General features: G+C 45.5%; 50 protein-coding genes and 1 tRNA gene (1 of these 51 running past the window's edge). 7 read left to right on the plus strand and 44 right to left on the minus strand.

Features of this window, described 5'->3' with window-relative positions; all coding sequences use genetic code 11:
• The 9 genes from M3N64_RS09875 to M3N64_RS09915 form a co-directional block, all read right to left on the minus strand.
• On the minus strand, window positions 1–237 hold a 237-nt coding region (locus M3N64_RS09875; protein ID WP_249101776.1), incomplete at its 3' end, for a hypothetical protein.
• A gap of 678 nt (window positions 238–915) precedes the next feature.
• Window positions 916–2,199 (minus strand): phosphopyruvate hydratase, encoded by a 1,284-nt coding sequence (gene eno / locus M3N64_RS09880; protein WP_249101779.1) that lies wholly within the window; start codon window positions 2,197–2,199, stop codon window positions 916–918.
• Between the two features lie 114 nt (window positions 2,200–2,313).
• Window positions 2,314–3,075, minus strand: a complete 762-nt coding sequence (tpiA, locus tag M3N64_RS09885; protein WP_249101782.1) for a triose-phosphate isomerase — start codon at window positions 3,073–3,075, stop codon at window positions 2,314–2,316.
• 48 nt (window positions 3,076–3,123) lie between these two features.
• Window positions 3,124–4,311 carry a phosphoglycerate kinase gene (locus M3N64_RS09890; RefSeq protein ID WP_249101785.1) on the minus strand — a complete coding sequence of 396 codons (1,188 nt, stop codon included), beginning with the start codon at window positions 4,309–4,311 and terminating at the stop codon, window positions 3,124–3,126.
• A 142-nt stretch (window positions 4,312–4,453) separates the two neighbouring features.
• Entirely contained in the window at window positions 4,454–5,461 is a 1,008-nt protein-coding gene (gene gap, locus M3N64_RS09895) for a type I glyceraldehyde-3-phosphate dehydrogenase (RefSeq protein WP_249101788.1), read from the minus strand.
• 15 nt (window positions 5,462–5,476) lie between these two features.
• On the minus strand, window positions 5,477–6,511 hold the full coding sequence (locus tag M3N64_RS09900; protein WP_249101790.1) for a sugar-binding transcriptional regulator: 1,035 nt from the start codon (window positions 6,509–6,511) through the stop codon (window positions 5,477–5,479).
• Window positions 6,512–6,897: 386 nt separating this feature from the next.
• Entirely contained in the window at window positions 6,898–8,199 is a 1,302-nt protein-coding gene (gene rpoN / locus M3N64_RS09905) for an RNA polymerase factor sigma-54 (RefSeq protein ID WP_249101791.1), read from the minus strand.
• Window positions 8,200–8,649: 450 nt separating this feature from the next.
• Window positions 8,650–9,591 carry a magnesium transporter CorA family protein gene (locus M3N64_RS09910; protein ID WP_249101793.1) on the minus strand — a complete coding sequence of 314 codons (942 nt, stop codon included), beginning with the start codon at window positions 9,589–9,591 and terminating at the stop codon, window positions 8,650–8,652.
• 662 nt (window positions 9,592–10,253) lie between these two features.
• On the minus strand, window positions 10,254–10,790 hold the full coding sequence (locus tag M3N64_RS09915; RefSeq protein ID WP_249101795.1) for a CotD family spore coat protein: 537 nt from the start codon (window positions 10,788–10,790) through the stop codon (window positions 10,254–10,256).
• 216 nt (window positions 10,791–11,006) lie between these two features.
• On the opposite strand from M3N64_RS09915, the gene M3N64_RS09920 reads away from it, so the two are divergent.
• Window positions 11,007–11,079: transfer RNA gene (locus M3N64_RS09920), tRNA-Arg, on the plus strand.
• A 220-nt stretch (window positions 11,080–11,299) separates the two neighbouring features.
• Window positions 11,300–11,884, plus strand: coding sequence for an ATP-dependent Clp endopeptidase proteolytic subunit ClpP (clpP, locus tag M3N64_RS09925; RefSeq protein ID WP_249101797.1), 585 nt, complete (start codon window positions 11,300–11,302; stop codon window positions 11,882–11,884).
• Between the two features lie 189 nt (window positions 11,885–12,073).
• Here the strand turns inward: clpP and whiA are convergent, their stop codons facing one another.
• The 22 genes from whiA to hpf all read right to left on the minus strand — a co-directional run bounded on the left by whiA (window position 12,074) and on the right by hpf (window position 40,011).
• Window positions 12,074–13,006 (minus strand): DNA-binding protein WhiA, encoded by a 933-nt coding sequence (gene whiA / locus M3N64_RS09930; protein WP_249101907.1) that lies wholly within the window; start codon window positions 13,004–13,006, stop codon window positions 12,074–12,076.
• A 26-nt stretch (window positions 13,007–13,032) separates the two neighbouring features.
• The gene (locus M3N64_RS09935; RefSeq protein ID WP_249101799.1) at window positions 13,033–13,995 is read right to left on the minus strand and encodes a gluconeogenesis factor YvcK family protein; all 963 of its coding nucleotides are present in this window, start codon (window positions 13,993–13,995) and stop codon (window positions 13,033–13,035) included.
• Between the two features lie 4 nt (window positions 13,996–13,999).
• Entirely contained in the window at window positions 14,000–14,866 is an 867-nt protein-coding gene (gene rapZ, locus M3N64_RS09940; protein ID WP_249101800.1) for an RNase adapter RapZ, read from the minus strand.
• Between the two features lie 566 nt (window positions 14,867–15,432).
• A complete protein-coding gene (gene trxB / locus M3N64_RS09945) occupies window positions 15,433–16,383 on the minus strand; it encodes a thioredoxin-disulfide reductase (protein ID WP_249101803.1) in 951 nt (316 codons plus the stop codon).
• Window positions 16,384–16,533: 150 nt separating this feature from the next.
• Window positions 16,534–18,042: a tetratricopeptide repeat protein gene (locus M3N64_RS09950; RefSeq protein ID WP_249101909.1), complete on the minus strand. Its 1,509-nt coding sequence runs from the start codon at window positions 18,040–18,042 to the stop codon at window positions 16,534–16,536.
• Between the two features lie 429 nt (window positions 18,043–18,471).
• Entirely contained in the window at window positions 18,472–19,122 is a 651-nt protein-coding gene (gene ppaX, locus M3N64_RS09955) for a pyrophosphatase PpaX (protein ID WP_249101806.1), read from the minus strand.
• Between the two features lie 72 nt (window positions 19,123–19,194).
• Window positions 19,195–20,004: a prolipoprotein diacylglyceryl transferase gene (lgt, locus tag M3N64_RS09960; RefSeq protein ID WP_249101809.1), complete on the minus strand. Its 810-nt coding sequence runs from the start codon at window positions 20,002–20,004 to the stop codon at window positions 19,195–19,197.
• Between the two features lie 32 nt (window positions 20,005–20,036).
• A complete protein-coding gene (gene hprK, locus M3N64_RS09965; protein ID WP_249101811.1) occupies window positions 20,037–20,957 on the minus strand; it encodes an HPr(Ser) kinase/phosphatase in 921 nt (306 codons plus the stop codon).
• 740 nt (window positions 20,958–21,697) lie between these two features.
• Complete coding sequence (locus tag M3N64_RS09970) at window positions 21,698–22,075, minus strand: phage holin family protein (RefSeq protein ID WP_249101815.1); 378 nt, start codon at window positions 22,073–22,075, stop codon at window positions 21,698–21,700.
• A 6-nt stretch (window positions 22,076–22,081) separates the two neighbouring features.
• Window positions 22,082–22,273 carry a PspC domain-containing protein gene (locus M3N64_RS09975; protein WP_249101819.1) on the minus strand — a complete coding sequence of 64 codons (192 nt, stop codon included), beginning with the start codon at window positions 22,271–22,273 and terminating at the stop codon, window positions 22,082–22,084.
• A gap of 102 nt (window positions 22,274–22,375) precedes the next feature.
• Complete coding sequence (gene uvrA / locus M3N64_RS09980; RefSeq protein ID WP_249101821.1) at window positions 22,376–25,252, minus strand: excinuclease ABC subunit UvrA; 2,877 nt, start codon at window positions 25,250–25,252, stop codon at window positions 22,376–22,378.
• Window positions 25,253–25,258: 6 nt separating this feature from the next.
• Complete coding sequence (uvrB, locus tag M3N64_RS09985) at window positions 25,259–27,226, minus strand: excinuclease ABC subunit UvrB (protein ID WP_249101823.1); 1,968 nt, start codon at window positions 27,224–27,226, stop codon at window positions 25,259–25,261.
• 753 nt (window positions 27,227–27,979) lie between these two features.
• Entirely contained in the window at window positions 27,980–28,270 is a 291-nt protein-coding gene (locus M3N64_RS09990; RefSeq protein WP_249101825.1) for an AbrB/MazE/SpoVT family DNA-binding domain-containing protein, read from the minus strand.
• A 335-nt stretch (window positions 28,271–28,605) separates the two neighbouring features.
• Entirely contained in the window at window positions 28,606–29,802 is a 1,197-nt protein-coding gene (locus M3N64_RS09995; protein WP_249101826.1) for a cell division protein, read from the minus strand.
• A gap of 410 nt (window positions 29,803–30,212) precedes the next feature.
• Entirely contained in the window at window positions 30,213–31,673 is a 1,461-nt protein-coding gene (locus tag M3N64_RS10000; protein WP_249101828.1) for a S41 family peptidase, read from the minus strand.
• Between the two features lie 404 nt (window positions 31,674–32,077).
• Window positions 32,078–32,971 carry a permease-like cell division protein FtsX gene (ftsX, locus tag M3N64_RS10005; RefSeq protein WP_249101831.1) on the minus strand — a complete coding sequence of 298 codons (894 nt, stop codon included), beginning with the start codon at window positions 32,969–32,971 and terminating at the stop codon, window positions 32,078–32,080.
• Window positions 32,961–33,656 (minus strand): cell division ATP-binding protein FtsE, encoded by a 696-nt coding sequence (gene ftsE, locus M3N64_RS10010; RefSeq protein WP_249101832.1) that lies wholly within the window; start codon window positions 33,654–33,656, stop codon window positions 32,961–32,963. Before ftsE ends, ftsX begins: the two co-directional genes overlap by 11 nt.
• 345 nt (window positions 33,657–34,001) lie before the next feature.
• The gene (locus M3N64_RS10015) at window positions 34,002–34,898 is read right to left on the minus strand and encodes a YitT family protein (protein ID WP_249101834.1); all 897 of its coding nucleotides are present in this window, start codon (window positions 34,896–34,898) and stop codon (window positions 34,002–34,004) included.
• A 306-nt stretch (window positions 34,899–35,204) separates the two neighbouring features.
• Window positions 35,205–36,303 (minus strand): peptide chain release factor 2 gene (prfB, locus tag M3N64_RS10020; RefSeq protein ID WP_249101912.1). Its coding sequence is split into 2 segments (ribosomal slippage): window positions 35,205–36,239 and window positions 36,241–36,303, totalling 1,098 coding nucleotides; the frame shifts between segments, so codons are not numbered across the junction.
• A 28-nt stretch (window positions 36,304–36,331) separates the two neighbouring features.
• The gene (secA, locus tag M3N64_RS10025; protein ID WP_249101836.1) at window positions 36,332–38,848 is read right to left on the minus strand and encodes a preprotein translocase subunit SecA; all 2,517 of its coding nucleotides are present in this window, start codon (window positions 38,846–38,848) and stop codon (window positions 36,332–36,334) included.
• A 417-nt stretch (window positions 38,849–39,265) separates the two neighbouring features.
• A complete protein-coding gene (locus M3N64_RS10030; RefSeq protein WP_249101839.1) occupies window positions 39,266–39,427 on the minus strand; it encodes a hypothetical protein in 162 nt (53 codons plus the stop codon).
• A 35-nt stretch (window positions 39,428–39,462) separates the two neighbouring features.
• Window positions 39,463–40,011 (minus strand): ribosome hibernation-promoting factor, HPF/YfiA family, encoded by a 549-nt coding sequence (hpf, locus tag M3N64_RS10035; RefSeq protein ID WP_249101841.1) that lies wholly within the window; start codon window positions 40,009–40,011, stop codon window positions 39,463–39,465.
• 408 nt (window positions 40,012–40,419) lie between these two features.
• Here hpf and M3N64_RS10040 point away from each other — a divergent pair, with 408 nt between their 5' ends.
• Window positions 40,420–40,557 carry a hypothetical protein gene (locus M3N64_RS10040; protein WP_249101843.1) on the plus strand — a complete coding sequence of 46 codons (138 nt, stop codon included), beginning with the start codon at window positions 40,420–40,422 and terminating at the stop codon, window positions 40,555–40,557.
• A gap of 148 nt (window positions 40,558–40,705) precedes the next feature.
• Here M3N64_RS10040 and fliT read toward each other — a convergent pair whose 3' ends face one another.
• The 11 genes from fliT to M3N64_RS10095 form a co-directional block, all read right to left on the minus strand.
• Entirely contained in the window at window positions 40,706–41,053 is a 348-nt protein-coding gene (gene fliT / locus M3N64_RS10045) for a flagellar protein FliT (RefSeq protein ID WP_249101845.1), read from the minus strand.
• 1 nt (window position 41,054) lies between these two features.
• Complete coding sequence (gene fliS / locus M3N64_RS10050; RefSeq protein WP_249101847.1) at window positions 41,055–41,450, minus strand: flagellar export chaperone FliS; 396 nt, start codon at window positions 41,448–41,450, stop codon at window positions 41,055–41,057.
• Between the two features lie 24 nt (window positions 41,451–41,474).
• Window positions 41,475–43,049: a flagellar filament capping protein FliD gene (gene fliD / locus M3N64_RS10055; protein ID WP_249101849.1), complete on the minus strand. Its 1,575-nt coding sequence runs from the start codon at window positions 43,047–43,049 to the stop codon at window positions 41,475–41,477.
• 30 nt (window positions 43,050–43,079) lie between these two features.
• On the minus strand, window positions 43,080–43,451 hold the full coding sequence (locus tag M3N64_RS10060) for a flagellar protein FlaG (RefSeq protein WP_249101850.1): 372 nt from the start codon (window positions 43,449–43,451) through the stop codon (window positions 43,080–43,082).
• Window positions 43,452–43,593: 142 nt separating this feature from the next.
• Window positions 43,594–45,447 (minus strand): motility associated factor glycosyltransferase family protein, encoded by a 1,854-nt coding sequence (locus M3N64_RS10065; protein WP_249101852.1) that lies wholly within the window; start codon window positions 45,445–45,447, stop codon window positions 43,594–43,596.
• A gap of 2 nt (window positions 45,448–45,449) precedes the next feature.
• A complete protein-coding gene (locus M3N64_RS10070; RefSeq protein ID WP_249101854.1) occupies window positions 45,450–46,025 on the minus strand; it encodes a DUF8042 domain-containing protein in 576 nt (191 codons plus the stop codon).
• 170 nt (window positions 46,026–46,195) lie between these two features.
• Window positions 46,196–47,011 (minus strand): flagellin N-terminal helical domain-containing protein, encoded by an 816-nt coding sequence (locus tag M3N64_RS10075; protein ID WP_249101856.1) that lies wholly within the window; start codon window positions 47,009–47,011, stop codon window positions 46,196–46,198.
• 216 nt (window positions 47,012–47,227) lie between these two features.
• A complete protein-coding gene (locus M3N64_RS10080; RefSeq protein ID WP_249101858.1) occupies window positions 47,228–47,791 on the minus strand; it encodes a serine O-acetyltransferase in 564 nt (187 codons plus the stop codon).
• Window positions 47,792–47,968: 177 nt separating this feature from the next.
• Window positions 47,969–50,242, minus strand: coding sequence for an N-acetylneuraminate synthase family protein (locus M3N64_RS10085; RefSeq protein ID WP_249101860.1), 2,274 nt, complete (start codon window positions 50,240–50,242; stop codon window positions 47,969–47,971).
• The gene (locus tag M3N64_RS10090) at window positions 50,232–50,924 is read right to left on the minus strand and encodes an acylneuraminate cytidylyltransferase family protein (RefSeq protein ID WP_249101862.1); all 693 of its coding nucleotides are present in this window, start codon (window positions 50,922–50,924) and stop codon (window positions 50,232–50,234) included. The genes M3N64_RS10085 and M3N64_RS10090 overlap by 11 nt, the downstream gene beginning before the upstream one ends.
• A 38-nt stretch (window positions 50,925–50,962) precedes the next feature.
• The gene (locus M3N64_RS10095) at window positions 50,963–52,069 is read right to left on the minus strand and encodes an FkbM family methyltransferase (RefSeq protein ID WP_249101864.1); all 1,107 of its coding nucleotides are present in this window, start codon (window positions 52,067–52,069) and stop codon (window positions 50,963–50,965) included.
• A 215-nt stretch (window positions 52,070–52,284) separates the two neighbouring features.
• Between M3N64_RS10095 and M3N64_RS10100 the strand changes: the two genes are divergently transcribed.
• A protein-coding gene (locus tag M3N64_RS10100) for an IS3 family transposase (protein WP_438271016.1) occupies window positions 52,285–53,399 on the plus strand; the annotation gives its coding sequence in 2 pieces (ribosomal slippage) (window positions 52,285–52,537 and window positions 52,537–53,399; 1,116 coding nt in all).
• Window positions 53,400–53,418: 19 nt separating this feature from the next.
• Window positions 53,419–54,573, plus strand: coding sequence for a DUF7309 domain-containing protein (locus M3N64_RS10105; RefSeq protein WP_249101869.1), 1,155 nt, complete (start codon window positions 53,419–53,421; stop codon window positions 54,571–54,573).
• Between the two features lie 373 nt (window positions 54,574–54,946).
• Here the strand turns inward: M3N64_RS10105 and M3N64_RS10110 are convergent, their stop codons facing one another.
• Both M3N64_RS10110 and M3N64_RS10115 read right to left on the minus strand, forming a co-directional pair.
• Window positions 54,947–55,612, minus strand: a complete 666-nt coding sequence (locus tag M3N64_RS10110) for a DUF4276 family protein (protein WP_249101871.1) — start codon at window positions 55,610–55,612, stop codon at window positions 54,947–54,949.
• An 11-nt stretch (window positions 55,613–55,623) separates the two neighbouring features.
• Window positions 55,624–56,850 (minus strand): AAA family ATPase, encoded by a 1,227-nt coding sequence (locus M3N64_RS10115; protein ID WP_283163402.1) that lies wholly within the window; start codon window positions 56,848–56,850, stop codon window positions 55,624–55,626.
• A gap of 354 nt (window positions 56,851–57,204) precedes the next feature.
• On the opposite strand from M3N64_RS10115, the gene M3N64_RS10120 reads away from it, so the two are divergent.
• Window positions 57,205–57,438, plus strand: a complete 234-nt coding sequence (locus tag M3N64_RS10120; protein WP_249101874.1) for a hypothetical protein — start codon at window positions 57,205–57,207, stop codon at window positions 57,436–57,438.
• A 78-nt stretch (window positions 57,439–57,516) separates the two neighbouring features.
• Window positions 57,517–57,671, plus strand: the start of a protein-coding gene (locus M3N64_RS10125) for a hypothetical protein (RefSeq protein ID WP_249101876.1). It continues 247 nt past the right edge of the window; the window shows 155 of its 402 coding nt (coding positions 1–155); it begins with the start codon at window positions 57,517–57,519; its stop codon lies off the right edge, out of view.

The raw sequence follows: 57,671 nt of genomic DNA on the forward strand, positions 1-57,671 counted from the left end.
ACCATTCAGCGATTTATAGAATGGTGACTTCGTCTGGTCTCCTTTTAGTGCTGCTGTGGTGTTTTGGTAGGGCATCAGTGCCGCATGTGATGCTTCACGATTGATCTGAAAAACCTCTGGTTTATTGTTCCATTCAGTGTCTTTATAGGTATCGTCTGCTGCTGATACGGCGACTGGCTGGAAATTGCTCAGTACGAGTGATGAAAGAGCAAGAATGGATAAGATTTTGAGTTTCATTTCACAAATCGTCCTCCCCCGTTAGTTGACTCATTGTGGTACGGCTCATCGCAATCCAATAGTTCCAAGGCAGAAGCAGTTCATGTTAAGCGCTTACATAAACAGGCTTGTTTCACATCGCTCACCTCTTTCATCCTTATTTGTTTTCTCTGTTACAAAAAAAGTGTAACGTACGGATCAACTGAGTATAAGTGTCCTTTGTTCTATTTTGTTCACTTTTTTTCCTCTTTGTTGAGAATCGTTGCTTTGCTCTATTTGGACAAAATGTGTCAAAAAGCCCGATCTTCAGTCGACGTTATTCGCCATTCTTTGATCATCATGATTTACTCAGATAAAATATATCTGGACATGGTGTCACTATTTGTCGTTTTTACTCAGGTACCTGTTTCATCACCTCTCAATATATTTCATGCAAATTCGGGCAGAAAGGCCTATTTTTCTGTCGCACTTGAGTCAATTAATGATTTATTGGTTTATGGAATTGCATCATCGCTCGCTTGCCGCAGGCGTCTTGCGCTTTCGTATTTTGCTTACCTTTTATGCTTAGCTAAATGCTTACCTGTTAGAAAACTTGGCTTTGTCAAGCCTAAGCAAAGAGGCCGTCGCACTTGATTTGACAATTCAAGGTATTAAAAAAGCTCGAACCGATCAGATCGGCTCGAGCTTTGACAATGCACATTATTTAATGTTATAGAAGGATGCATCGCCGAGATATTCAGCAGATGAAGCAAGATCATCTTCGATGCGAATCAACTGGTTGTATTTAGCGATACGGTCGGTTCTTGCAAGAGATCCGGTCTTGATTTCGCCTGCGTTCGTTGCAACAACGATGTCAGCGATTGATGTATCTTCCGTTTCACCGGAACGGTGAGAAACAACAGCTGTGTACCCAGCTTTCTGAGCCATTTGGATCGCATTCAGTGTTTCTGTCAGCGTACCGATTTGGTTAACCTTGATCAGGATCGAGTTGGCAACGCCAAGGTCGATACCTTTTTTCAGATAATCGGTGTTGGTTACAAACAGGTCATCACCGACAAGCTGTACTTTATCACCAATAGCCTTGGTCAGTTTTTGCCAGCCTTCCCAGTCGTTTTCATCGAGACCGTCTTCGATCGAGATGATCGGGTACTTTTCAACCAGTTTGGTGTAGTATTCGATCATTTCATCCGTTGTACGAACGACGCCTTCACCCTTGAAATTGTACTTGCCGTCTTCGAACAATTCAGAGGAAGCAGGATCGATTGCGAGCTTAACGTCAACGCCTGGCTTGTAGCCGGCTTTTTCGATTGCTTCAAGGATCGTGTCAAGAACTTCTTCGTTGTTCTTCAAGTTCGGAGCAAAACCGCCTTCATCGCCGACAGCAGTCAGGTGACCTTTAGCCGAAAGTACAGATTTCAAAGCGTGGTATACTTCGGCACCAATACGCACAGCTTCCTTCAGGGAATCTGCGCCTACAGGCATAATCATGAATTCCTGGAAGTCTACGCTGTTGTCAGCATGCTTGCCGCCGTTCAGAATGTTCATCATTGGCGTAGGAAGAACTTTTGCATTCACACCACCGAGGTAGCGATACAGCGGAACACCGAGTTCGTCTGCAGCTGCATTGGCAGCAGCAAGAGAAACGCCAAGAATGGCATTGGCACCCAGTTTACCTTTGTTTTCAGTTCCGTCAAGATCGATCATTGCCTGATCAAGAGCAACCTGGTCTTGAACTTCCAAGCCAATAACTTCTGGAGCAATAATTTCGTTAACGTTCTTTACTGCTTTCAGAACGCCTTTGCCACCGTAACGTGCTTTGTCGCCGTCACGCAGTTCAACAGCCTCGTGTTCGCCGGTAGAAGCACCACTTGGTACGAGTGCGCGGCCTTTGCCGCCGTCTTCTGTATAAACTTCAACCTCTACAGTTGGGTTACCGCGGGAGTCAAGGACTTCGCGACCGTAAACTTCAACGATTTGAGACATTCATATCTCTCCTTATTATCAAATAGATTTAGTACTGTGCAGAGAAAAACCGGTGCTATGTCCGGACGATAACGACCGTTCTTCTGCACGGATTCTTCTGGAATGACAGCTGAATCAGCCTTTTACCGCATCAAGCAGTGCAAGGAACGATTCCGGCTGCAGGCTGGCACCGCCGACAAGCGCGCCATCGATATCGGATTGAGCAAGAAGGTCACCAATAGTAGCCGGCTTTACGCTGCCGCCATATTGGATACGTACCTTTGCAGCTGTTGCTTCATCATAGAGACCCGCAATCGTTGCGCGGATATAGGCACAAACTTCATTCGCATCCTCTGAGGAAGCTGATTTGCCGGTTCCGATTGCCCAGATTGGTTCGTAAGCAACAACTACTTCGACCGCCTGGTCGCTTGGAATACCTGCAAATGCTTTTGTTACCTGGTTCTTGACAACGGATTGCCATTTACCGCCTTCGCGTTCGTCCAGTGTTTCACCAACACAGACAATCGGAGTCAGGTGATGCGCAAACGATGCAAGCACCTTTTTGTTAACAGTCTCATCGGTTTCAGCAAACATTGCTCTTCTTTCGGAATGGCCGATGATTACATACTGAACGCCTAAGTCTTCAAGCATTACCGGGCTGACTTCTCCGGTGAATGCACCAGAGTTTTCAAAATGAACATTTTCAGCACTGATCTTCAGATCTGAACCCTTTGCGTCAGCTACGAGACGGTCAAGAGCAAGAAAAGGAGCAGCAACAACGGAATCAACGAGATCGGCAGAAGGCACTTTGTCCTTAACTGCTTCAACAAATTCGTGTGCTTCCTTGACGGTTTTGTTCATTTTCCAGTTTCCGGCAATAATCGGTTTACGTGACATGAAAAGACACCTACCCTTTTTTGCGGTTATTTCGATTGATTATGCAGATTATTCAGCGTCATCCAGTGCAGCAACGCCTGGAAGTACTTTGCCTTCCATCAGTTCGAGAGAAGCGCCGCCACCAGTCGAGATGTGCGTCATTTTGTCTGCGAGATGGAATTTTTCAACAGCAGCAGCTGAATCACCGCCACCGATGATTGTCGTTGCGTCGGTAGCATCAGCCAGTGCTTTCGCAACGGCTTCCGTTCCCTTCGCATACGGTTCCATTTCAAAAATACCCATTGGTCCGTTCCAGACAACGAGTTTGGATTTCTTAATCGCATCAGCGTACAAAGCAACCGTCTTCGGTCCGATATCAACGCCGAGCCAGCCTTCAGGCATTTTGTCGATATCGACAACGTCTTTGTTTGCTGTTTCGGAGAATTCATCAGCGATGACCGTATCAATTGGTGTCAGGAAGTTGACCCCTTTTTCTTTTGCCAGTTCAAGGAATTTCTTGGCAAGATCAAGCTTGTCTTTATCAAGCAGAGATTTGCCGATTTCATAGCCCTGAGCTTTAATAAAAGTGTAAGAAAGTCCGCCGCCGACGATCAGTGTATCGACTTTGTCAAGAAGATTTTCGATAACGCCAATCTTGTCGGTTACTTTCGCACCGCCAATGATCGCCGTGAATGGGTGTTTCGGGTTTTCAAGAGAAGCACCGAGGATTTTCAATTCTTTTTCAAGCAGGAAGCCGGCTACTGCAGGAAGATAGTCTGCCACACCAGCCGTTGACGCATGCGCGCGGTGCGCGGATCCGAATGCATCGTTTACATAGACATCAGCAAGTGCCGCAAATGCCTTTGCAAGTGCCGGATCATTTTTCTTCTCTCCTTTTTCAAAACGAACATTTTCAAGAAGAAGAACATCGCCCGCGTTCAGCTTTGCAACGGCGGCATCCACTTCCGATCCAACGACTTCGTCAGTCTTGGCAACCGGTTTACCGAGCAGCTCGCTCAAGCGCTTGGCTACAGGATCCATTTTAAAGGAGTCCCTATCTTCTGCCGTCGGGCGGCCAAGGTGAGAAGCAAGAATCACTTTAGCGCCGTTTTCGATCAAATAGTTAATCGTTGGCAGTGCAGCACGGATACGTGTATCATCCGTTACTGTTGTGCCGCTGAGCGGAACATTGAAGTCGACGCGGCAGAAAACTTTCTTGCCTTTTACATCAATGTCTTTAATGGTTTTCTTTGCCATGCCTAGACCCTCTTTCCTATATTTCATCAGCGATAAAACTGAGCTGCAGTCTCAGCCTTATCTGACAAGAACAGTATTCGTAAAAAAAGCGGAAACAACAGGGTTTCCGCTATTCAAGTTCTATTCAAAAATTAGGCTGTCCTTATTTCGTAAGCTTAGCGAAGTATTCCAGCGTACGAACAAGCTGTGAAGTGTAGGACATTTCATTGTCATACCATGCAACAACCTGAACCAGCTGTTTGCCGTCAACGTCGAGGATCTTCGTCTGTGTTGCATCAAACAGGGAGCCATAAGTAATACCGATGATATCGGAAGAAACAATCGGATCTTCGTTGTAGCCAAGTGTTTCGTTAGCTGCAGCTTTGATCGATTCATTGATTTCTTCAACCGTCGTATTCTTTGCAAGCGTAGCATAGAGCAAAGTTACAGAACCTGATTTAACCGGTACACGCTGAGCGGAACCATCGAATTTGCCTTTCAGTTCAGGAATAACAAGTGCAACGGCTTTTGCAGCACCTGAAGATGCAGGCACAATGTTTTCAGCAGCAGCACGTGCACGACGAAGGTCGCCGCCTCTGTGCGGGCCGTCAAGAGTCATCTGGTCGCCTGTGTAAGCGTGAACCGTAGTCATCAAGCCTTTTTCGATACCGAATTTGTCATTCAGAACTTTAGCTACAGGAGCCAGCGAGTTCGTTGTGCAGGAAGCGCCAGAGATAACCGTTTCCGAGCCATCCAGTGTGTCATGGTTAACGTTGAATACAATCGTCTTCAAGTCGCCTTTTGCAGGAGCAGAGATAACGACTTTCTTAGCGCCGCCCTTGAGGTGCGCTTCAGCTTTGTCTTTCGAAGTGAAGAAGCCAGTGCATTCAAGAACGATGTCAACGCCGAGTTCGCCCCAAGGCAATTCAGCAGGATCGCGTTGTGAAAGAACTTTTACTTTCTTGCCGTTAACAACGAAGTAGCCGTCTTCTACTTTAACTTCGCCTTTGAAACGGCCTTGAGTTGTATCATATTTCAACAGGTTTGCCAGCATTGCAGGATCTGTCAGGTCGTTAACTGCAACAACTTCCAATTCCGGAACATCCTGGATTCTTCTGAAAGCAAGACGACCGATACGTCCGAAACCGTTAATACCAACTTTAACTGTCATGTCAATAATGACCTCCTAAATGGTTTGGAAATTTTTTAAAATCTCTTGTGCTGCTCCTTCATCTGTAACAAGTACGGATGAAGGACCTTTCTTGAAGTAAGCCTGAATTGCCTCAGCCTTAGACTTGCCCCCGGCTACGGCAATCACCGTTCGCACCCCGAAAAGATCCTCCCATTGCAGACCAATCGTCTGGACCTTATGGATGACGCGACCGCTCTGATCGAAGAAATAGCCAAAAGCCTCCGCCACAGCATGTTCTGTGTCCACCTTTTGAAGAAGCTCATCACCGGAATGGCGTCTTATCGCCATCGTTTTTGCATCGCCAATGCCATGCACGATAATCGTCGCCCGGCGGACGTACTGCAAAACCCGATGAATGCTCGGTTCTTCCATCAAGCTGTGATAGGACTCGTCGCTGAGCTGATCAGGAACGTGGAGCAGATGATAGCGTCCTTCAGCTTTTTCCGCCATTTTGGCGCAGATCGTATTTGCTTGATTTTCGACCCTCTCGCCAAGTCCGCCTCTCGCTGACACAAACAGGAGATCCTGATGCGCTTTTCTGAGCGGATGCATCATTTCGGCAACGGCCGCGAGCGTTGTGCCCCCGGTCACCGCAATAATGTTTACTCCGCCCAGAGCGCGTTCGATTTCCCTGACGCAGGCCAGCCCTATCTCATTCTTGACTGTCGCGTACTGATCACTGTCGCCAGAGACAATGACAACTTTGGAAACGCCGAGAACTTCCTCCAGCTGCTTTTCCATATTCTTCAATCCGGAGATGTTCTTCATCACCGCTCCAAGAGCCTTAACAATAGCTTCCCCTTCTTCGGTCAAATACATGCCGCTTGACGCCATCTGGATCAGCCCCTGCTGGTTCAGGAACGTTACTTCGCCGCGCAGCACCCGTTCGGTCATGCCCAGTTGGGATGACAAACTTCGTCTGCCGATCGGCTGAAGGAAATGAAGCGATTGAAGAATACGGTAGCGACTGGACATTATGTCTAAGACATCCGGGATCAGCCTTTTCTGAAGATCAAGCAAATGTTCCACAGCGTCCCCCTCGATCGACCTCTACAGGTCTCAAAATGTCCCACACAGTCATTTTATGTCCCATCTGCTCCATGTTCCATGATAACAACTTTCAACTTGCTTTACAAGCATAAACATGTAAATGTTTTGTGTGTCTTTTTCGTTGACGCAGAATTGTCACAAACCCCCAAAAATATTGATATTATTGGTTTGACGCTTTCGAAAATGTCTGCATTTTTCGAAAAAAGATACACACTGATCTTTACAGAATAGACTTGTCCGATCTTCGGCAGCAGCATCGTCTGCCCATGTGGAGTATACCCTTTCCAGACAAAAAGAAACAAAGAAAGCGTTGTAAAATTTTACAACGCCGGACCATCGGGACAAAATCAGTCCAATATATCATTCTAATTTGCTTCTTTCCGCTCAATCGTCGAACCAATGCCACATGCCTGCCGATACTTGGCAACGACTCTCCTTGAGCAACGGATGCCAGATTCCGCAAGCAACTGGACCAGAGTCTGATCGGAAAACGGTTTTTTCTGATTTTCACCATCGATCAGACGCTTGATCTCAGCCTGAATTTGAAAAGCAGAATGCGTGCCTTTTTTCGTATGGCATGCACGGACAAAAAACTTTTTCATTGAGAAAATACCGTAATTCGTCTGAATATATTTACCGGCAGCTGCGCGGCTGACCGTTGATTCATGAATGGAAAGCTGTTCAGCCGCCTGTTTCATCGTAAAGGGGCACAGACTGCTGCATTTTCCGGTCATAAAATAGTCCTTCTGGTGTATCATGATCAGATGGGCCAATCTCATCAAGGTTTGCCGGCGGCGGGATATACCGGAAAGCAGCCAGCTGACTTCTTCAAATTTCTCCTTCAGATAGTGTTTTGTTTCGGCATCGGCATTCTCCATATAACGCGTGTAATCTTTGCTGTTTACAGAAACAGCCGGAAGATAGCGGTCGTCGATTTCACAAATAAGATCCCCGCCTCTTTTTAAAATAAGTACATCAGGGATCAGATACTGCGGCGAATCTTCCTCTATCCCGGACAACGGATATGGATTCAGCGTCTGAATCGTTTCAATTGCCTGATCAATCGCTTTTCTGGTTACGCCAAGCAGGCGAGCCAGCTCCGTCCATCCCTCATTTAAGAAACAGTCACTAAAGTCGCTTAAAATGGTCTCCGCAAGAGAGCAGCGTGGTTCCAGACGCCGAAGCTGAAGCAGCAGACTTTCGGTCAGCGAGCGGGCTCCGATCCCGGCAGGATCCAGTGCCTGAACGGCAGCCAAGGCAGATTCCGGCTTCACGTCAAATCGGTTGAACCGCTCAAGAATTGTCTTCGGGTCATCCTCAAGAAGCCCTCGATCATTCAGTGAATCGATCAGTAGATCCGCAGCTGAAAGGAGGCCGGCACTCAATTTCATCTGATGCAGATCGCGATGCAGCCGTTCACGAAAATCAGTGGATTCCGCTATCATCTCTTCAATGACCTCAGACGCGCTCTTTTTTTCTTCGTCCGGTAAAAAATAATCATAACGGTCTGCATGATCAGACACTTGCATGAGCGGGTTTTCCATTGCTTTTTCATGGATCAGCCGTGAAAGTTCTTCTGTATTGCATCGAAGGATCTGCATCGATTGATATAATGCCGGAGTAAGCTTCAGCTTTTGGGATTGCTTTTGTACAAGCACCAGGCCCATCTCGCTCACCTCCTCTATATCTATTATAGCAAGAGCAGCAAGAAATGACTACGCTTTCATTTTTTTGCTGCTCACACATATAAAAGCGATGCGAGAGCTTCACAGCAAGCAAAAATGGTAACACGGTCACTCGAAATCATGGCACACATTTCCGAAAAGGCGGGCACACCGCGAGTCTTCCCGGACAAGCTGGAATCTGCGGGGTCTCGCTGGCACCTGATCAACAGGAACGCTCCGCAGGGATCTCGCGCTTTCGTATGTGATTTACACTTTGATGCTTAGCTAAAATCTTATACTTTCTTGTAGTATGAAAAAATGATGGCAGCTGCCATCATTTAACCTTCTTATTTTATCCCGGCTCTTTTTCACTATAGCTGAAAACAGAACAGAAAACTGTTCCCGCCCTAAAGGTGCCGATCCATGATGAAAGTTATTTGTCTGGAACAAAATTTAGAAATAACGTTTCTTCCAAAACCACAATGCCGTGATTCCTGAAAGCAACAAGGCAATAGTCATTGGAATCCAGAAGGAATGCGGCACGTGAGCAAACGGAATCTCATCAACATTCATACCGTAAAAACTGGCAACCATCGTCGGAATTGACAGCACGATCGTTACCGTAGTCAGGAATTTCATCACCACATTCACATTATTTGAAATCACGGAAGCATAGGCATCCATCATGCCACTTAATATATTACTGTGCACTTCCGACATTTCAATCGCCTGTTTGATTTCAATAATGACATCCTCAAGCAGGTCCTGGTCATCCTCATACATTCTCAGAAAACGCTGCTTTGTCATTTTTTCCATGACAATGTTGTTTGATTTCAGCGAAGTCGTAAAGTAAACTAATGTTTTTTCTAAGCTAAGCAGATTAAACAGTTCTTTATTCCGCATCGACTCATGCAGTTCCCGTTCGATCAGCGATGTTCTGCGGTCAATTGTCTTCAGGTACTTAAGATAATAGCGCGCAATCGAATAGAGAATCTGCAAAGTGAATCGCGTTTTCTTATAGGTAAAAAAATCGCGGATTCGATTATTTATAAAATCATCGATAATCGGATTACTCTGCAGGCAAACCGTAATAAAGTAAAAAGGCGTAACGATCATACCAAGAGGGATCGTGTCATATGGTGCAGAATCTGACTCATCCTGAACGAGCACCGGAAAGTCAACGATGATCAGAACCGTGTCGTCTTCTTTTTCGATACGCGACCGCTCGTCATCATCAAGCGAGTCACGAATAAAATCCGATGGGATCCCGGTCCCGTCAATCACCTTCTGCACCTCAAATTCAGAAGGCCGTGTCAAATTGATCCAGCAGCCCTTGGCCAGTTCGTCTTTCTTGACGAGCCGATCTTGTTCATCCGTTAAATAAATATCAATCATAAGTGCACCTCCTCTCAATTCAGAGGAAGCCTACACAGAAATACGCCCCGCATGCAGGTGACCGTGCAAAGAGCGCATGATGCTATATAAACTTCCTCATGCCGATGACTGGGTCCAGGCTTGGAACTCGAACTGTCAGAACTCATTGAACGATCACTTCCTTTAGCGGGACATGAATTAGGTATGTCACATAAACCCGAATACCGCCATGTTTAATAATACATGGTGCATCGAAAGAACACAAATTTATTTAGAACCGGTCATTGACCCCTTTTCGCCTGCCTGAAACCGGCTTTTAAAGGTTTCTCCACATGTTCCTTCTCCGGTACATCCGCTATTTTACCCCTCGAAAGCGACGGTCCCTGATCGCAATGTCATCGTGCCAGCGCGGTTTATCGGGGGGAGGCGAATCGATTCAGCGCTGTTTTTCCGGCCACTCAGTGCTGTTTTCCGGTCATCACCCTTTCACAGTCTTTAACCAGAGTCTTTGATCTATTCCTTTGTTCGCATCATTGCTGCAGTGCTCGCCTGCCGCGGACGCAGATCCCTTTGATGTTCGGCTGATTCATTGTTTGATTGAATATGGGGGCAAATTCTAAAAAGCCTTCCGCAGATGCGGAAGGCTTTTTTGTCCGTACAGGCTATACTTCACTTTTTTACAATCAGCAGTGCGGTTTAGGAAAGCATGGTTTGCCACACTGAACATCATAATGACGTTCATCACAGGTTTCAGACAGCGTATGCGGATAAAAATGCTGGTGTTCGTAGATGTAGTGCGTTTTCCGAATGGTGTGCAGTCTGTGGATGTGCTGAACAATGACGGGTTTGAAAATGTGCTGAACATTCACTGTTTCCGGATCATAGACGGTGCCCCCCTGAGCCGGCGGACAGTTAATCGAGTTTTCAAAACTCTTTCCAGCTGAGGGTGCTTTACCTGAACCTGCAGAAGGTCCGTAAGGTGTTGGAACCGCTCCTTTGCCTTTTGCAGAAAATGCCGGTGCAGTGCTTGGCTTGTACGCAGGTTTGTAGGCCGGTTTATTCACCGGTTTCATTCCTGCGCTATATTCGGGCTTCGGCGCAGTGCTCGGACTGACTGCTGTTGGATTGTTCCAGTTACCGGCCGGTGCCACATGCCCGGCATTTCCCAGATTGCTTGGATTGACCGGATTAAATGAATTTGAATAAGGTGAAACCTCCATAATTTTGCTCCTCCTCATTAATTGAAGTACACTAATAACCTATGAGCCCAATTCAGCCATTGCCCTAATGAGAATACCTATTTTTGCCCGATTTCCTGATTTTGGGCGAATGGGATCCGGGGGGAAAGAACACGCCAATCTATTCTGCAACCTTTTATACTTGCAAAAGCAGTCCGGATCACTTAAAATAGAAAAATGTCAGTGAACGATTTTCATGCGCTCGTAGCTCAGTGGACAGAGCAATGGTTTCCGGTACCATGTGTCGGGGGTTCGACTCCCTTCGAGCGCATTATGACTGAAGAGATCAGCCAGAAACGGCTGATCTCTGTTTTTTTGCGCACCACTATGTGATTCGGTTCGTAAACATTCGCGCCCAATAGCGCATAAGCGGTGTGTATTATCTGCCAGCAGTTCAGGTTCATTAAATTTGACCTATATTGACCTTTAATGTATGATGAGTGTGAGTAAGGGAAAAATAACTTTCTGCAATGAAAAGGGAGGTTCGTTCAATGCCTTTAATACCTACAGTCATTGAGCAGACAAATCGCGGTGAACGCGCATATGACATCTACTCACGCCTATTGAAAGACCGCATTATCATGCTTGGGACAGCTATTGACGACAATGTCGCCAACGCTGTTGTTGCGCAGCTGCTCTTTTTGGCAGCCGAAGATTCGGAAAAAGATATTTCGCTCTATATTAACAGTCCAGGCGGTTCGATTACTGCAGGGATGGCTATTTATGATACGATGCAATATATCAAACCGAAAGTGTCGACCATCTGCATCGGAATGGCTGCATCAATGGGCAGTTTCCTTCTGACCGCAGGAGAAATCGGCAAGCGCTATGCACTGCCAAACAGTGAAATTATGATTCACCAGCCACTTGGCGGCATGCAGGGACAGGCATCAGACATGGAAATTCACGCGAGACGTATCATCGCCATTCGTGAAAAACTCAACCACATTTACGCAGAGCGCACGGGACAACCGTATGAAGTGATTGCCCGCGACACGGATCGTGATAACTTCATGTCTGCAAAAGAAGCGAAAAAATATGGACTGATTGATGAGATCCTCACTTCATCAAAATAAGCACCATAGAATGATTTACATGCCGCCTATCCGCATCCGGCAAACGCACGAAATGCAGATAGCCATATATAAAAGAACCGAAGCCCTGTGCTTCGGTTCTTTTATACTGTCAGGAGGACGTGGACCTGCTGACGCGAGCATTCATCCATTCGCAATGAAGCGCCTTAATGAACAGGATGGCAGGACCAATTACTGGCCCTGCCGGATCCGTTTTGCAATCGCATCAATTTTTCGGAAGCGGTGATTAATGCCGGATTTGCTGATTGGCTCACCGCTCACCATCTCACCGAGCTCCTTCAGCGTGATATCCGGGTTTTTCAGGCGAATTTCCGCTATTTCACGCAATTTATCAGGCAGTTCATCCAGACCGATGCTTTTCTGAATCAAACGGATATTCTCCATCTGTTTCATTGCAGCCGTGACTGTTTTGTTCAGATTTGCCGTTTCGCAATTGACAAGCCGATTGACTGAATTGCGCATATCTTTGACAATACGAATATCCTCAAAATAAAACAGCGCTTTATTCGCACCAATGATGCTGAGAAAATCGGTGATTTTTTCGCCCTCTTTCATGTAAATAATATAACCGTTCTTCCTTGGGAGCACCTTAACATTAAGGTTGAATGTATTCATGAATTGGGCCAGAGAATACGTATATTCCTCATAATTTGAGAAAATTTCCAGATGATAGGAGGATTCCGGATGATTGAGCGAGCCGCCTGCCAGAAAGGACCCGCGCAAATACGCGCGCCGGCAGCATTCCTTTTCTACTAAATCAGGCGCAATCTCCCGAGTAAATTGCCCGCTGTCATCAATAATTTTTAAATCTTCCAGAAATGGGCGTGCCGCCTCCTTCAGGCGGACAATGTAGACATTGTTTTTCTTCAAGCGCATTTTCCTGCGAACCAGTATCTCCACCTGATAATGATAGGCTTGTTTAATCATCCGGAAAATCCGCCGGGATATTGCCGCGTTTTCGGTTGCAATATCTAATTCAATGTGTCTGTTCCTAATCGAGATGAAGCCGTTCATCCGTGTTAATGCAGCCAATTCCGCCCGCGCACAGCAGTCATCTACTTCAAGCAAGGTCAGTTCTCTTTTGGTATCAGCGGCAAACGACATAGCCATCCCCCCATGCTCCGGTGTGCCTATACTTTCTTTTTTGTCAGCAGCGACACGAGCGTTTTGCCGACAATGTCCTCGTCATGACGGACAACGCCTCCCAATGTTTTGATCAATGGTGTATGGACAACATCAATGTTTAATTGATTTAGCGCCTGCCAGTCAATACGCACCGGCTCTGAATCTTCTGCCGCGTAACGCTTTAACAGATCGACTTTAATCGGCTGGCTGTTCACGACGATCGTGTCGATAAAAGGACGTGCCACATGACGGTATATGGCCTTTATGTGGTCAGAAGCCGCATAGTGGTCCGTTTCGCCTTTTTGCGTCATGACGTTGCATACATATACTTTCTGCGCACTTGCCCGAACAATTTCGTCCGCGATCTCGGGCACAAGCAGATTCGGAATCACGCTTGTATACAGGCTGCCCGGTCCCAATGTGATCAGATCAGCCTCCCGGATTGCACGAATGCTTTCCGGTAACGGCCGAATATCCGAGGGTTTTAAAAAAACATGCTCAATCCTTTTATTCGCTTCAGGAATCTGTGATTCGCCCTCAACAATGGTTCCGTCACTCATAACGGCCCCTAATGCGATCATCTGATCGGCGGCCGGAAGCACCTGACCGTGGACATTCAGAATACGGCTTAATTCCCTGACACCCTTGACAAAGTCTCCGGTTATGGATGTTAGAGCAGCAATCAATAAATTTCCCAATGAGTGACCATTCAATTCACTGTCGGACTTAAAACGATGCTGAAGCAAGCGTTCAAACATCGGTTCGACATCGGACAACGAAACCAGTACATTGCGGATGTCACCGGGGGGCGGAATCTGTAAGTCACTTCTCAGTTTTCCGCTGCTGCCTCCGTCATCCGCCACAGTCACAATTGCCGTAATGTCAACCGGATAGCGTTTCAGCCCGCGCAAAACTGCCGGGAGTCCGGTTCCTCCGCCAATTGCAACTATTTTTTTTCGATCTGCCATTCGATTAACTCCCTCGTTCAATATCCCGGTGCGACACATTGGTCGGGAAATCTCGGGAAAGGTTTTTGGCAATCCATTCAGTCAATGCAACTGAGCGGTGTTTGCCTCCTGTACAGCCGATGGCAATCACCAGCTGCCGTTTACCCTCGCGTTTATACTGCGGAATCATAAACCTGAGCAGATCCATCAGTTTTGCCAAAAACTGCTGCGTTTCCGACCATTTCAGCACATATTCGGAAATATCTGCATCGAGTCCGGTCCGCTCCCGCATATGTTTCACATAATAGGGATTAGGCAGGAAACGCACATCAAAAACGAGATCCGCATCAATTGGCAATCCGTATTTGAATCCGAACGAAAGCAGATTGACGCGGAACAGCGTCGCTTCATTGGCAAATTCCTGAACAATACGTTCGCGCAGTTCATTGGGTTTCATGTCCGTTGTATCTATATAATATTGAGCAAGTCCTTTTACTTCTTCAAGTTTTTTACGTTCGGCGCGAATACCGTCAATTGGCCGACTTTTCGGCGACAGCGGGTGCGAACGGCGCGTCTCCTTATAGCGATGGACCAGTGTTTCATCTTTCGCATCAAGAAACAGGATTTTCGGTTTGATTTTTTCTGATCTGTTGAAGGCATCAATCGATGCAAACAGCGAATCAAAAAAAGTCCCCCCGCGTAAATCCATAACCAGAGCCAGTTTGTTCAGCTTCTGAGAATCTGAATCTGATATCAGATCAATGAATTTCGAGAGTAGGGTTGGCGGTAAGTTATCAATGCAGAAATAGCCCAAGTCCTCAAATATCCGGGTCGCCACTGTCTTTCCCGCACCCGACATACCGGTAATGATTACTACTTGAATATCCTGCATTCTGCATCCGTCCCCACCATTCAATTTTGTATTTCAGCATCCAATCCATACTCTCTTTAACAGTATACTCGAAAAAACGGTATTCAGAAAGATTCAGCTTTTAAAATCCGTTCACACGGTTTCCTTCAATATAAATTATGTCAACATGCAGAATAGGCCCTTGCTTATACGTCTAGTCATTGAGCAATTGTTTTGCATCGTCGCGCTTGTCGCGGGCAGTCCAGGTGCCTCCCTCAGACAATCCAAAATCTGCGGGATCTCCTCCCCTGGCTCGCTGATCAACAGGGAACGCTCCGCAGGCGCCAGCGCACTCCGCTTTGATTTTCGATAAGATACTGGTTTATTGGTTTTCATATGGATCAAAATGATATACTTACTTATAAAAAAAAGCCATGCTCTTGCGGCATGCCTCAAAATGGTTCTTATATAAAAAAGGGGGGTCAAATTCAATAACTTAATTATAGTGCTCCTTCATTGCACAGAGATTACATAGTGATTAAACACTCGTGAAATTCGCAGCACCGCTGAACAAAAGTCACATGACCAAAGACGCACCCGGTGCTTTTTTATTTGACTGCTGAAGCATCTTTAAGTTTCTCAACGTACTTTTGCGCGTTCTCGGCAGCAATGCTTCCATCTCCGGTGGCTGTCACAATCTGGCGCAGTTCTTTCTGGCGTACATCGCCTGCCGCAAAAATGCCCGGTACCTCTGTTTCCATTTTTTCATTGGTGACAATATAGCCCTGATCATCGACAATGCCCAGTTCCTGAACAGCTGCAGTCAGCGGATTCATGCCCACGTAAATAAAAACACCATCAACCGGAAAATCGGATTCCTCACCGGTCTTTTTATTTTTCAGTGTCAGGCTGGACACTTTGCCGTCCGTCCCATTGATTTTCGTGCAGATCGTATCCCAGATGAAGTCAACCTTTTCATTATTAAACGCACGGGTTTGAAGAATTTTCTGCGCACGCAGCTGGTCGCGGCGGTGAATAATCGTCACACGTGAAGCAAAACGCGTCAGATAGGTGCCTTCCTCAACCGCAGAGTCGCCGCCGCCAATGACCGCCAGTCTCTTCTCCTTGAAAAATGCGCCGTCACATACCGCGCAGTAGGAGACACCGCGCCCGGCCAGTTCCTTTTCACCAGGGACACCAAGTTTGCGGTACTCTGCTCCGGTGGTTACAATAACTGTCCGCGCGCTGTACTGTTTACTGCCACAGTCAACCGTTTTAAATTCAGAACCATCGACAATTTTCTTGATATCACCGTATGCATATTCCGCGCCGAACTTTTTCGCATGTTCAAACATTTTGTTCGAAAGATCCGGGCCAAGAATGGATTCAAATCCCGGATAATTTTCAACTGCCTCCGTGTTGGCCATCTGTCCACCTGGAATGCCGCGTTCAATCATGAGCACGGACATATTGGCGCGTGCCGCATACACGGCGGCCGTCATTCCGGCGGGACCGGCACCTGCAATAATCACATCATAAATTTTCTGTTCTTCAGTCAATTCAACCCATTCCTTCCCTGACAATCTTTAAGTAAGCACAGATTCGTTTTACTATTGATTCAGTTTTACTTAATAATGATTATTATCTGCTCACCTGATAATTCTATGCTAAAGAATGGAGAGATCAAAGTCCAGAAAACTGCTCATTGTTCACTGCGCGCCATCTGCCCACCGTCGTTCAAGTGCAATTGATAATTGATGAATATGTTTGCGAATTCGATATAGTGATGTTCCTGCCTGCTCAGCTACCTTTTTTTGTGATTCGGATGCCCCATACTCTTTCTTCCATAAATAGATCAATGCACCCGCCCATCCGTGGATATCCGGTTCTTCTTCCGTAACAATTGAATCGACGACCGCCCAGAAGATGAAAATTTCCGGATGCTTCAGTGTCTCTTTTTCTCCGCCAACTAGCCGCTCTACTTCATGCATCATCTGAAGTCCAGGATCAATGAATCCCTGCTCATGTGCTCTGATGAAGCGATTGACAAGCAGAACCATTTCCGAATCAGCTCCGGTTTTCGCGGCATCCTGAAGCTGCAGCAGCATATGGCGACGTGCTGCATAAAAAAGCGCAAAAAAACGGTACGCCTGAACCTCGCCATGAACAGCTTGCAGTATCAGATCTTTTACCATGAAATTTTTCTCCGCCTCAGGTTCAAACATCATGTCCTGAATCTTACTGTATTTAAACGGATGAAACGGTTTGTCACTGAAATAATCCACACGGCTCCAGTTCTGATGCGCTACATGCTCATCCCCGCAGTGGTAAGCGGCAAGCGCCATCCAGAAAAAGAACACCTGATCCCGCCGTACACCGCGTTTCTCTGCTTCACGCAGCCAATAGTATGCACGCTCATACCTGCCGATAAACAAGTATGTTGAACCGATTTTCCCGCAGTGCTCCGAATAAAATGGATAAATCAGATTGAGCTGTTTCTCGATCCGGATTACTTCGTTTTGATCGCCAAGCTGTGCATAAAATGTAATTAGATTGCACAGTGCATGAATATTACCGGGATCTTTTTCCAGGACATGTTGCACTGCCTGAATGGCCTGATCTGTCTTTCCCAGTGAAAAGTAAGCGATGGATAAATTATTTTGAGCAGCTAAAAAGTCCGGTTCATTTTCAAGCACCTGCTGAAAGTGATGCACCGCTTCTTCAAAGTGACCATGCTCAAGTGCCAGACGCCCGCGCTCATGCAGCGGCAGGCACAGTGATTCTTCCTCATCTTCTGAATCACTTAATTCTGAACTCAGCAATTGATACAATTCCTTTGCCTCATGCCTGAACGATCCGTTCGGATCCAGGGTCAGATAGGTCTGCACCTCGTCCAAAGCTTCGCGGAAATCACCCAGATAGGTGTAATTATTTGCAATAAAGAAATAACAGTCTGTCATTGTCGCGTCGAGCTCATAAACGACCTTTTTCAGTAGCCGAATTGAAGCCTCATAGTGCTCAAGCTCGGCAAGAATCTCGGCCTGACGGCATAGATATTCAACGTTAGTGGGGTTGATCTTAAGTGCACGGTCCATGTATTTATTTGCACGGTCAAGATCCCCTGTCTGAAGAAAGACAAGCCCCTTTTGATAAAAAAAGTCACCGTCACAGTGAAATTCTACGACATGTGCTTTCTTTGTCCGATTACGCTCCTGCATCAACTTCTTTTCCCCCGTGCCTCTTTTTCCAATCCTGAATCATTATAGCATATCTGTGCATACTCTTTTTTAAAATTACGGACAAGTTACACTTTCCTGTAAAGGAAATATGGACAGGGATTGACTGGGTACACCAGCCCGGCATATAAAAAATCAGCCATGAGTCGTTGATTTATGATTTTTGGATGCATCGTCGCTGCGTTTGCCTGCTTGCTGCGGGGAAGTTGGAATCTGCGGGGCCTCGCCCCGCGATCAACAGGAACCTTTGCTCATTCCTTTCTTTTGCGTGATATATCGGTCTTTTCAGTACAGGTCTCTGGTGAAGACAAAGAGGCCGTCGCACTTATACGATAATCCGCTGAATTTTAAACACTCATATAGTATTTAAAAAAAATCCAGCCACTCTGTTCAGCGGCTGGTCTCATTTCTTCAAATCATGATATCCGAACTGTGGACGATCCCGAGCAAGTCGGTCATCGTATCCAGGATACAGTCCGGGCTTAATTCTTCAAGCATGGCCCGCCCTTTGAGCGACCAACCGACTGCTGCTGTCCGAACCTGCGCCTGTTTACCGGCCAGAATATCGGATGGACTGTCACCAACCATCATCGTTGAACCCGGCTGAGCAGAAAGAGCGTTCATGGCACGGACTAATGGCTCGGGATCAGGCTTGAGCCTTCTCACATCATCACCTGTCACAACCGTTTCAAAAAAACCAGTCATGTGCGTGTGCCTCAGACCGCGTTCCACCATATCCCGTTTCTTTGTCGAGACAACGCCGAGTCTGCAGCCATCCTGTTTCAAAGCTGTTAACGTTTCGCGTACATGAGGAAATTCTCTGACAAGCTGGTCGTGATAACGGCTGTTATGATCACGGTAAACCGCAATCATTTCATTGGCCATCGTTGTGCTGACCTGTCTAAAACTGGTCTCCAGTGATTCACCGATAAACGGAATCAGATCCTCCCGAGTAAATTTTCCCGGAAAATAACGATCAAGTGTATATTGGAATGAAGCCAGAATCAAGTGATTCGTGTCAATCAGTGTTCCGTCCAAATCAAATAATACCGTTTTTATCATTTATCCATCTCCCTCCAAAACTGAAAATCACCGCAGACCGAAATCCGTCTGCGATGATTGCTTCACCAGCATTTATTGGCCGTAACTCGGCCTGTTCTTCTTAGTGACTCTCCAATAGATGACGACTCCGATACCGACAACGATCAGAACAACAGAAAGCCATTGCGACACACGCAGCGGCCCGAGCATCAGACTGTCAGTCCGCAGCCCTTCAATGTAGCTGCGTCCGATGGCGTACCAGATGATATAACTGATGAACAATTCGCCGCGTTGCAGACGCACCGCGCGCCGGACAATCAGCAGCAACACAAAACCAGCAAAATTCCAGAGTGATTCGTAGAGAAAAGTCGGAATATAGTAGGTTCCGTTGATATACATCTGATTGACAATAAAATCAGGAAGATGCAAATGCTCCAATGCCGCGCGTGTCGTCGGTCCCCCATGCGCCTCCTGATTCATAAAATTTCCCCAGCGCCCGATCGCCTGGCCAAGAATAACGCTCGGCGCACAAATATCAGCAACCTTCCAAAAGGACAGGTGCTTTAACCTGCAATAGACAACGGCTGTCGCTACCGCACCGATCAGTGCGCCATAGATCGCGATACCGCCGTTCCAGATGGCAATAATCTGCTCGGGGTGTCTGGAATAGTAGCCCCACTCGAAAATCACGTAGTAAATGCGCGCGAAAATGACGGCAATAGGCGCAGCGTAAAGGATCAGATCCGTAAATGTGTCCGGAGGCAGCTGGTATCGCCGCCCTTCTCGAATCGCCAGCAACAATCCCAGTAATGCGCCAACAGCAATGATAATGCCATACCAGTAAATATGTAGCGCACCGATTTCAAATGCCACTCGATTGAGCGGTTCAATGCCTGAATTCATAAAAGCGACACCTCATGTTTTTTATAAGTCAACTACCGTCCATGCAAGCTGTCGTTCAGTCGGTCGGCAAATTGCTGGGCAGCATGGAAGCCCATATTTTTCAGGCGATAATTCATCGCCGCTACTTCAATGATCACCGCAAGATTTCGTCCTGGACGAACCGGGAGTACAAGTCTTGGAATCTCCGTATCAATCAGCTTAATTTTTTCTTCATCAAGACCAAGGCGGTCATACACCTTGCTCTGATTCCACAGTTCCAGATGGATTACCAGTGAGACGGTTTTATAGTTACGCACTGCACCGGCACCGAACAGTGTCATCACATTGATGATACCGAGCCCGCGAATCTCCAGCAGATGCTGAATCAGTTCAGGAGCGCTTCCCACAAGTTCCGACTCGCCTTCCTGACGGATCTCAACGGAATCATCCGCTACAAGCCTGTGTCCGCGCTTCACCAGTTCAAGTGCTGTTTCGCTTTTGCCGACACCGCTGTCACCAGTAATCAGCACACCCACGCCATATACATCGACGAGGACACCATGCACCGCCGTCATGGGCGCGAGCCTTGACTCTAAATAATTGGTGATCATGCTGCTCAGCCGTGTGGTCTGCATTTTTGACTGAAGCACAGGAACATGGCGCTTATTTGACGAAATAATGAATTCGTCCGGAACTTTAATCCCGCGTGAAATCACAATACACGGCGTCTGATCCGTACACAACTGAGACGTCCGCTTATAGCGCTCATCCATACTCAGCTCATTAAAGAAGGAAAGCTCAGTTCGTCCAAGCAGCTGCAACCGCCGTCTCGGATAATAAGTAAAATAGCCAGCAATTTCCAGACCGGGACGGGATATATCACTGACGATGATTTCACGGTCCAATCCTTCTTTACCGCTCACCAGCTTCAAATCAAAATGCTCGATTAATTCACGCACACGCACTTTGTTCATGATCAAGTCTGCCGTCGGAACTGGTCCGCATTCTTCCGTCATGACGCCTCTGGCTTTCCAGATTGACAATACGTTCAGGAAGCATGAAATCCGCCTGGCCAGGCGTACATGCCTGAGGGAGAGTATGACATTCCTCCGTTTCTATCTGTTAGTGCGCCGAGGAGTCGGTTCGGCGCTCCCTCAGGATTTTCTAATCGTGCAACGAGACGGAGAACAGCCCATCTGCATCCACTTTTTCTTCATTTTACCATAGAATAAACACATAGTAGAAAACAATCTCATGAGAAGACCTGGGTTCATTAAGCCTTCGCAAGGTTGAAAATTCCGCAGGATGTGACATCTGCGCGCACATAATCAGCAGAAGAATATTGCATTGATATAGCTCTTCTTAAAGGTTATAAGGCGCCGTTAAATTTTACCGCTGGTTTTTTCAGTTCTTTTTTTACGAATGAACCTATCCGTATAACTGACCAACATGGCATTTAACAAACAGCTCTGTTTAAAAATAGTCATGTTTTTGTTGCCCCATTGTTTGGACGAAAGGCACAAGACTCTGAGGAATGCACGAGTTAATGCAGGCTAAAGCGAGACCCCGCCGCGTGTAAAACGAGCTGAGATGCTCACGGACCGCCCGTGGCCATGCACTGTTGATGCGAGCGTCTGCAACAAAAACAGCAGTCAGATTTAACAGATCCTGACAAAAAACATGTACGAATCGCCGGGCCGAAAAAGGATATCACTTAATCACGCCGCAAAGGTTTAACGATAAAGTTCTGAATGATCAGCTGGCAGATCGCCATAATAATCGCCACAATCAAAGCGCTTCCGAATCCATCAAGCTCAAACGACGGCCCCATGATAGCAGACGTCAGCAGCAACATAAATGCATTGATCACAAAGATAAAGAAGCCGAGCGTAAGAACCGTCGCGGGAAGTGAAAAGAGAATCAGGATCGGGCGTACAAACAGATTTAAAAAGGATAAAATAAGGCTGGCCGCAAAGGCTGAGCCAATGCCGGAGATCTGAACCATTGTATGAAGATAACCAGCAAGTGTCATTAAGATCACCATATTTATGATGACATTCAATAAGGTCTTTGCCAACCAGTTTTTAAACAAAAAGCGTCACACTCTCTCTGGAATAATTAGATAAGCTATGAAATAACCAAGCAGGCATGGAAAGCCGGCCGTCGCAATGGTGAGGACCACAAAGCCAAGACGGATGACAGTCGGATCAACATTGAAGTAGTCACCGATACCGCCAAGCACACCGCCGAGTATTCGATTATCCCTTGATCGGTACAATCTTTTCTGCATCTATACTCCCTCCTGCTCATTTCATCTTATTTTACTATACCCTTTGCTCATTCCAATTCACAAGAAAATTTTCCGGATCAGTTGAAAAACTTTACATGAGCATTATTTTTCCGCAATCTGCTGCTGTCCCCACAGATGCTGTTCCATCCGCACGCGGTCGCGCTCCAGAATCGGTTTTAAGTATTTTCCGGTGTACGATTCCTTTGTTTCCGCTACTTTTTCCGGTGTTCCGGTAACCACGACTGTGCCGCCGCCATTACCGCCTTCCGGTCCGAGATCAATCAGATGATCGGCGCATTTAATCACATCTAGATTGTGTTCGATAATCAGTACGCTGTCACCGCTGTCCACTAATGCCTGAAGTACATCAAGCAGTCTGGAGATATCATCCATATGCAGACCGGTTGTCGGCTCATCAAGAATATACAGCGCACGCCCTTTTGTCCTGCGGTAAAGCTGCGATGCCAGTTTTACCCGCTGCGCCTCACCGCCGGAAAGCGTCGTTGCTGGCTGGCCAAGGCGAATATAGCCAAGGCCCACGGCGTATAAGGGTTCAAGTCTCCGCTTAATGCGTGGCACATTTTTGAAAAATTCCAGTCCTTCTTCAACGGTCATATCCAGTACATCAGCAATTGTTTTTCCTTTATAGGTTACTTCAAGTGTCTCCCGATTATAGCGTTTTCCGTGGCAAACTTCACACGGCACATAGACATCCGGCAGGAAATGCATTTCAATTTTAATAATTCCGTCACCGGTGCACGCCTCACAGCGTCCCCCCTTGACATTAAAACTGAAACGTCCTTTTTTATAACCACGGACTTTTGCCTCATTGGTTGCCGCAAACACGTCACGGATCATATCAAAGACACCCGTATAGGTTGCCGGATTGGACCGTGGCGTACGCCCGATCGGTGCCTGATCGATCTGAATGACACGATCCAGCTCCTGAACACCTTTGATCTGCCTGAATTCGCCTGGAACATCATGCCGCCCGTGCAGCTTCTGTGCCAGCGCTTTGAAAAGAACTTCATTGACCAATGTACTTTTCCCCGAACCGGAAACGCCGGTCACAACCGTCATGACACCAAGCGGAAAACTGACGCTGATATTTTTCAGATTGTTTGCCTTGGCGCCGATCACTTTAATCGCACGTTTGCTGATTTTTCTCCGCTTCACCGGAACAGGGATAAACTTGCGTCCAGACAGATACGCGCCTGTAAGCGAATGGGGATCACGCATAATCTCTTCCGGCGTCCCCATTGCCGTGATCCTGCCGCCGTGTTCGCCGGCTCCGGGACCAACGTCAATAATATAGTCAGATGCCCGCATGGTGTCCTCATCATGTTCCACAACGATCAAAGTATTGCCAAGATCGCGCATTCCGAGCAGAGAACGGATTAAGCGGTCATTGTCCCGCTGATGCAGTCCGATTGACGGCTCGTCCAAAATATAGAGGACGCCCATCAGCTGTGAGCCGATCTGAGTCGCGAGCCGAATACGCTGGGCTTCACCGCCGGAAAGTGTTCCCGCTGCACGGCTCAGTGTCAGATAATCCAAACCGACGTCAATCAGAAACTGTGTCCGCTGCCTGATTTCACGCAGAATCAGCCGGGAAATTGTCTGCTCTTTCTCCGTCAGATGCAATTCGTCAAAAAAAGCGATCATTTCACGAATCGGCATCTGCGTGACTTCACTGATATGCCTGCCGCCGATTTTTACCGCCAGCGCTTCCGGACGAAGACGATGTCCGTGACAGGTCGGGCAGGGTTTTTCCATCATATATTCAGACATCTGCTCGCGGATAAAGTCGGAGCCCGTCTCTCGATATCTGCGGCTGATGTTGTTCAGTACACCTTCGAAATACATCTCTTTGTCACGGACATCGCCGAATTCATTTTCATAATGAAAGTGAATGCGCTCCGTTCTTGATCCATGAAGAATCAAATGCAGCTTATCTTCGGGAAGCCGTGAAACCGGAACGTTCATATCAATACCGAAATGCGCACATGCTGCTTTAAGCAGCTGCGGATAATACTGAGAACTGGTAGGCTCCCATGCAGCGATGGCACCGTCGGCCAGCGATTTCGAACGGTCGGGAATGACAAGATCCACGTCAACTTCCATGCGCGAACCGAGTCCATCACAATCCGGGCATGCGCCGAACGGGCTGTTGAACGAAAACAGACGCGGTTCAAGCTCACCAATCGAAAACCCGCAGTATGGACAGGCGTGGTGTTCTGAAAACAGCAGTTCCTCACCGCCGATGATATCGACAACAACACGTCCATCGGCTAATTTTGTTGCCGACTCCAGTGAATCGGCCAACCGCGCCTCGACATTAGGCTTGACAATGATGCGGTCAATGACAACGTCAATGGTATGTTTTTTATTTTTTTCAAGCGTAATTTTTTCGGTGACCTCGTGCATCTCGCCATCGACACGTACGCGAACATAGCCTTTTTTCTTCAGTTCCTCCAATGTTTTCGCATGAGTTCCTTTTCTTCCGGCAATAATCGGTGCGAGAATCTGCAGTTTGGTCCGCTCCGGATAATCCATAATCCGGTCTACCATCTGTTCAATGGTCTGTGATGTAATCTCAATACCGTGTGTCGGGCAGAACGGATGGCCGATACGGGCAAAAAGAAGGCGCATATAGTCATAGATTTCCGTGACCGTTCCAACAGTTGAGCGCGGGTTGTGACTGGTCGTTTTCTGGTCAATGGAGATCGCCGGTGACAGACCTTCGATTGCATCAACATCTGGCTTATTTGACTGGCCGAGAAACTGGCGTGCATAGGCGGAGAGAGATTCCACATAGCGCCGCTGTCCTTCCGCATAGATCGTATCGAACGCCAGCGATGATTTCCCTGAACCGGACAAACCGGTGACCACGACCATTTTGTCTCGGGGGATGGTGACATTCACATTCTTCAGATTGTGTTCTCTTGCACCTTTGACGACAATATTTTCAAGTACCATATACCATTATCCCTCCGCCTTCAGTTCATAGAGCGCATCTCTCAGTTCTGCCGCACGCTCAAAGTCAAGCGCCTTTGCTGCCTGCTTCATTTCCTGTTCAATACTGATGATTGCTCTGTTTCGTTCGTTCTTTGTCATTTTTTTCTTTTTCTTCCTGCCAGAAGACTCCTGTTTTACTTCATAGGTTGCTTTAATCAATTCAGGAATTGCCTTCTGTATCGTTTTCGGTGTAATATGATGTGCCTCATTAAATGCTTTTTGAATTGTCCGCCTGCGCGCAGTCTCATCCATCGCCATACGCATTGAGTCCGTTATTTGATCGGCATACAGAATGACGCGTCCTTCGGCGTTACGTGCCGCACGGCCAATTGTCTGAATCAGCGAACGTTCCGAACGCAGAAATCCTTCCTTGTCAGCATCAAGAATGGCAACCAGCGAAACTTCCGGAATATCCAGTCCCTCACGAAGCAGGTTGATGCCGACAAGCACATCGAATTCACCGCGCCTCAGATCACGGATAATTTCGATGCGTTCGAGCGTCTTGATCTCCGAATGCAGATAATTGACTTTAATGCCCATACCTTTCAGATAATCGGTCAGATTCTCCGCCATCTTTTTTGTCAGTGTGGTCACCAGCACGCGTTCTTTTTTCTTAACACGAATATTAATCTCGTCATAGAGATCATCAATCTGCCCCTTGATTGGACGAACTTCGATTTCCGGGTCCAAAAGTCCTGTAGGCCGGATAATCTGTTCAATCGGTTTGCCGGAATGCTCCAGTTCATAATCCGCCGGTGTGGCCGAAACGTAGACAATCTGGTTAATATGCGACTCGAATTCATCAAAAGTAAGCGGCCGGTTGTCCTTTGCTGACGGAAGCCGGAAACCGTGGTCGACAAGTACATTTTTCCGTGCCTGATCGCCATTATACATCGCCCTTATCTGCGGCAGCGTTGCATGCGATTCATCGACCATGATCAGGAAATCATCGGGAAAATAGTCAAGCAGTGTATAGGGTGATTCACCGGGCTTGCGAAAGGTCAGGTGGCGTGAATAGTTCTCAATGCCAGAACAGAAACCGACCTCTTCCATCATCTCAAGATCGTAACGTGTGCGCTGCTCCAGGCGCTGGGCCTCCAGAAGCTTGCCTTGTTCATTCAGCACACTCAGCCGTTCTTCAAGTTCCTTTTGAATGTTCACAATGGCTTTTTTCATTTTTTCCTGGCCGGTGACAAAGTGTGAAGCCGGGTAGATAGCCACATGCTCGCGCTCGCCGACAATTTCACCGGTCATCGGGTCCATTTCTGTGAGCCGGTCAATTTCATCACCGAAAAATTCAACGCGAATACAGTGATCGTCGCGTGATGCAGGGAAAATTTCGACGACATCGCCGCGGACACGGAATGTGCCACGCGTAAAGTTAATGTCATTGCGTGTATACTGAATATCGACAAGTTCGCGCAGCATGGCGTTCCGTTCCTTTTCCATACCCTTTCGCAGCGACAGGACAAGCGAACCATACTCTTCCGGTGAACCTAAACCGTATATACAGGACACACTGGCGACGATAATAACATCTCGGCGCTCGAACAGCGCGCTCGTCGCTGAATGACGCAATTTATCAATCTCATCATTAATGCTGGAGTCTTTTTCAATATAGGTATCCGTCTGCGGAATGTAAGCTTCCGGCTGATAGTAATCATAATAACTGACAAAATACTCGACAGCATTATTGGGGAAAAATTCCTTAAATTCATTATAAAGCTGCCCGGCCAGTGTTTTATTGTGCGCGATGACCAGCGTTGGTTTGTCGACTTGCGCAATGACATTCGACATCGTAAATGTTTTCCCGGTGCCGGTCGCGCCGAGCAGCGTCTGGTGCTTCTTACCGCTCCTGATGCCATCGACCAGTTCCCGGATTGCTTCAGGCTGGTCACCCTGCGGATTAAAATGAGATGCAAGCTGGAATTTCATCGTGCCGTCCTCCAAACTTTTGTACCTTTTTATGTGTTAATACTTTTTCTGTCAGGATAGTGTGAATTAATGGTTGTTCATTAAGCTGAAAAACGTGGAAAGTTCATGCTTTTCGCAATAGTGCTCATTTGTATTAAAGCGAATCTTAACCCTTTAATACAGCTTTTTGTCATAAACCCGAAAAAATCTTTCTTAAAAAAGTATACCATCCTTAAATAGAAAAGAACAGCAAAATACGAACGGATATTCTCAATTACTATTTGAAGTGCTCTTGATACAAGCCAAACAGCTTCTTTTATTCCATATATTTTCATTTAAGCGGGGTATGAATATTTCTATCGCATTAGAGAGACCAGGCTAAGTCTAGTCCTTATTTCCGCACGATGCGGTGTGTACAGACGTACTTTCACAGGATCTTGTTTGACTGCGATTTACCGACCATTCAGCATGATTTACCGGTCATTCGTCACTATTTACCGGCGCGCACGCGTTTCCACAGTTTTCAGCCAGAGTCTTTGATCTATTTATTTTGTTGGCATCAGTGCTCCAAGCTGCTCGCTTGCCGCGGACCTCCTCGGACACTTAGAATCTGCGGGATCTCACTGGCACCTGATCAACAGGAACGCTCCGCTGGCATCTCGCGTTTTCGTATCTTGCTTACCTTTATGCTTAGCAAAATCTTATACTTTCTTTCTTAACCTGGAAACAAAAAACTTCCATGGCAGATGCCACAGAAGTTATTCAAAATGGTTTTCAGGATTTAATGTCTTCGCCAATGTACTTTTCAATTTCAGTCACAATTTTTTTTGCGGCTTTACGGCTTAATATCAGCTTGCCGTTCGCCAGTACCAGATTGTCCGGCGAAACTTCATTTGTAATCTGACAAGCCATATTGGGCACATACTTTTTGAAGATAATCCGGTCATCCTCAGTGAAGATTTCGAGCGGATCGCCTTCTTTAATATTCAAGGTCCTTCTCAATTCAATCGGAATCACGACACGACCCAACTCATCAACCTTGCGCACAATACCTGTTGATTTCATTTGTGTTCTCCTCTCCATTGTCTGTGCCAGCCGACTGCACTTTATCTAGATTATAGCACCATTTTGCAATACTTCGGACAATTTTGTAACCTTCACACACAAGAGGCAAATTTTCACAGAGTCGCCGATCGTTTCAAAGCCACCCACTTTTTAACAGCAGCAGGAAGTAAAAATAATGGAACAGTCGGTTTTGGAAGCCGCATGACTCATTTGCTCAGCTCTGCGGGCAGCGCATCACTTAAAGCTACTCCGTCTTTTTCTAGCAAAAAGGCAGGGAAAGCCGATGCAGTTCCGTCTCCGTTTCCTTGTTCCGATTATATTATTCGAATGTGCACTCAGCTATTTGTCTTCTGTTTCAAATCCCACTGATCTGCTTCAAGAAAAAGCAGGCCAATCTTATAATCGTCGTTCTCATGAATCGGACCCTTCGCAAAACGCTGTTCCCCGAAACGATCAATGACTTCAAGCTTGCAATAGGCCGCATGTTTTTGCAGCGCCGCATAAAAATCATCGACACTGCTGATATCCCGATCATTGGCACGCCGGATTTCTTCTCCCGGCATAATGCCCATGCGCGCACCAAGTGAATGAGGAATCACACCGATGACCCTTAGCCCCCTGCCTGGCATGACAAAATAAAACGGACGCGTTTCACGCAGATGATGGTGATACCACACAAGTATCAGTCTGCTGATGAACACCGCAGCGGCCGCAAGGAGCACAAGTAACGGCAAACGGAAAAGAGCTGCCGCAGCAACAATCAGCGCAGCACCACAGGTTGTGATCAGCATCCAAAGTGCGGACTGCCTGACCGCGGGACGCGGCAAGGTATAAGTAATCAGCTGCGCAATACCGACACCAACCGGGAAAAGCGCTAAGCCAAATGATGATCCATCGCTAAAAAACGGCCAGAGACCAACTGAAGAAACCGCCCCATGCGTCGGCACAAGTATCATGAGCGGTACAATCCACAACTGGCAGGCTTCATGTGCCCCAACCAGACCACCGCGATGGCTGTCAATCAAACGTGGCGAGGTCTGGTGTGCGCCCCAGAAAAAGATCAGCACGGTTTCCACAGCCAGCGTCACAACCAGAAAAACACCGAATGACACTGCGTTTATGTGCTGAATGTCCATGAGCCAGTGATTAATCGTCGGAGACGCAGTACGGAAATCTGGGATCAGATAAGCCGAAACCAGGGCCAGTCCAACCGCAATTGCCGGAGACAAAAAGCGCAGGCGACACGTAAACAGCGTGACGGTATAAGCGAGTGTTAATAAAACCAGCACCCCGGGCGTAAGACTGACACCTGACACAAGCAGTACAACCGAACCGGCAATACCGATCATCAGACTTGGCATCATGCTTGCGAAAATTGTATTGAACATGCCATACGCTTTCACGTGGAATGACAGTCGCTCACGGCGTACCCGCTGCGCGCTGTATAAAAACAGCGCGATAACAAGCAGGTACAGCAGCGGATTGATTAAAAAAGAGAATATCCCCCAAAAAAATGTCCCAACAATGTCCATCCGTTATTCCCCCACGTTTGATCACGAATAATGGCTGAGCCAAAGACAGCCACTCGATCTGATCATCTGAAAAAATTCGCTATGCGGCGATGAATGGTCAGCATCGCCATCTTTCTTTCATTATACATGAGCGAACTCTTCAATGTGGATTGTCACGAAATTTTTATGCTCTGGGCTGGCCTTTGTCGTTTCAGCACAGTTGACTGGCTGTGATTTATCGTTCATTCAACCCTATGAGTCGACATTTCGCTTCTACTTTCCACTGCTTCGTTACGAATTGCAGCGGCTTCGTTTCTACTTCTCACCGTTTCGTTACAAATTTTCCTTTTCATCGCCAAGAGTCCGGCTACCCAAAGAAGGGTGTCTCATCGTCAAATAGACTTTTGAGACACCCTCTTTTCTTATTTTTATCAGCGATCCATGTCTTTTTCAATTTCAGTAATGGCCGCCTCAAGCTGCCGATCATTTTCTTGTGCTTTGATCGCAGTCAGCGTTGCCTGTTGCAGTGCATCGGCCGTTTTCTGATCAATCGTGCCGGTTACGGTTAGCTTCTGGTCTTTCTGAAATTCCCGAACTGCATGAACCGTCTGTTTACTGAAGTAGCCGTCGGTACGTCCCGGCTTTTTTCCGGCGGCTTCCAGCATTTTCTGTGCGTCAGCAATCGTTGTGCTTGTTTGATCCGCCTTCAATTTCTTTCCTTTATCCAGGTTAATTGGGGACGCGTAAAAGTAGGCAGGCTGCTTTATCTCAACAGTTGGCTTGATTCCTTTTTTGTGAATCCAGTTGCCATCCGGTGTCAGCCATTTGTCCGTTGTCAGTTTCAATTCACTCTTATCGGACAATTCAATGCCCTGCTGAACGGTACCTTTTCCGAAGGTTTTCACGCCAACCAGCGGATAGCCTCCCGCCTCGTGCAGTGCGCCGGCAAGAATCTCGGAAGCAGAGGCAGATCCGCCATCAATCAACGCAGCAATCGGATAATCTTTCTTCTTCTTCAGCGTTGAGTAGAATGGCTGCTTTTTCCCGGCACGATCTTCAATCTGGACGACTGGTTTTTTGGAGGCAATCAGCAAATTACCGATTTTTTCCACAGCCTGAAGATACCCCCCGGGATTTCCGCGTACATCAACGATCAGTCCTTTGATCTGTTTTTCCTCGACCTTGCTGAGCGCGGTGCTGAACTCACGGTCTGTATTTTCATTGAATTGAGTAATCGCAATATAGCCGATTGGTTGTCCGTCATGCTTCAGTACCTTGCTCTCGACCGTACGGATCGGGATCGTGTCTCGCTTAATCGTAAAGGTCAGTTCATTGCTGACACCGGGCCGCTTAATGCCAAGGCGGACAGTCGTTCCTTTTTTTCCGCGAATACGATTGACTGCCTGGTTAATATTCAACCCCTCGGTTGATTTCCCATTAATTGTGACAATTGCATCTTTTGGTTTCAAACCGGACTTTTCCGCCGGCGATCCCTTGATTGGCGATACCACGGTGACCTGCTTGCCGACCATCTGGACTTCCGCACCAATTCCTTCAAATGATGAAGACAATGATTCCGTGAAGTCGGAAGCCGTTTTGGCATTCATATAGCTGGAAAACGGATCATTCAGTGCTTCGATCATGCCATTAATAGCACCGTCATACAATTCGGAACTGCTGATTTTCCGAAAATATTCTTTTTCAATCAAATCATGGATTGCCTTCAGTTTTGCAGAATCTTTGTCGGCCGCCGTCACTTCTGACGTGGCAGCCGCCGCTGAGTCCTGGTCGTGATTCTGGACAAAGCTGAACACTGCATAAGAGCCTGCAGCACCCACAATCAGCGAGATCGCCATCAGCAAGGCGACGACTTTGCCGCTGAATTTTTTCATAAAAAACTGCCTCCTCAGTAAACGCGTTCAACCGTAAATAATATGCCGATCAAACAGAACTTATCCTCTATCATACAGCAGTGCCGCAAGATTGTCCTACACGATGAGTACGTGTTCATTTTACCCTGCATGACCCTAAAATTATAACATGGTGGACTAAATTCAGCGTCATGCTACTCTTTCCTTGATGGATTACCCTCCTGTGAACAGTCATATCGGGTTTTTGAATCAAATGTCTCCGTTTGCATCCCGGTTTTAATAAAATGAGCGATTAATAAAAGAGTATCTCATTGTCAGGAAAATGACTATAGAGATACCCCGATTTTTCAACATCCTGCTACGGATAAATGACACGGATCATTTTCCACGGATGAGCCGGCAGGCAGTTAAAGGAATCCTGATTTTCAGATCTTCAGGAATTTCCGTACCGAATTCATACTTCCCCACACGCCGATCAATGCACCGATGCCGATCAGAAGCAGACTCAGATTCAGTGTCATCGTTTGATATGGAATCAGTCTGATGAACATCTGCTGAAGGTTGCCGCCAAGATTGTAGTAGGCAAACCGATACACAACCATCAATACGATCACAGGGATAATTGAACCAAGAACCCCCATGACCAGCCCCTCAATAAAGTAAGGCCAGCGGACAAAGGCGTTGGTCGCACCAACAAGTTTCATAATCTCGATTTCACGACGGCGGGCCACGATCGTCAATTTAATCGTATTAGCAATCAGGAATACAGAAGTAAACAGCAACCCGATAATCAGAACGATTCCGACATTCCGTGCAATTCGGATAAATCGGAAAAGTTTTTCTACCGTCCCTTTTCCATAACGCACATCCGTGACGTTCTGATAATCCTTTACCGTATTCGCGACACCGATCGTCTGCTCCGGCTTCTTCGTCTTCAGGATAAACGCGTTTGGCAGCGGGTTCTCCTTTTGCAGATCCGTAAAGCTCTGTTTGTCGTTACCGAGACTTTCAAGCAGACTGTCCAGTCCTTCTTTCTTTGATTGGAAGCGAACCGACTGCACATTGGGAATCTTCTGCAATTCCTGCTCCAGTGTTTTCTGCTGCGTCTTGGTAATCGATTGATCCAGATAGACGCGCACTTCAACGTCACTTTCAATATCGCCGGCAATCTTATTCAGATTGAACATAACCATCAGGAATAGTCCGACCAGAAGAAGGGAAACTGTAACGGCACTCACGGATGCGAACGTCATCCAGCCGTTTCGGCCAAGGCTCTTAAAACTTTCATTGACATGTCTCTTCAATGTTCTAATTTTCATAGCCATAATCCCCTTCTTGCTCATCGCGTACAATCATGCCGCCTTCAAGCGCAACCACGCGATGCCGAATCTTGTTGACAATATCACGGTTGTGTGTCGCCATCACAATCGTTGTTCCCTGTTCGTTAATCCGTTTGAACACTTCCATAATCTGCCAGGATGTCTCAGGATCGAGGTTACCGGTTGGTTCATCAGCGATCAGGACCGGTGGACGGTTGCAGATTGAACGTGCGATTGAGACGCGCTGCTGCTCGCCGCCGGACAGCTGATCGGGAAATGAACGCATTTTATGCTTTAAACCGACAAGATCCAGAACTTCGACAACACGACGTTTAATCTGTCTCGGATGTTCCTCAATCACTTCCAATGCAAAGGCAACATTTTCATAGACAGTCAGTTTTGGCAGCAGGCGAAAATCCTGAAACACAACGCCGATTTTACGCCGGAAATACGGAACCTGCCGTTCTCGTAAATTAGCAATGTTTTTATTGTTAATGAAAATTTTGCCGCGTGTCGGCTTCAATTCTCTGAAGATCATTTTTATAAATGTCGATTTCCCTGCCCCGCTTGGACCAACAACGTAAACAAATTCGCCCTGTTTGACAGACAGATCAATGCCATTCAGTGCCATGACCCCGTTCGGGTAGGCCTTCCAGACATTTTGCATCACAATTACGTCTTCCATAGAAATTCTTCCCCCAAAGTCCTTTTTCCCATATTTTGTCGAACGATCTCATAATCTGTCTGATTATATTTTTCTACAAAAACATTCGTATGCAGGATCAAAATGCGCGGGTTGCCGATGAAAAGATCGCTCACTCACCATTATTTCCCGAGAAATAAATCAACCATATGCACATCATTATGTATGTGAATCGAACAATTTTCATTATACCATCGAAACCGTGTCGATTACGCGAGAAAAATATTACATTTCAATTTCAAATACATAATCGAATTGAGGAGAAAAAGATCGAAACCGTGGAGGATGATTGCATCGGAATATAAAAAAAACACGCCTGCGCATGTTTTATGATCGCTGATAAAAACCTTTTCCGAACACTTCGGTTGCATTGGTAATAATGAAAAACGAATCCGCATCAATAGACTTAACAAGCTGCTTCAGATGAGTCAATTCACTTTGTGAAACAACGGTCATCAGCATCGGCCGATCATCGCCGGTGTATCCGCCCTGGCTGACAATGCGCGTCACACCACGATCAATTTCCTGCAGGATCGCCTGACGCAGTTCATCTTCCTGGTCAGAGACAATCAGTGCCATTTTCTCGGTGTTAAAACCAAGCTGAACAACATCAATCATTTTTGCTGTCAAATAGATGCTGATCAGTGCATACAGTGCTGCTTCAAGCGACATAAAAAATGCAGAGCTCAGGACGATGATTCCATCCAGTATCGAGACACAAAAACCAAGCGTTATGCCGCTGAACTTCTGAATGATTTGCCCGGCAAGTGCCGTTCCGCCGGTAGATCCACGGCCACGAAACACAATACCAAGACCGATACCGGTGCCGACACCGCCGAACAGTGCCCCAAGGAGCGGGCTGTCCGTTGCTGCAGGAATACCGCTCGTCAAAAATACGGAAAGCGGCAGCATAACTGAACCGAGCAGCGTCTTCATAGCGTAGTCGACATAGCCGAAGCTGCGTCCAAGCACAAATAAACCCAGGACAAAAATAGGAATATTGAAGCCCCAGAGAACATAGGACGGTTCCCAGCCAAGATTCCAATGCAGCACAATACTGATCCCTGCCACACCGCCAGAAGCAATATGTGTCGGAAGCATAAATGTGTTAAAAGTAATGCCGACAATGAATGAGCCAATGATCACAAGTAAATAGTCCATAACTACAGCCGCCGTTCCACGCTCTGGGACGACGTGCTTGTCTCTTTTCCTAAAAAAGTGCATGCAAAATCTCCTTTACCCACCCGATGAGATGGCCGAATGTTCTTATTCTAATTCATCCGGACGGATGCGGTCAATTAAGGAAGCGCTGCAATTTGAAATTCGTTATCACCTTGCTGAGGTCCATTACCCGTTTTATTCTTTGAAACAAATTCGATGTTATTTTGATACAACTTTTTTCGTTTGATAAGAATGCGATGTTGTTTGATACAACTTTGTCCTCCACCGATCAATACCTTTTCATCCTTCACCAGCTAAAATACAAGAACCGGCCGAAGCCGGTTCTCTCACCAAACAAATTATTTATTTTCACAGATGAAGACGCAGGTAGGCATCGATGAACGGATCAATGTCGCCATCCATGACGCGGTTGACATCACCGATTTCAACATTTGTGCGGTGGTCCTTGACCATTGAATAAGGATGAAAAACATAGGAGCGAATCTGGCTGCCCCAGCCGATCTCCTTCTGCTCGCCATGGAGAGCAGCCATTTCGGCCTCTTTCTTCTCTTCTTCCAATTGATACAGACGTGCTTTCAGCATCTTCATCGCCTGATCACGGTTCTGAAATTGCGAGCGCTCAGACTGGCAGCTGACGACAATACCTGTTGGTATATGGGTCATACGAACCGCCGATGACGTTTTATTAATGTGCTGACCGCCAGCACCGCTCGACCGGAAGACATCGACTTTCAGATCTTCAGGCCGGATATCGACTTCAATGCCGTCATCAAGTTCCGGGACCACTTCACACGAAACGAATGATGTGTGGCGTCGCCCGGCAGCGTCAAAAGGTGAAATGCGAACCAGACGGTGAATGCCCTTCTCTGCCTTCAGATAGCCGAATGCATCCGGCCCCTTAATCAGCAGCGTGACACTTTTGACTCCGGCTTCATCGCCGGGAAGGTAGTCAAGTGTTTCGACGGCAAAGCCTTTGTTCTCTGCCCAGCGTGTGTACATGCGCAGCAGCATCGAAGCCCAGTCCTGCGCTTCGGTACCACCGGCACCCGGATGAAGCTCCAGAATCGCATTATTCCGGTCATGCGGGCCGCTCAGAAGCAGTCTGGTTTCATAATGGTTGAATGCATGACGTGCCTCTTCAAGGGATTCTTCAAGTTCGGCCTTCATGTCTGCATCGTTCTCTTCTTTGACTAATTCATAGGCAACCTGAAGGTCTTCATACTTACTTTCAAGATCGCTCAGACTGTCGACCTTGCCTTTCAGTTCGTTGGATTCATCGATCACCTTCTGGGCCTTTTCATTATCATCCCAAAAACCAGGCATCGACATTTTTTCATCCAGCTCTGCAATTCTTGCCTTTTTATTATCTAAGTCAAAGAGACCCCCTAAATGCTTTGAGACGAACTTCCATCTCATCAATTTCGTGTTTCATTTCAGGTAAATCCATGTTCATCCTACTTTCTCTTTCCCACAGATCATTTTCCGTGGCAGTTTTTATATTTTTTGCCGCTGCCGCATGGACAAGGATCGTTCCGACCGACATGCACTTTACGGCGGATCGGTTTCTTTTTCACCGGTTCGTCATCCTGACCGCCGGAAATGACGCGCAGGCCATGCGTTACCTGCTCGCGCTGAATGGGTTCCTCGCGAATTTCCGCTTTCATAAGGAAGCTGACAATTTCTTCATTGATGCTGGCAATCATTTCTTCGAACATTTTGAAGCCTTCAATATTATATGCACGATATGGGTCGACCTGACCGTATGCCCGCAGATAAATGCCCTCGCGGAGCTGCTCCATTGCATCAATATGATCCATCCACTTTGTATCCACTGTACGCAGTGTGATCACGCGTTCGAATTCACGCATCCTCTCAGGAGTAAACTGTTCTTCTTTTTCGTTGTAACGGGCGATCGCCTTCGCATACAGATCGTCGATCATCTCTTCCGGATCTTTGCCTTCCAGATCCTTCAGTGTTAACTCACCCTCATTGAATATTTTCGCATTCAGGTAGTCAATTACGCTTTGAAGATCCCATTCTTCCGGCACTTCCTTCTCCGGCGTATGCGCGCGAACCAGATTCTCGATCACAAGCTTGATCATGCCTTCGATGTCCGGGCGCAGATTCTTCGCTTCCAGCACTTCATCGCGCTGCTTGTAGATGATCTCACGCTGCTGACGCATGACATCATCGAATTTCAGCAATTGCTTTCGAGCATCAAAGTTATTGCCTTCCACACGTTTCTGCGCAGCTTCTACCGACCGGCTGACAAGCTTGCTTTCAATCGGTGAAGTGTCATCCATACCGATTTTTTCCATCCAGTTCTTCATTTTATCCGAGCCGAACCGTTTCATCAAGTCATCTTCAAGCGACAGATAAAAACGAGATTCACCAGGATCGCCCTGACGACCGGAACGGCCGCGCAGCTGGTTGTCAATACGACGCGATTCATGGCGCTCCGTACCGAGAATGAACAGACCGCCAAGCTCCGCGACGCCTTCACCGAGCTTAATATCGGTACCACGGCCGGCCATGTTCGTCGCAATTGTGACCGAACCAGCCTGACCGGCGTTCTCGATGATTTCCGCTTCACGTGCATGGTTCTTCGCATTCAGAACATTATGCGGAATACCGCGCCTCTTTAAAAGTTTCGAAATCAGTTCCGAGGTTTCAACGGCAACCGTACCGACAAGCACCGGCTGGCCGCGATGATACAGCGTCGCAATTTCTTCGACAACCGCATGAAACTTGCCCTTCTGCGTTTTATAGATCAGATCCGGATTGTCAACACGAATCATGGGTTTATTCGTTGGAATTTCAATAACATCCATGTTGTAGATGCTCTGGAATTCTTCTTCTTCGGTTTTTGCCGTACCAGTCATACCGGACAGCTTCGCATACATACGGAAAAAGTTCTGCAGTGTAATCGTAGCCAAAGTTTTGCTTTCGCTCTGGATGTCCAGACCTTCCTTGGCCTCGATCGCCTGATGGAGCCCTTCGCTGTAACGGCGTCCCTGCATCAGACGGCCGGTGAACGGATCAACAATCACAATTTCGCCGTCCTGCACAACATAATCCTGATCACGATGCATAATCGCATGGGCCTTCAGCGCTTCATTCACATGATGATTAATCGTGACATTCTTATAATCATACAGGTTTTTAATACCGAAGAAGTTCTCCGCCTTGGTCATGCCCTCTTCAGTCAGCTGCACCGATTTTGTCTTCAGATCGACCGTAAAATCCTGTTTTTCGGACAGGAGACGCGCAAACTGATTAGCACGCACGTACAGATCGGTTGATTTTTCCGCATTACCGGAAATAATCAGCGGTGTACGGGCTTCATCGATTAAAATGGAGTCCACTTCATCGACGATCGCAAAGTTCAGCGGGCGCTGCACTTTTTCTTCCTGATAAAGCACCATGTTGTCGCGCAGATAGTCGAACCCGAACTCACTGTTCGTGCCATACGTAATGTCGGCCGCGTATGCTTCTTTTTTCTCATCTGGTGACAGACCGTTGGTGTTTAAACCGACTGACAAACCGAGGAAATTATAGAGCAGCCCCATTTGTTCCGCGTCACGGTGAGCCAGATAATCGTTGACCGTCACCAGATGCGCTCCTTGACCGGCCAGCGCGTTCAGATACAGCGGCATCGTCGCCACGAGCGTTTTTCCTTCACCGGTTTTCATCTCGGCGATGTTGCCCTGATGCAGCGCAATCGCACCAATCAACTGTACGTAGTAAGGGGTCATACCCAGAATGCGGGTCGACGCTTCACGGACAACCGCAAAGGCTTCCGGCAGCAAATCATCCAGTGTTTCACCGTTTTCCAGCCGCTGCCTGAATTCCGGCGTCTTCGCCTGGAGTTCGTCATCGCTCAGCTTCCTGTACTCATCGGCCATGGCATCGATCCTGTGCGCGATCTTTTCCATTTTGCTGAGTTTGCGAAGGCTTGTATCTCCTAAAACTCGTTTGAGCATTCCTATCATGCCTGCATACACCTCATTTATAGTTTCTGATTCGGCGCCGCTTGCACGCGCCCTCAGAGTCCAACATTCGTATCCAGTGTTTCCATATAAATCTGCCTGAAAAACTTTCCTAAAACATGCAACTATTTTAACAATATTCACCAGCGCTGACAATCGCCGCCGCACCGATTGAGCAAATCACGCAAAATCGGATCACAGATTCCTGTTTATTCAGATGTTCGCGTGTACCGGCCGTTTTCCGGGTACCGCGCCAATAAGAATGCAGAAACCAACATCTTTCATTATACGGCAAAATGCACATCGTGAAAACAGACGCAACACGCTGTGGTCAAAATGCGGCACAGATTGTCTTTACCGACCATTGAGAGTGCGTGTGATTTACCGGCTGTAGCGAGCGAAGTTTTGGTCGCCCGAGATTTATCGGTCCACAGGCATGGTTCCGGTCATCGTGCGAAATTTTCCGGTCATCGCGCATGATTTACTGGTCATCACTCGTGATTTACCGGCCATTCCTGAATCGAACAAAACCAATGATTCATGAAAAGAGCAGCCTTTTTGTAAAATAAAGAAGATCCGCATCCGCGGATCCCCCTTTTATCTATTTGCTAATCGTTTTATACTTGATCAATCAGGCCGAATCGCCCGTCTTTGCGGCGATAAACGACCGCCGTTGAATTATCTTCTGCATTGTTGAAAATAAAGAAGGAATGACCAAGCATATCCATTTGCAGAATCGCTTCATCAACGGTCATCGGCTTAAACACGAAGTGCTTTTTGCGTACGACACCATAGGCAGTTTCTTCTGTGTCTTCAGCTGTCTTTGTTGCGCTTACGGTGCCATTCTGAAGCTGCTGCTTCGCAGTCTGGCGACTCTTGCGGTTCAGTTTTGTTTTATGCTTTTTGATCTGGCGTTCCAATTTCGAAACCACTGAATCAATTGCCGTGTAGAGATCTTCCTCGCCGACTTCGGCTCTCAGGAGAAGGCCTTGGAGCGGAATGGTTACTTCAACCACTTGTTCCGTATTGTGGACACGCAAATTCACACGCGCGCTTGTATCAATCGGTGTGTTAAAGTATTTTTCCAGCTTGCTGATCCTTTTTTCCGCATAGCTCTGCAAAGATGGTGTCACTGTGATGTTTTCCCCGCGAATAATAATATCCATGAGAAAGCCTCCCTTCAATATTATATACATTCGCCATTCCCGTCCCAATTCCTGCGCAAACATTAAAATATTTTTACAATAATCGCTTTACTTTTTAAAGTTTCGACAAAATCGGCACATTTAATCAGAAAACGAATTCATGCTTAATATGCATCAATGAGATGCAATATTCCAATCAGAATATAGGCGTAAAATCGCTCTGATTCTATTGACGCAGCCTGTTCCAGCACATATAATGATAACGCAAATAGGAAAAGACATTTAGAAACACAGGTTTGTCTCCATTTTTTAAAAACCAATTTTCAAGTTTAATGTTAGGCATGCTAACATTTTTAAGGATACGATTCATAACGCAGAGGTTATAAAGCATGACGGTGATCATCCCTCTCACAAAGGAGCGTTCTGACCATGTCAGTCAAGACGGAAGAAATCATTGAATTGTTTGAACAGCTCAATGACGATGAAAAGGAATCGACTTACAATTATCTGCAATTCCTTGCAAGCCTGAATGCTGATCAGGAAGAAGAGGTTGTTGTAGCTGAATAACACAATGAAGGCAGTCCGATGTCCATCCGTTCTTTTAACGGATGGAATTTTTTTTGAAAAAAATAAAAGACCATGTGCGTGAAGGCATCAATGGTCTTAGTTTATGTGCATCCAGTGATTTGGTGAAAAAATTAGCTCTGCTGTTTTATTACTCTCGCTTATCGAGGAACATGCCATCTTTAGTAGGACCGGTGTAAGGATTGCGGTAACGGTTAATACTGCGCTTACGGTGCCGAAAGTGATTCATGTCATTAGTGATTTCCTGCTTGATCAGATGAAGCTGTTTATTGATCGTGCGGTTCATCTCAGCAATGCGTTCACCCATTGGTCGCTCCGCTTCACTGCATGTTCCTGAAAGTTCCGCGGTCAGCCGCCCGCGTGCATCCAAAAGCTGACGCAGCTTTGCAATCAGCTCATCACGTGACATTGACTGCTTTTCATCCGTCACTAACTGCTCCAGTTCAACCGTCAAATCGTAAATTTTCTGTAATCCCATTTTAAATACGATCCCTTTTTGGCTGTGCTTTTTTCACATTCTCAACGGCCTGCTTCCAGGCATCCCGCATATCGGTAACTAATTTTTCCACTTCATCAAGAATGGACGGATCATTCTTGATGTTCGCTTCAATCAGACGACGGTTCATATAATCATAGAGCTGCATCATGTTTTTTGCGATCGGCTGATTCATATCGAGCGTCACCATCAACTCGCGGATAATCGCCTGTGCTTTTTGTAGGTTCATATTTTTTCCCTTGTAATCTTTTTCATGAAGCGTCTTTCCTGCCTGCCGGATAAATCGGATGCAGCCATTATAGAGCATCAGCGTCAATTCTCCCGGCGTCGCGGTCATTACCGAATTCTGCTTATAAGCTTTGTAAGGGCTTAATGGCATCTTTATACCTCCCGCACATCAAGATCAGCCCGTAAAGCCTTGAATGTAAGACGCCTGCTGATTGGCCTGACTGATGGCCTCTTCCATCGCGGTAAATTGCGAATAGTACCGATCCTCAAGATCCTGAAGATGATCTTTAAACGTGTTAATCCGCTCGTTCATATCACTGATATCCTGGCCGATATAGTAATTCTTTTCAGCCATTTGCTCATTACCGGCTTTTTGTTCTATTTTCGTAATTGTGCTATCAATTGTGTTTGTCAGACGCTCCATCACACCTGCACTGCTGTCTATTCCGCCATCCTCATTGCTGCCTGATCCATTAGCCGTAAACAGATTAACGACTGCCTGAGGATCTTTGTTCAGTGCGGCCTTCAGCTTTGTCTCATCAATCTCCAACGTGCCGTCCGTGGACATATAACCGGTGGTAATGCCAATTTCGGCCAGCGTATCAAGCGTATCCGGATCCGTGGAGTCGCCGACTTTTTCCGAGATTCCCTGCCGCATCTGAGTCAGCGCACTCTGAAGAATGTCGTCACTGAATAACATGCCCGCTTTTGCCTTATCCGTCCAGCTTGAAATATCCGTATCGCTCATTTCTTTTTTCTGAGCGTCCGTCAGCGGCGCATAATCGCGGTCTCTTTTTTCAGTAACCTTTGTATTGATTTGCTTCACAACATCATTATACTGGCCAACGAAGTCGCTGATTTTCTTATAGATCGCATCAGTATCGTTACTGACCTGAACCTTAGTTGTTGCACCGGTTGTGTCATTGCCGTTCAAGGTAAAGGTCGTGCCGTTCAGGGTAATCGTATTCGTTGCCGATTCGATGGTAACGCCATTGACAGTTGCCTGAGCGCCGGTTCCGCCTGTTTCATTGGTTTCACTTAAGTGAAGAGTATCCGTTAAAAACGTGCCGTTCAGACCAATCTCGGCACCGCTGTCATTGGAATTTCCTTCTTCCGATCGTGTCAGGGACACCTTTCCGTTGGCCTCATCGTATATGGCTGTCACGCCGGCTCCGGAAGAAGAAATCTTAGACATGACCTGATTAAGTGTTGTTGTATCCGCATCAAACTCAAAATCCGTTTCTTTTGAGTTGCCGTCCGCATCGTAAGTTGTCAATGAAAAGGTCACCGTGCTGCCGGCCGCAGCAAGACCCTGATCCACCAATGATTTATCGGGATCGATACTTCCAATACTCGCCGAACTCAAATTTTGCGCCGCCGTTGCTGCCGTGACGTTCGAGAACGTATAGGTTCCATTCCCTGCTGATCCTCCGGCGGAAGCCGTCACAACCCCCTCATTGCTGGATGTTGCCTGTTTTGATTGAAATGAGGCATCATATTGAAGTGACGAAGTAGTCGTTTTTAAACCGCTTAACAGCGTGTTCATTGAACGATAATCGTCACGCTGCCATTCCAAAATCTGCAGCCGCTGCTGCATCTGAAATAACGGTTGACTATCCGCAAGCATCATCTTGGCAACAACACTGTCAACGTCAATCCCGCTGACCAAGCCGCTTACCCGGTTACCGCCGCTTGTTCCAAGAATTTGATTCAGTGAATCCATTGACAATCCGGAAGTTGAATCTGCCACTTTTATCGCGCTCCTTTACGTTCATTAACTTTAAATTCGTTTATTGACAATCAATCCCAGTTTTTCTGCAATAGCTGCATACATGTCCATAAATTTCTTCGGCGGTATCTCGCGGAGCACTTGATGAGTTACAGAGTCCTCAATTTGCACATAATACTTGTGAAGTTTGTCATGTAATACATAATGCAGGTTCGTCTGTTTTTCGGTCAGTGCCTTATTTGCTTCCGAAACAAGTTCGTTCAGTTGTTCTTTTTTAAAAGGCTGATAGACTCGTTCAGTTTTTTTATCCTCTATCGCTTCCTGACCCGTTGTCACTTGATCAATCTGAACATCATTTTGTCCGGAAAATGTCTGCTGAGTTATCTGATTTGAAATTGCTTCCGCACCTGAAACTTCGTTCATTGAAACCTATCACTCCTCTTGCACCCGAATTATTATCCAGCTACTATTTATATCGGTCTCAGGCAAAAATAATTTAATTTGTTGTGAACAATCTCCTCCATTTTCATCCATCCATTTCAGGAGAGAATTGTCTCACACCGATTCACAAATTTTTGATTGCTTCAGGTAATGATTCAAATGAGGGGGCAATGCGTTCCATCGAACCGTTCAGCGCATTTACGAGTTTCGGATACTCTCTCACTATCGTTTCTGCCTTTGCCCGGACATCCTCACTTTTAATTAGCTCGCCATTCGTTTTTTTTATGTAGTCAATCGCTCCGCCGATCATTGTACTAATGACAGCCAGATAATATTTATTTCTCTCAATAGAGTGCATCAACCGGTCCAGTTGATCAAATTTTTTCCGGATCTGATTATCACTGCTGTGATGCGCAGCTTCATCAAGTTTATCAAGCAACCGTTCAAGCTGACCGACCATTCGTTTCAGTTCATCGGCATGAGCGGCTAATTTCGCCAGCTTTATACTTACCTTGTCAATATCATAGTTGGGGTTCCCTTTGATCCAATCAGGGGCAACTGTCTGCTTATCTAATTGGGTGGCAATCACCCGATCCAAAGGCACAAAATCCGCACCCTTGATCGCGGCACCCCCTTTTGTCGTGTTGATCACCTGAACATGCGGGTTCATCTGAATATACCGTTCAAATTGCTGACGCATCAGATCAAATCCCGCATTGGAAACAATTTGCCCGCCATCCACGCTCGCAACCATTCTTTTATCGGGTATCTCTGCGTCTGACAGCTTCTCCTTCATATGATCATAAGAGATGCCGGACGCATACATATGATGATCCCGATAGCCGAGATTCTGCCCGACCAGAATAATCGTACGGAATTTTAATTGCATTAACGCTTGCAAAGTGACTATTGCGATAGAAGCAGCGTCGTTAACACCGAGTACCGGCCGACCATCCAATCGGGACAATAACTCATGGGATAACGGATTCTGTTTAAGAATCATGTGCAGTAAAGGCCCGGGGTAATTCTCAATGGCTCCATAACCAATACAATCGCCAAAGATCATGGGTATGGACGTGATTCCTTTATCTTTGACAATCTGATTGACGATCTGATTCTTTTCTGATGCGTCATAACTCCAGAAAGCGTCCGGATAAATATCGTGGTTAATTAATGCATTAATCGAGGACCCAACCGAGAAGATGTAGGCCAGACCCTTCTTTTTGATTCGTCTTAGATTATCAAATTCCTCGTTTAAGGAAGGACCGGCCGAGACAAGAATCGCTGTCTTCCCTTCAAAAGCTGCTGAATCAGTATCTTGAAAAATATTCGGTGTGGTCAGAACCTTCGGTAAATTATGCATCGCATTGATGATTACGGTTCTCTGAAAAAAATTCCGTGCCACCACCTGAACCTTCGTGTTGAAAAGCATTGTTTTCAAACGACTCATCCATGTGTCAATCTGTTCCCGATACTGTTTTTCATAATAAGGAAGGACAAAGAAATAACACCGTTCTCTTTTATCGACAATTTGCTCAAAAAGTATCCCAAGCTGCTGTTCATCAACAATAAGCGAATCCAGCTGATCGGGACAAAATTCACCCAGCCTCTGAGTCGATAAAAAAGCGTTGAGCACCTGCAGGTCCGGTTCAAAAACAGAAATTTTCAATTGCGGATATTCAGCTGCCAGTGTCTGAACCGCATAACCAAGACCAATCCCTATAAAAATCACATGATCATACTGATCCATCTCGTCCAAACGACTGACTAACACCGCCGCCTCTCTCTCCGGATTGTATCGACTGTGGACATAGATGTAATTTCCGGACTTGTCCCTTCGTTTCAAGGTCGGGCTGCCCGACTTGGAGGTTTCGACAACGCAATCATCGTTGTTGTGAAACAGCGCCTCATGCTGATTCATAATCTGAAGCAGCTTTCTGTTGCGGAAGCGAAGATAATTCTTGTTATCAATCAGCATCGTTATGCCTTCCCTTCTTTATTCAGCACTTGATCAATTTCGTTCAGCAACTGATTAAATGCCGGCAAAAATTCATAGTGCAGGCAATCACCAATCAGAACATAGTCTTGATTCGCAACGCCTTCATTTAATGTTTCCAGCTGTCCGTGAAGGACGGCAAAGGCCGACGTGAGCGACGCATTCAGCTGCATCCTGGAAAAGACAGTGTTCAGCTGAGTCAACCACTGTATCCCCGAAATAAAGTCATTAAATGATGTCCAGTCTTCTTTCGACGGACTTTGATAGAAGCGATCGCCCAATGCCTCAAGGGCGGGAATGGCTCGTTTCAAATAATCTTTTGCGGAAACAAGATTTTCGTGAATCAAATCTGACAGCGGCTCTGTCTGAATCGTCAATTCATGAATCGTCGCCCAATGCTCTTTCAGGTAACTCTGCCAATCATCCGTCACGTCGCGATCATCCGCAAGGCAGGTATGTATGTACATGTCTTGATCTATGTGTTTCTTTATTCCCTCTTCTATGTGTGAAAAAGCAGATTGGTCGCTCTGAATTGTACGTCCGTCAATTTTTATAATCATGTTTTTCCCCCGTTCTGTTCAGTTCAAAACTCTTCCCATTCATTATAACGAATTATTGGTGCAGAAACACCAGGACCGAAGCTCACCAAAAAAATATGAGTATCGTATATAAAATGCTTTTTTAAAACAAAAAACGAGCCCCTGAAAGGAGCCCGCTTTGTTATTCCGAATCAGCGAAGCAATTGCAGAACGCCCTGAGGCAATTGATTGGCCTGTGCCAACATCGCTTGCGCGGACTGTACGAGGATGCTGTTTTTTGTGTAATCGGACATCTCACTAGCCATGTTCACGTCACGGATACGGGATTCAGAAGCAGCCAAGTTTTCTGAAGAGGTGCTCAAGCTGTTAATGGTATGTTCAAGACGGTTTTGAACAGCACCGAACGTAGCACGTGCAGCTGACACTGTTGAAATAGCTGCACCGACTGCAGAAATAGTCGCGTTCGCCTGGCTAACGGTTGCAATTGACACGCCACTAACACCAAGTGCTGCCGCACCTGCCGAAATAAATGTTGCCGTAATCGTCTGATTGGCATTAGCACCAACTTGGAAAGTGGCTCCTGCTGACATCGATCCATCCAATACCTTCATACCATTAAATTCTGTATTGTTGGCGATACGGTCAAGTTCCGCAGTAAGCTGCTGAACTTCTTTATCAGCGTTGGCGCGGTCTGCATCCTGATACGTACCGTTCGCCGACTGAATAGCCAGTTCACGAATACGTTGAAGAATTGAATGCGTTTCATTCAGTGCACCTTCAGTGGTCTGAATCAATGAAATACCATCCTGAGCGTTTCTCGTTGCCTGATCCAAACCGCGGATCTGGCTGCGCATTTTCTCAGAAATGGCAAGACCTGCAGCATCATCTGCCGCACGATTGATGCGGTAGCCTGAAGACAGTTTTTCCAAATTCTTCTGTGCATTCGTGTTGTTGATGCTTAGCTGACGATTGGTATTCAACGCAGCAATGTTGTGATTGATAATCATCGATTTATTCCTCCCTGAATTGTATATGTCCACATCCATGTGGTTTTGAGTTGAACAGGATCGTTTCCTGTTCACATTACTATTATCGGCCGGTCTTTATAAATATTTAGTCCTCTCATAATTTTATTTATTGAAAAATCATCAGGACATTGCTTGTTCATTCCAATAAATACAATTCTTGTCAGGCGGTCTTCAAAATATTGATCGTCTATATAGTCAGGCCTGTTCGTTCCTGCTTACAATCTTTGCCGGAACACCGGCAATCGTAACGCCTTTTTCATGGAAACTCTTATTCACGACCGAATTCGCACCAATTTTTATATGGTCAGCCAATGTAATGTCATTGAACAATTTTGCGCCCGGACCGATAAAACAATAATCTCCAATTGTTGCCGATTTCTTATCCGGCGTTCCGCCGATATTCACACATGAGTGAATGGTACAGTATCTGCCTACTTTGGCATGCCTGCTGACGACTACGCTCCCATAGTGACCAATACACAGCCCCTCTTCAAATATATTGATCGGTATGCTGAATCCAAGTCTGATACTTAGCCGTTGATATTTTTTTCTTAAAATCCACAGATACGGTTTATCAATCAGGCGCGTCTTACAGTTTGTCCAATACTCCAGTTTTCTCATTAATTTTTCAAATTTCCAGCACGGATCGGTTAAAAGAATCATCATATTATCGGAGAACACAGGATGTTTCGTAAATGCACCCAGAGCTTTTTGATCCTCTTTTAGATAATGTAAATAATCTGTTTTGCTTTTTATCATATCTGCCACCATTAAGTTCAGAATCATAAAATAAATAAAGATGGGGAGAGCCGTTTTTTATCAATAAAGCATGAAATCAGATAAAAGGCTCTTCCCGGACTCACAAAATTCTGTTACACAGAGGTCTTTATTCATCATAAATTTTTATTCATCTTGTATTGTGTCATAAGAATTACATTAGGATCGTTCAGCCACCGGCAGAACTTTTTCCAGCCTGTCCAGCGCAATCCAAAAGCCTTCACCGCTGTTTTTGTGTCCCTGCCAAATTTCCGGAATAAAGGTTACATCAGGCATATAGATTCTGATTTCTTCAAACAGATTTTGAAAATCAATTTCGCCTTCGCCGATCTGCAGACCCTCTCCATCCACTCCGGCCGCATCAACAATATGCAAATGAGCGACATAGGGATATAAATTACGGACAAATGTTTTAAAAGACCACTTAAATTGATTGCATGCCAGTTTCGAATGAGACGTGTCAAGACATATGCGTAAATTATTTTTTTTGCAAAATGCAGCGGTATCACGGTAATCCATAAACAGGTTTTGAAACCGTTGTCCTCCAAAATGCCAAGGGAAAGGAGGCATTGTCTGTGCAATAATTTCGACGCCTTCCCGATCCAGTTCCTTCAAGCTCTCAGCGATTTTATCATAGTACCGGCCTCTTTCGGTACTTGCCATAGGAGCGTCTTTAGTAAATCCGCCCATGTTGGTCACAATGCAGGGACGATCGGCCTTCTTAAAATATTTTTTTAATTTTCTCGTTAAGTTAATGACTCTCTGAAGCTCTTGAATTGAATGTCTGCGATAATCTTCATCATCAGAACATAAATTAAGCAAATGATCTCCGGCAAACAATTCCGGGGCATGAACAACTAGGTTAAGATCCAGCTGTTCATCAAAGTAATCGTCAATGTTTTCATCAAGGTCTTTGTAACTAAGGTGAAACTCAAGCAGTTTAGGATTCGAACTCGCTAATATTCGTTTATAGTCATGATATCTTACTGCGATTCCCCAATTAAACGGAATTTGATAATCTCTAGGCTGCACAAAATCATTCATGAGATCCGTATCATAGATAAAATCTCCTTTTGCAAAATCTCTGTTGGCAGTCAGACCAATGACTTCATTGATATGGTTGGGCTGAATACCGTTCCCCGGACTTTTGACATCAATCATTTCTCTTGTAATGATCTGTCCTTGTTTTAAAGGCCGGTTGATGATCAGACTCTTTGCCAAATTTTCTCTGTTAATCACTTCACCTTGGGACATTATTCTCTTGTCGGCATGTCCAAGTGCGAGTTCCACTTCTCTGACAGCCTGAACCATTTCTGCAAATTCATCCGGAAGAAGACTGATTTTGTGATCGTTTCCCTCCATATTTCGATCAAGTGTCAGGTGCTTCTCTATGACTTTTGCGCCCATTGCAACTGCCGCAATGACTATATTAATGCCTCGTTCATGTCCTGAATAACCGACAAGGTCATTGCTAAACATCTTCAACCGATTCAAATAGGACAGATTGACATCTTTGAAAGGAGTGGGATAAGTAGAATTACAATGCAAAAATATATAGTTGGCACCTTCACGGTTGAATAGTTCCTGAGCCTGAATAATTTCATTTTCCTTTGACATACCGGTCGAACAGATGAGAACTTTGCCGGATCTCGCCATTTCTCTTAGCAGGACATGGTTCGTCAGATCCGCTGAAGCGATTTTATATGCGTCCATTCCATATTCCTCTAACGCATGGAAGCTGTCCAGATCCCATGGGGTGCAAAGCGGAATAATCCCTTTCTCCTTGCAATAGTCAAATAGCTCATACATTTCTTCAACGCTCAACTGAAATTTGTCAAGAAGGTCTAATGTATACTGCGATCCAAGATCCTCACGGTCATCATTCGGATTCCCATGATTTTTATAAAGAGTCTTCAGATGCCGCATTTGAAATTTAGCACAGTCCGCCCCCGCAATCACCGCTGCGTCAACAAGCTTTTTTGCAAGATTCACATCACCGTTATGATTATTACCGATTTCAGCAATCAAGAAGGCGGGTGAATCAGCATCAATCGTTCTATTTCCGATGTTTATTGATGAAGCCGCTCTCTCAATGATTGCTTTTAACCTTTTATTGTCATCCACAACCGGAATGAATTTCACTTTCTGCTGTTCAAACAAACGTTCTATTTTTTGCACTGAATTTATGTCGTCTTCTTTAATAGAAACATACTGCCTATTCATAATTTCAGAAACTGATCGCGTAAGATCTATTTGACTTTGTTTGACAACCCACCTTCGGAAATCACCATCCGTTAAAATGCCTTCCACGACACCGTGAACGTTTACCGTGAAAACCACACCTGATTTATTCCCACTTATTTTGTTGAGTCCATTAATGATTGTATCCTCACTATCAACGATATAGGGTGTAAGATTTTTATTAATTTTCATATTTAAGCTCCCTGATCAGAAATTCTACGATTTTACAGTCTAATTCGGAATCAATTTCAATACTTTCCTGTTCATCCATTAAAAATGCAGCAATTTTTCCGCCTAATCGGTTCCGAACTGAATAAAGGATCTCTTTCTTTGTAATATATATTGATCCGTTCTCCTGAAACCATCGATCCGATTCTTTTATATCCTGACGGCGCGGCCTTTTTTCATAATTGTACAGTGCTTCCGGTGAATGAAGGTTTTTCCAAAAAAAATGGTGATTCGGGCTGACACTGACCAATGAATCGGCATGGGTTTGTTCAAAGTAGTTAATAGCTTCGTGTAATCTGCCTTTTTTTCGCAACGGTGATGTGGGTTGCAGAAGAACAACAGCATCGGGTTCATAACCTTCTTTTTGACGAAGTTCCGATAACACATGTAACAAAACCGGTTCAGTAGGCGTCTGATCTTCAGCTAAATTTTCCGGACGCAATGACGGCACTTCTGCTCCACTGTTTCTACTGATCGCGGCAATTTCTTCAGAATCTGTTGACACAATCGTTCGATCAATTAAGTGACAGTTGACGGAATGCTCGATACTCCAGCAGATCAACGGCTTGCCATTAACTAATTTAATATTTTTATTGGGCAGCCCTTTTGAACCACCACGCGCAGGAATAATCGTTAAATATTTCATTTCCTTATCAGCCTCGTTATAAATAATGATTTAAAGATTCATTTTGGCAAAGCATAACATACCGTTTCGCCTTCTGTCAGCGAATAATGACGAAAATACAGTTGATAATCCGGACACAGTTCCTTAATATAGCGGACCAATTGATAAAAATCATCTTTTTTATGATAAACACAGACAGCGAGCACCGGACGATACTTTTGTATCAAATTCTTGCCGCCGGCCAGTGCATTATATTCTTCACCTTCAAGGTCCAGCTTAATAAAATCAACTTGCTCATTGTTTAAAAAATGATCGAGCGTATCAACAGGAACAGCCATTGTCCCTCTATTCGATAAAAATCCTCCGCCCGGACTCATGGGATCAAAAAATAATTTATTTTTCGATTTTGATATGCCAAGCTGATAGGTCAGAACATCGTGCCAATCATTCTGTCTCACTTTTTGATTTAGCCTTTGATAATTAACCACATTCGGTTCAAAACAATATACCTTGCCATAGTTACCCTGTGACCAATTCACATAACTTTCAAGTGTGTCACCAACATAGGCACCTACGTCAACAAACACCTGTCCCTTCTTAAAAGGAACCAAGTCATTAAAATATTGTTTTTCAAAAGGATTAAAAATTTCATTCAAATACTTCTGCTCACGGGTTATTTTATAATTGAGCAAATTTACGTATACCCTTTTCGATAAATCATCAGCAAGCAGATGGTATACCGTCTCAAATTCTTGGACATGCTGCATTATGTATTCGAAATTCGTCTGCTTAGAATCATTCCAAGTAAAATCAAAAGTCGTGACATGGCTCTCTTTAATTCCTAGATCAATCAATTGATTCGTCGGTTCCACATTATCAACACAGGATATAATATAAAATGCATTTGGAAACTGATTAGCGGCCTTAGCCGGAGCAAACACATCTAAGCCAAGAAATGTCGTCCCCTGCTTATCAGCGTTATTATCACAGAAAGCAACTACATTCTTATTTATCCCGTTCTCCGCAAACAAATCAAATACATTTCGACCACCGCGTCCGCAACCAAACAACACAATTTCATTCGCATGGCTTACACTTTCGACACATTGTTGATAATAATTCTGCATTCCATCCTTTTTTTTTAAAAGATCAATAAAAGAATTCATAGGTGGTCTCCTCACCAACTGTTATTATGGGCAATAGTTAGAGCTTTTTCTTATATAAGCCTATTAAATAATGTCCTTATTATTTATCGACGGTTTCTTAAATATATTTGAATTATTGATACGTTTCTTTTTGTTTTGGATAGGTTACACTTAATTGGACGGATGAGTTAAGGTCATGTACACTTGGTTCAACGCTACCAAGGGAGACCGGAAAAATGAAACGAGAACGGAGAACCTTCTCAAAAGAGTTCAAAGAACAGATTGTCAGCCTGCACGCTTCAGGAAAACCGAGACATGAGATCATCAAAGAATATGATCTCACACCTTCAGCTTTTGACAAATGGATTCATCAACATGAGACGAGTGGTTCCTTCAAGGAGAAAGATAATCGTACGCCGGAACAGGAAGAACTGATTCAACTAAGAAAAGAAAATCAAAAACTAAGAATGGAGAATGACATTTTAAAACAGGCCGCACGGGTCTCGGGATGAAAGTAGATGTGATTCGTCAGAATTGTCACAACTACTCGGTATCAGCAATGTGCGACGTCCTACAACTTGCTCGCAGTACCTACTATTACGAAGCTAAAGTTCGTGAGAATCAACAGGCAGAGCAGGAATTAACACGCCAAGTGGTTCAGATTTTTAAAGCAAGCCGATCCAACTATGGACAGAGAAAGATTAAAAAAGAACTGGAGAAGCAAGGAAAACAGGTTTCAAGACGACGAATTGGACGAATCATGAACGAGCAAGGCCTGGTCTCAAAATACACCATCGCTCAGTTTAAGCCATGCAAAGCGAGCTGTAACGAATCTCCTGTTGGAAATACGTTGAATCGTCAATTTCGCCAGGAGGAAGAACTGAAAGTGGTTGTCAGTGACCTGACCTATGTTCGGGTGCAGCAAAAGTGGCATTATATCTGCGTGCTTGTTGACCTATACAACCGTGAAATTATCGGCTATAGCTCAGGACCCAATAAAGATGCCCAGTTAGTCTATCAGGCCTTCGCCACTGTGAAAAGTGATCTAAACCACCTTGAATTATTCCATACGGATCGAGGCAATGAGTTTAAGAACAAGCTCATTGACCAAGCACTGGAAACATTTCATATCGGCCGCTCATTGAGTCACAAAGGGACGCCTTATGACAACGCCGTCGCAGAGGCTACGTTCAAGACGATTAAAACTGAGTTTATCAGTAATCGCGTTTTTCCTAGCCAACAAGTACTTGATCTTGAATTGTTTGATTATGTCCATTGGTTCAATACTATACGCATCCATGGCTCACTAGATTATTTATCACCGATTGAATACAAGTTACAGCACCTTTAAAAATTTGTTCGATTTAGTGTTGACATACCAGCTGAAAAGCCAATCAGAAGCGATCGATGATCTTAATTACGGCTTGCATGCCTTTCAGAACGATAATGATCGGTCTCTGCCTCGATTCTCAATTGATGAAGAGTACGATGATGACTGGTGGCAACTGATTCAGGCGTCCAATGGCTTTGCGGATCTCGAACCTTGGCAATGGCTGAACTCAGATCAGGTACTTGTTCTTGATCTGCCGAATCATTCAGAACGCGTCTACTGCTGTGTACTCGGGCAAATGGGCGATGAATACGGCCTTGTCGCTTACGTCGGTGATCAAGGACTGGCGATGATCCATCGTCTTTTTGCTCATGCGGAAAAGATTGATCGTCCGCCGCTCGCCCAGGCATTCCATCTCTCCTTATGCAGACCCGGAACCTATCCAGAAGAAGATCGCGTGTTCTTGTCTGTTCTGCAAATGGGGGATGAGCCGGAAGAACATTTACCGATGTTGCGTGTACAAACACCCGGCTATGCACCATGGATTCCGCAAGGCGAGGAAATTCTGCTGTTTGCAGAGATTATCGAAGAAGTGACTCAGGTCGCCTTTGATTATCAGGAGCTGGCGGAAGCATTCCCATTTTATGAGCAGCCGAAATGGTTTTATCGAAAATATGAAGTGGGTGAAGGAAGCACAAAGAAAGCGGTTGATGATCAAATCGTACCTGCCAGTGGACATCAGGAGTGGAAAGATGCTGAACCATTGGTCAGCGTGCTTGAACTTCAGCGCATTAAGAAAAACACACGGCAGAATGAAAATTGGATTGAACTCGGAGGGGCTTTCGCTCCATTTTCAGTAGGTGAACAGGACGGTAATCGTCCGACCCTTCCATGGCTGCAGCTCACCGTTGATCACTTCAGCGGCTATGTGATGCATTATGAATTACTTGAAAACCATGCCGCTCTTGACCCGTGCATATTCGTCCAATCCGTGCAAGAATTCCTGCTTAAAACAATTGACAAGGTGGGAGAACGTCCAAGCGGGCTGCTTGTCAACCAGCAGGAGCTATACCATTCTCTGGTTCTCCTGTGCAAAAAATTAGGGATTCTCTGCAAACAATCCAGCCAAATGCACATGTTTGAAGAGACATGGGATCAGCTTCTATCAGCATTTGACGACCCACCAATGCCTTAACAAAATCGTCAGGTTCATGTAAGGAATACATCATTCGCCATGAGTTGTCTCGGATCAGCCAGCAAGGTGCTCCCCAAAAGATATCGAATTCGCATCAACTGAGACGATCGCGAGCGATCCAGGGGCCTGCGGAGACTCTTTATTTTAAAAGGTGCCCCACCGTCAATAGACTTTTGAGACACCATCTTTGTTCTGTTTTCATCTATGCCGATAAATGCGACACACGCACATTAAGGAATGTGACGATACCGGATATGAGGAAGGCAGGTATTAAGCTCAGTTAGTCATCACCATTATGTCTACGGATTAATGAAGACAGGTTCCCTGATTTTTTGATGGCATAATAATCAGCACAAGCATTGCAATTGAATCCTTATTGACACAGTGCATCCAACTTAGAAAGCAGGTGCTTAAAACTTGGCGAGCGGTTTTCGCTTAGATCGAGAAACTGACCGATTTCTTCTGCCCATTTACACTTTTGCTTCCCGATCTCATAATACGCTTCTTTTTTTAACTCTCTGATGCCGCCCTTATAGACAGCATTAGCCAAATATTCCCATGTGCCGACAATGCTGTCCGGTTGATAATCATTAAGCATCTGCTGCTTCGCATCCGGATATGCTGTACGGACAGCTTCCAGGTCCCCAAGCAGCCATGCCTCTATTTCTTCAATAGCAATACAAAAGTTGACCTCAATAGTTAATTTCAGTGCTAATTGCATACGAAGCAGCTCTTGTTTGAATACTGCACAATCTTTGTCATCATTATCGACAACAACAATAATCGCTTTACGATAAGGCAGCTTTGATAAGGATCGGTCAAACCCTTCAAGATATTGTGGCAAATCGTTTAGCAATTGTTTTGTTTTTATGTCCTTAATGCCGTATTTTTTCTGTAATCTGCCAATCCCTTTAAAACTATTTATTCGGTATATAATCTGTTCGTGATGACTCACATATTTATTCATTATATTTTCCAGTACAATTTTACCAGATGGGTCTTCAATGAGAAACTGTATATAAATGGGCTCACAAACCATGTTTTCATCACCTATCCAAAATAGTCACTGTACCAGAGATCTCCTAAATCAACGCCTTGTTCCCTAAGTTCCTTGACATTCTCGTAATCTGAGGCACGTTTAATCGTTGAAAATCCATCCTCATGTTTTTCAAGTACCCACACTTCGTTGGGTTCCAAAGCATTGACAAAAAACGGACTGTGCGTAGTAATGAACAGCTGTTTGGAATAACCGCTTTTCACGCTTTTCCTCATTTCATTGGCTAAATCCGCCAAATATTTATGATATAACCCATTTTCCGGTTCCTCAATGAACACCAGGGGACGCGGTTGCTTTTCATGCAAGAGTAAATAATATGCGAACAATTTTAACGTTCCGTCAGACATCTTTTGCGAATAAAAGGGTTTTGTAAATCCCTCTTCCAAAAATTCAAGAACCAATTGCCCATTGATTAATTTCACTGGCTCGATTCTTGCGATTCCGGGTAACTTCGTCTGGATATCTTTGAGTACTTTTTTAAATTCAGAAGGATCTTCGCGTTGTAAAAATTCAGCAACATTATTAAGATTATTGCCTAGTCGGTTAAGATATTTTTGCGGCCCCGCATTGGGAATCTCCCTCGCAGCTGATGGCGAAAAATAGCATAGATACCAGTTTTTCAGGAAATTCTTGAATTTAACAATGCGCGGATGTTCTTTTAACTCACCCAGTGTAACAATACCCAGTTGTCTCGGATCAGCCAATTCGACATTGACTTTTTCGCCAAATTCACTGTCATTTTCCTCATACACTCCGGAATTATCCCCTTTAAAGGCAAACCCCTTCCCCTTTTCCAGATAGAGAAAAGACAGTGGTCTGCCATGTCTTTCATTTGCTCTTCTTTGCCTTAACCGCTCTTTTTCAACAATTGGCCTGCCTGTTTTATCAAGCGATATGGATAATTCATAAGTAATTGGCGATGTATTGCTCGTTTCACGGTAGTACAGCTCAAATTCAATAGTCCCTGATTCTCCCTGAGAAATGAGTTTTTCAAATCCGCCTCGCCCGTTTAAATCACAGGCGATTTCTACTCCTTTATCAAGGCAGTCAGCTAGAAAACCGAATGCATCAGCGAGCGTGCTTTTTCCGGCACCGCTTTGCCCGATAATGGCATTTATATTAGTCAATTCCTTACCGCGCTGATCCGATAATAACTTTCCCATTTTTATGTTCTTTAGCGATCCAAAATTTCTAATAGAAATGCCTGCAATTCTCCCCATTTAACCGATACACCACCTGTCCGCTGTTACTCATTATTGTACACTATCTATTCAATTGTAGTCCAAATCTGGAATCTCAAATTATCGTTAGTGCGGGGATGATTTCCTATCTTTTTAATATTTCTAGTATAGCTTATTTTTCTGAGTGTTATAACGACTTAAGTTCTCTTCTTCAAACCGACTTTCCTCACTTTCAAGGTCATTGTGCGCCCAAAGCTCCAAAGTGCAGCCATTTTGCCGCTGGAATGATGAACCACTCGGAATAGCTGCCGAATAAATTTTCCCCGCCATATATTTTTTAATCAAATATTAATGTTCGGTCGTTAAAATTGGGGGGTAAGGGGGCATATACCATTGATTCGCTGCATGTGCATCGTTCAGTATGTCAGCCGCTCTGCGTCATGGTACTTAAGCCATGCGGTGCAAATCGAATCAGGAAGAGCAAAGTATAAACGAGGAGATGAAATTCAGTACGAAGGAAAAAGATATGCTGTTATTGAAGATTACGGCTGCTTAAGAGTCAGATCTATCGATGGACCATTCAATCCATTTAAGCCATTAATCAGCCAGCTGCCCATCGAAGAATAAATAGCGGCGATTGCTTTCTTCCTGCTTCGCGATGAAATGGCAATGCCTCTCTGGCAAAAGAAAGGAGCAATGAATACAATGTCTCTATCCATGGCAACACCTTTATTAAGTCTGCTGGAACAGTCGCAGGCTGCGCAAAGTCTACCGGTTTCGCAGTCCCAGTCAAACGAGGAGAAAAAAGCCGCGAGTGCGTTTGCACAATTACTGGCTTCATCACTGACCAGACAGTCCTC

This window comes from Sporolactobacillus mangiferae, from assembly GCF_023336505.1.
Taxonomy (GTDB): Bacteria; Bacillota; Bacilli; order Bacillales; family Sporolactobacillaceae; genus Sporolactobacillus; species Sporolactobacillus mangiferae.

Bases quoted from the DNA above. Each gene is read 5' to 3' on its own strand.
- eno (WP_249101779.1), bottom strand. From the start codon at position 2,199: ATGTCTCAAATCGTTGAAGTTTACGGTCGCGAAGTCCTTGACTCCCGC.
- tpiA (WP_249101782.1), bottom strand. From the start codon at position 3,075: ATGTCACGTAAACCGATTATTGCCGGAAACTGGAAAATGAACAAAACC.
- M3N64_RS09890 (WP_249101785.1), bottom strand. From the start codon at position 4,311: ATGGCAAAGAAAACCATTAAAGACATTGATGTAAAAGGCAAGAAAGTT.
- gap (WP_249101788.1), bottom strand. From the start codon at position 5,461: ATGACAGTTAAAGTTGGTATTAACGGTTTCGGACGTATCGGTCGTCTT.
- rpoN (WP_249101791.1), bottom strand. From the start codon at position 8,199: ATGGGCCTGGTGCTTGTACAAAAGCAATCCCAAAAGCTGAAGCTTACT.
- M3N64_RS09910 (WP_249101793.1), bottom strand. From the start codon at position 9,591: ATGATTGATATTTATTTAACGGATGAACAAGATCGGCTCGTCAAGAAA.
- M3N64_RS09915 (WP_249101795.1), bottom strand. From the start codon at position 10,790: ATGGAGGTTTCACCTTATTCAAATTCATTTAATCCGGTCAATCCAAGC.
- clpP (WP_249101797.1), top strand. From the start codon at position 11,300: ATGCCTTTAATACCTACAGTCATTGAGCAGACAAATCGCGGTGAACGC.
- whiA (WP_249101907.1), bottom strand. From the start codon at position 13,006: ATGTCGTTTGCCGCTGATACCAAAAGAGAACTGACCTTGCTTGAAGTA.
- M3N64_RS09935 (WP_249101799.1), bottom strand. From the start codon at position 13,995: ATGGCAGATCGAAAAAAAATAGTTGCAATTGGCGGAGGAACCGGACTC.
- rapZ (WP_249101800.1), bottom strand. From the start codon at position 14,866: ATGCAGGATATTCAAGTAGTAATCATTACCGGTATGTCGGGTGCGGGA.
- M3N64_RS09950 (WP_249101909.1), bottom strand. From the start codon at position 18,042: ATGCAGGAGCGTAATCGGACAAAGAAAGCACATGTCGTAGAATTTCAC.
- ppaX (WP_249101806.1), bottom strand. From the start codon at position 19,122: ATGATAAAAACGGTATTATTTGATTTGGACGGAACACTGATTGACACG.
- lgt (WP_249101809.1), bottom strand. From the start codon at position 20,004: ATGAATTCAGGCATTGAACCGCTCAATCGAGTGGCATTTGAAATCGGT.
- hprK (WP_249101811.1), bottom strand. From the start codon at position 20,957: ATGAACAAAGTGCGTGTGCGTGAATTAATCGAGCATTTTGATTTGAAG.
- M3N64_RS09975 (WP_249101819.1), bottom strand. From the start codon at position 22,273: ATGCAGAAAAGATTGTACCGATCAAGGGATAATCGAATACTCGGCGGT.
- uvrA (WP_249101821.1), bottom strand. From the start codon at position 25,252: ATGGTACTTGAAAATATTGTCGTCAAAGGTGCAAGAGAACACAATCTG.
- uvrB (WP_249101823.1), bottom strand. From the start codon at position 27,226: ATGAAATTCCAGCTTGCATCTCATTTTAATCCGCAGGGTGACCAGCCT.
- M3N64_RS09990 (WP_249101825.1), bottom strand. From the start codon at position 28,270: ATGAAATCAACAGGTATTGTGCGCAAGGTTGATGAGTTGGGTCGTGTC.
- M3N64_RS09995 (WP_249101826.1), bottom strand. From the start codon at position 29,802: ATGGACATTGTTGGGACATTTTTTTGGGGGATATTCTCTTTTTTAATC.
- M3N64_RS10000 (WP_249101828.1), bottom strand. From the start codon at position 31,673: ATGAAAAAATTCAGCGGCAAAGTCGTCGCCTTGCTGATGGCGATCTCG.
- ftsX (WP_249101831.1), bottom strand. From the start codon at position 32,971: ATGAAAATTAGAACATTGAAGAGACATGTCAATGAAAGTTTTAAGAGC.
- ftsE (WP_249101832.1), bottom strand. From the start codon at position 33,656: ATGGAAGACGTAATTGTGATGCAAAATGTCTGGAAGGCCTACCCGAAC.
- M3N64_RS10015 (WP_249101834.1), bottom strand. From the start codon at position 34,898: ATGCACTTTTTTAGGAAAAGAGACAAGCACGTCGTCCCAGAGCGTGGA.
- secA (WP_249101836.1), bottom strand. From the start codon at position 38,848: ATGATAGGAATGCTCAAACGAGTTTTAGGAGATACAAGCCTTCGCAAA.
- M3N64_RS10030 (WP_249101839.1), bottom strand. From the start codon at position 39,427: ATGCGGATCTTCTTTATTTTACAAAAAGGCTGCTCTTTTCATGAATCA.
- hpf (WP_249101841.1), bottom strand. From the start codon at position 40,011: ATGGATATTATTATTCGCGGGGAAAACATCACAGTGACACCATCTTTG.
- M3N64_RS10040 (WP_249101843.1), top strand. From the start codon at position 40,420: ATGTCAGTCAAGACGGAAGAAATCATTGAATTGTTTGAACAGCTCAAT.
- fliT (WP_249101845.1), bottom strand. From the start codon at position 41,053: ATGGGATTACAGAAAATTTACGATTTGACGGTTGAACTGGAGCAGTTA.
- fliS (WP_249101847.1), bottom strand. From the start codon at position 41,450: ATGCCATTAAGCCCTTACAAAGCTTATAAGCAGAATTCGGTAATGACC.
- M3N64_RS10060 (WP_249101850.1), bottom strand. From the start codon at position 43,451: ATGAACGAAGTTTCAGGTGCGGAAGCAATTTCAAATCAGATAACTCAG.
- M3N64_RS10065 (WP_249101852.1), bottom strand. From the start codon at position 45,447: ATGCTGATTGATAACAAGAATTATCTTCGCTTCCGCAACAGAAAGCTG.
- M3N64_RS10070 (WP_249101854.1), bottom strand. From the start codon at position 46,025: ATGATTATAAAAATTGACGGACGTACAATTCAGAGCGACCAATCTGCT.
- M3N64_RS10075 (WP_249101856.1), bottom strand. From the start codon at position 47,011: ATGATTATCAATCACAACATTGCTGCGTTGAATACCAATCGTCAGCTA.
- M3N64_RS10080 (WP_249101858.1), bottom strand. From the start codon at position 47,791: ATGATAAAAAGCAAAACAGATTATTTACATTATCTAAAAGAGGATCAA.
- M3N64_RS10085 (WP_249101860.1), bottom strand. From the start codon at position 50,242: ATGAAAATTAATAAAAATCTTACACCCTATATCGTTGATAGTGAGGAT.
- M3N64_RS10090 (WP_249101862.1), bottom strand. From the start codon at position 50,924: ATGAAATATTTAACGATTATTCCTGCGCGTGGTGGTTCAAAAGGGCTG.
- M3N64_RS10095 (WP_249101864.1), bottom strand. From the start codon at position 52,069: ATGAATTCTTTTATTGATCTTTTAAAAAAAAAGGATGGAATGCAGAAT.
- M3N64_RS10110 (WP_249101871.1), bottom strand. From the start codon at position 55,612: ATGGTTTGTGAGCCCATTTATATACAGTTTCTCATTGAAGACCCATCT.
- M3N64_RS10115 (WP_283163402.1), bottom strand. From the start codon at position 56,850: ATGGGGAGAATTGCAGGCATTTCTATTAGAAATTTTGGATCGCTAAAG.